This is a genomic window from Rathayibacter sp. AY1A3, from assembly GCF_002930975.1.
GTDB lineage: Bacteria > Actinomycetota > Actinomycetes > Actinomycetales > Microbacteriaceae > Rathayibacter.
In genome coordinates this window covers 112266-164978 of the sequence record NZ_PSTO01000004.1, presented here as the reverse complement: position 1 = coordinate 164978, position 52713 = coordinate 112266, and the positions used below count along the sequence as shown (strand labels likewise).

Genomic DNA, 52713 nt, shown 5'->3' with positions numbered 1-52713 from the left:
CCGTCCCCCCGGCGGATCCGCCATCCGCTGCGCCACACCCCGGGCCCCGCCCTTGCGGATCAGTGGGCGACCTCCCGATGTCGACCCGCCACCCCCTCGCTCTCCCCCAAGCCGAACGATCGATCCGCGTGCCAGCGGATCGATCTAGGCGATCGCTCCCCGTTCTGCGAAACGTGACCACGCCGGAAAGCCGACTGTGCCGAGCCCGGCGGGGACGGGCTCGGAGATCAGGAAGGTCGAGCCGAACGATCGATCCGCGTGCCAGCGGATCGATCTAGGCGGTCGTCCCCCGCTCTGCGAATCGCAGCCGCCCTGGAAAGCCGACTGCGCCGAGCCCGGCCGGGACGGGCTCGGGGACGAGCACCGCGACCGCGCCGAGCCCGGCGGGGACGGGCTCGGTGTGAAACACCCCCGAGCCGAACGATCGATCCGCGTGCCAGCGGATCGATCTAGGCGATCGCTCCCCGCTCTGCGAAACGTGGCCACCCTCTCCGGCCGACCGCGCCGAGCCCGGCGGGGACGGGCTCGAAGGAAGATCAGCCGAGGCTCGCGACCCACTCCGAGCTGCCGTCGACGAAGGACTGCTCCTTCCAGATCGGTACCGACGCCTTGATGTCGTCGACCAGTGCCGCGCAGGCTTCGAAGGCCGCCGCGCGGTGGGCCGAGGCCACGGCGCAGGCGAGGGCGAGGTCGCCGACCACGAGGTCGCCGACCCGGTGCACGGCGGCGATCCGGACGTCGGGCCAGCGGTCGGCGATGCGGCGGGCGGAGGCGAGGAGTGCGGCGGGGGCGTCCGGGTGCGCCTCGTAGGACAGCCGGAGCACGCCGCGGCCCTCGTCGTGGTCGCGGACGACGCCCGCGAAGGTCACGACGGCGCCGTGCGTCGGGGAGTCGACCGCCTGCTCGCACTCGTCGACGGTGATGGCCTCGGCCGCGAGCCGGGCGAGGGCGACCGGCTCAGCGGGCATGGTCGCCGCCTCCGAGCTGGTCGAGCAGGTGCCCGATCACCGGGTCGAGCACGTCGATCCCGTCGCGGACGCCGCCGGGCGAGCCGGGGAGGTTCACCACGACGGTGCGGCCGCTGACGCCGGCGAGCCCGCGGCTGAGCACGGCGGTCGGGACGTGGGCGGCGCCCTTGGCGCGCACCGCCTCGGCGAGGCCGGGCAGGGGCCGCTCCAGGAGGGGGGCGGTCTGCTCCGGGGTGACGTCGCTCGGGGCGACGCCCGTCCCGCCGGTGGTCACGACCACGTCGACTCCGCTGCCGATGGCGTCGGCGATCGCCTCGCCCACCGCGTCGCCGTCGGCCACGACGACCACCCGGGACTCCCAGCCGCGGGCGGTGAACCAGGCCTCGAGCGCCGGTCCCGTCCGGTCCTCGTACACGCCGGAGGCGGCACGGGTGGAGGCGACGACCGCCACCGCCCGCCGCGTCACGGGGTTCCTCCGCTCGTCCACGAGCCGCTCCTCCCGCCCGCCTTCGCGAGCACACGGATACCGGTGATCGCGGCACCGCGATCGACCGCCTTGATCATGTCGTAGACCGTGAGGGCGGCCACGCTGACCGCGGTCAGCGCCTCCATCTCGACGCCGGTGCGCCCGGTCGTGCGCACGCGCGCCTCGATCCGGACGCGGCTGTCCTGCGGCTCGAGGTCCACGTCGACGCCGTCCAGCGCCAGCGGGTGGCAGAGCGGGATGAGGGTCGAGGTCGCCTTCGCGCCGAGGATCCCGGCGATCCGCGCCACGCCGAGCGCTTCGCCCTTGGTCAGCTCGCCCTGCTCGAGGAGCCGCACCACCTCGGGCGAGGTCTCGACGTAGCCCTCGGCGACGGCGGTGCGCGCCGTGACCTCCTTCGCGCTCACATCGACCATGTGCACGGCTCCGTCGCCGCGCACATGGGTGAGCCGATCGCTCTCAGTCATCGATCCTCCAGATCTCGACCGTGTCGCCGGTCGCTGCGTGGCCCGTCCCGACGGGGACGTGGATGAGCACGGTGGAGCGGGCGTAGGACGCCAGCAGGTGCGAGCCGGGCCCGCCCACCGGGTGCACGAAGCCCTCGTCGTCGAGGACTCCGCGGCGGATCTGGTGCAGGTGCGCGGGCGAGTCGAGCGCCGTGCCGAGGCGCGCACGGAGCCGCGGCCGCTCGGCGGGCGTCCGTCCCGCGAGCGAGCGCAGCACGGGCCGGAGGAACACCTCGAACGAGACCAGGGCGCTCACCGGGTTCCCGGGAAGCGAGACGACCGGCAGGTGCAGCCCCTCGGCCACGCGCACGAGACCGAGGCCCTGCGGGCCGCCCGGCTGCATCTCGACGTGGCCGAACTCCGAGCCCGCCGGGCCGAGCGCGTCGCGGACGACCTCGTAGGCGCCCGCGCTGACACCGCCGACCGTGATCACCAGGTCGGCCGCGCCCGCGTGCTCCTCGAGCAGCGCCAGGAGGTCCTCGGCCCGATCGCTCGTGCAGGCGGCGACGACGGGCAGCGCGCCCGCTTCGCGGACGGCCTCGGCCAGCAGGGCGCCGTTCGCGTCGTGGATCTGCGCCTCCTCGAGGACGGCGCCTGCGGGACGGATCTCGTTGCCGGTGGGGACGACGAGCACCCGGAGTCGCGGCAGCACCTCCGCCTCGGTCAGCCCGAGGGAGGCGAGGAGTCCGTAGTGGGCCGCGCGGAGGACCGTGCCGGCCGGGAGGGCGAGCTCGCCGCGGCGGGCGTCGCTGCCCCGGGCTCGGACGAAGGTCGCCGGCACCACCGGGTGCGCGAAGGCGACGCTGCCCGCCGCGGGGAAGCGCGGAGGATCGACGCGCTCGACCGGGACGACGGCGTCGGCCCCCTCCGGCAGCGGCGAGCCGGTCATGATCGGTGTCGCCGTGCCGGGCTCGTGCCGCGGCGCCCGGTCGCCCGCGGGGATCGGCGCCGAGACGGGCAGGGCGACGGGATGCTCCGGCGCCGCCGCGTCGAGGTCGGCCGCCCGCACCGCGAAGCCGTCCATCTGCGAGTTGTCGAAGCGCGGCAGGTCGAGCGGGGAGTCGACGGAGCGGGCGAGGACCCGCCGGTCGTACGCGCCCGGATCGGCGGCGACGGCGGCCGGCTCCAGGCTCAGCGTCTCGCGGGCGCCCCGCGTGGCCAGCGGCGCGAGCAGCGCCCGCACCCGGGCGGCGTGCAGGTCGATCGAGGTCATCGTGTCCTCTCGCGAGCGGCGGAGCCCGACCGGCGGCGGGACCGAGTCCATCTTGCCGGGTCGCGCCCGGTTCCGCGGCGTAGTGTGAGCGGATGAGCACAGCACTGGGGATCCCGGGCTTCCGGCCCCGACAGCGCAGCGCGGTCCTCCCGGCCGACCGCCCCGCCACCCCGCTCCTCCTGGACACCTACGGGCGCGTCGCGGACGATCTGCGGATCTCGCTGACGGACAAGTGCAATCTGCGCTGCACCTACTGCATGCCGGCGGAGGGCCTGCCGTTCCAGCCGCCCGCGTCCCTGCTCAGCCGTGAGGAGATCCTCCGCCTCGCGCGCATCGCCGTGGAGCAGTTCGGCGTCCGCCAGATCCGCTTCACCGGCGGCGAGCCGCTCCTGCGCAAGGACCTCGTCGACATCATCCGCGACGTCGCCTCCCTCGACCCGCGCCCCGAGATCTCGCTCACCACGAACGCGATCGGCCTGTCGGGTCGGGCGGCGGCGCTCGCCGACGCCGGCCTGAACCGCGTCAACGTCTCGCTCGACTCGATCTGCGCCGAGACCTTCGCGAAGGTCACCCGTCGCCCGTTCCTCGACCGCGTGCTCGCGGGCATCGACGCGCTCGGTCCCGCCGGCCTGGACCAGACCAAGATCAACGCGGTGCTCCTGCCCGGGATCAACGACCACGAGGCCCCGGAGCTGCTCGCCTGGGCCCTCGCGGGAGGCCACCAGCTCCGCTTCATCGAGCAGATGGCGCTCGACGCCGACCACGGCTGGGACCGCGCGACCATGATCACCGCCGCGGACATCCGGGCGCTGCTCTCGGAGCGCTTCTCGCTCAGCCCGCACCCGGCCCCCCGCGACGGCGCCCCCGCCGAGCTCTTCGACGTCCGCGAGGCCGGGGGGTCCGAGGTGCTCGGCCAGGTGGGGATCATCGCGTCCGTCACCGAGAACTTCTGCGACGACTGCCGCCGCACCCGGCTCACCGCCGAGGGAGGTGTCCGCAGCTGCCTCTTCTCGAACGAGGAGACGGACCTGCTCGGCCCGATGCGCGCGGGCGCGGACGACCACGAGGTCGCCCAGCTCTGGCGCGGGGCGATGTGGGCCAAGCCCGCGGGACACGAGATGAACAGGGCGGGCTTCGTGCAGCCCGAGCGCACGATGAGCGCGATCGGCGGATGAGCATGCGGGTCCGCTACTTCGCGGCGGCCAAGGCCGCCCTCGGCCGTGGTTCCGACGAGCTCGACGAGGTGCCCGACCTGGGCGCTCTCGAGGAGAGACTCGTCGCCTCCGCGCCCTCGGCCGCCGACGTGCTCGCACGGTGCACCTACCTGGTCGACGGCGTGTCGACCGCGGACAGGGCCACGCCGCTGCGTCCCGATGCCGCGGTCGACGTCCTGCCGCCGTTCGCCGGCGGCTGACCCCGAAGAGCCCTCCGTGACGAGCCGTCCTCGACCGGGCCGGTGCGTCCGCTCCGGGCGGTCCGCAGCAGGTGCGTCCGCGCTTCTGGAGGACGCTGCATCCCGAGGACGGACTGGTCCTGTCCCGCCGCACAGGGACCCGCGGGACGCCTCCCTCGGACCCGCGTGCGGCGGGGCAGGACCGGATCAGCGGCCGATCCCGTGCGTCACGGGCACAGGACGTTGGTCATCGTGTCGAGCACGTTGCGGTTCTGCACGTCGAGGAATCCGAACGCCGAGGAGACTCCGGTGGCGACCAGCACGCCGCTGACGAAGGCCCGGCCGTCCCGGGTCACGTAGGCGTCCGGCGCGTAGATGGTGGCGTCGGAGGGCACACCGGAGGCGACGCGGATCTGCGGCTGCGTCCTGTCCGCGAACGCGCCGTACCGGACGAGAGCGCCGTTCTGGATCACGTCCACGACGTCACGGTTCTGTCGATCGCGGTAGGCGTCGGCACTGGTCACCCCGGTGGCGACCAGGATGCTGCTGTTGAAGAGGCGCCCGTCCGGCGTCAGGTGGTACGAGGGCGCCAAGGCCGTCGATCCTGCCGGAACGTTCCTGGCGTAGACCTGGTTCTTCGTGGAGGAGATGTAGCGGACGAGCTCCGAGCCGACGATCACGTCGATGACGTCGTTGTTGCTCTGGTCGCGGAAGGAGTCCGCGCTCGTCACTCCGGTGGTCACGAGGGCTCCGCCGGCGCGCCGCAGCTCGCCGTTCGGTGTGACGTAGAAGGCGGGCGCATGGACCGTCGATCCGGCCGGCACGCCGCTCCCGATGGCCTTCGGCGCGGCCTCTCCGGTGACGAAGCGGTAGAAGACGCCGTCGACGACGAAGTCGGCGACGTCGCGGTTCTGCTCGTCGCGGAAGCCCTGGACGCTGGTGACGCCGCGCGCGATCCGCCCCCCGCCGTGATAGAGCTCGCCCGACTCCGTCAGGTAGTACCGGGGTCCGACGGTCTTGGCTCCCGAGGGCACGTTGCCGTTCGACTCCGTCGTCGTCCGTCCGCCGTCGGTGACGTACCGGACGGCGGTCCCCGTGGTCGCGGTGGTGCTCGCGGTCGCCGTCGCGCCCGCGGCGCCGGAGACGGCGGAGAGGGTGATGCCGTTCTGCGCCACGTTCCCGGCCGTGACCGGGATGCTCACGCGTCCGTCCGCGCCGGTCGTCGCCCTGACGGTCTGCGCGCCGCCGCTGGTCAGGCCGGCGGGGAGAGTGATGGTGACCGTGTCGCCGGCAGCGGGAGCGCCGTTGGTCGTGGCGAGGACGGAGACCGTTCTCGTGGTGCAGGCGGGGAAGGAGTACGCCGGGGCGTCGAAGGCGAGGGTGAGGCCGGTGGACGCGGCGGCCGCGGGGGTCGCGACCGCCGCGGCGACGACGGGGACGGACCAGGCCGCACCCGACATGATCGTCCGCCGGGCGGGCCCCCCGCGGGTCGAGTCGATCCGCGGTGGGAGGGAGCGCGAGTGCGCTGCCGTCGGGTCCAGGGCGTTGGTGTCCGTCATGGTGTTCCTTTTCTTTCTTTCGTGCGAGGGGTGGTGGACGCGCCGATCCTGCCGAACGTCCGGCCTCCGGTCGACGCGGAACGGGCCGCGACGAGGTTCCATGCCCGACCGTGGACGTTCCGTCGCGCCGCCGGACCGGGGGAGCCGCTCAGGCCGCCTCCTCGCCGGGAGCCCGTCCGGCGCGGGGGACGCGGCGGCCCACGTCAGCTCGCGTCGTCGATCCGGCGGAGGGTCCGCTGCATGTGGATCCGCGAGCTGAAGCCGGCCGACCGCGCCACGCGGTCCAGGTCCGCCGCCGCCCGCGGGCCGAGCTCGTCGAGGAGGCGCTGCGCCTCGAAGGCCCGTGCGCGCTCGATCCGCTGACGAGGGGTGGTGCCGGCGGCCGAGAACGCCCGGTGCAGGTGGCTGACCGACACGCCGAGGCGCTCCGCGAGCATCTCCACAGTGAAGGAGCGGTCGCGGTAGTGCCGCTCGATCAGGCGCGTGCCGTTCGCGTACACGGCGGCGGGGGACCGGTCCTCCCGGTCGGGGGAGGGCAGCAGCGCCGAGAAGGCCGAGGCCAGGAGGTGCTCGCTCGCGATCTCGAAGTGCTCGAAGGCCGCGTCCGAGGGCTCGACGCCGAAAGTGAGGACGGTGTTCGCCGCACCGGTGAGTGCGCGCCAGTAGGCCTCGGGGAGGGCGAGGACCCGGTCCGTGAGCGAGGCGAACTCGCTCGCGCGGAGCACCGAGGGGCGCAGCTGCCACTCGAAGCGCGCCCACGGACTGACCGCCGCCGCGTACTGCACCGTCGAGGCGCGGGTCACGAGAGCGCTGCCGGCCGGGAGCCGGTGGTCGCGGCCCCGGGCGGAGAGGCGGCCGGTCCCGTCGAGGCTGAAGAGCACGCGGAGCCTCCCGGGATGGGGGAGGACCTCGAACTCCCCGGTCTGCAGCCAGGCGCGGGTGAGGCTGAGGCGCGGCGAGACGATCGCGTCGCAGACGGCACCTCGCGGCAGGGGGCGCCGCGGAATCCAGCCGAGCCGACGCAGCCGCCTCTCGGCGGGACTCCAGACCTCGGGCATCACGCCTCCGCGCCGGGGTCGGGCGGGTCGGGAGGATCGAGCAGCGCCGCCTGCCGCGCGGAGTGCGGTGAAGGCGTCGGCATGGGTGCTCTCCTCGGAACGGTGGCCGCGAGCACGCCACCGCCGCTCAGCTTCGGACACTGCTCCGCCCTGATCCGCGGAGAAGGACGGATCCTCTCCGCTGCGAGCACCGAACATCCCGGGTCGCCGATCGGCAGGGCGCTGGGTGCGCCTCACCCCTCCCGTTCCGCGGCGCACGAGGCCGCGGCTCGGGTCACCGCTCCCGCCACGACGCCATCCCGCCGTCGAGCGAGTCGGACGCCACGCCCGCCGCCGCCGCGCGCTCCGCTGCGAGACGCGACCGGACCCCGGAGGCGCAGTGCAGCACGAGCGGACCGGCCGGCAGAGCGGCGGGGTCGAAGCGCGACATCGGCATCCGCACGGCACCGGGCACCGCGACGGACCGGTCCTCGTCGTCCTCGCGGAGGTCGACGACGGTCGGGGGCGTCGGCCCGGCCAGCCGCTCCCGCAGCTCGGCCGCCGTGATCGAGCCCGCCGCGGCCCGCCGCTCCGGGACCGGCGGCACCCGCCGCTCGAGAGGGAGCTCGGCCCAGGAGGAGTCGAGAGCGTCGTGCACGAGGACGCGACCGAACAGCGGCTCGCCCGCCCCGGTCACGAGCTTCACGACCTCGGCCGCCATGGCCGAGCCGATCAGCGCGCAGAGCGCGCCCAGCACGCCCACCGTCGAGCAGCTGTCGCCCGCGTCCTCGGCCTCGGGGTGCAGCGCGCGCAGGGTCACCCCTCCGCCCGGGGCGCCGGCCCAGAAGGTCGAGAGCTGCCCGTCGAAGCCGAGTGCCGATCCCCACACGTGCGGGATCCCGGCGCGCGTCGTCGCGTCCGAGGCGAGGTAGCGCGCGCCGAAGGTGTCGAAGCCGTCGACCACGACGTCCCAGCCCGCCACCAGGGCGTCGACGTTGGCCGAGGTCAGCGACACCGGGAAGGCCCGGGCGTCGATGCCGGGGGAGAGCCGCCGCGCGGTCGCCGCCGCCGACTCCGCCTTCGACCGGCCCACCGAGGAGTCGTCGTGCGCCGTCTGCCGCGCCAGGTTCGAGAGTTCGACGACGTCGCCGTCCACGATGCCGAGCCGCCCGATCCCGGCCGCGGCGAGCGCCGTGATCACCGGCGAGCCGATGCCGCCCGCGCCGAGGATCAGCACGCGCGCGTTCCGGAGGCGCCGCTGTCCGAGCTCCCCGAGGGGCGCCAGGCGGATCTGCCGGGCGAACCGCTCGCGCTCGGCGGCGGTCAGCGGCGGTCCGGGCTCGACGAGCGGGGTCATGAGAGCTCCTTCCTCCACTGGCCCTCGTGGGCGACGGGGGTGAAGCCGACGGCCTCGTTCACGGCGAGCATCGGTCGGTTCTCCTCGGCGTTCCAGGTGGAGACGGCCCGGCAGTCCGGGGCGGTCCCCACCGCGTCGCCGATCGCGGTCAGGGCGAGGAAGTCGCTCCAGCCGTCGGCGCCCACGGCCTCGGGGATCGCGAGCTCGCGGATCCGGAGCGCCGGGTCGGGGGTGCGGTTCACCACCCCAGTGTGCACGTCCCGGCGCCCGCGGCGGCCTCCTGCGCCTGTTCCGGTGCGGGATCGCGGCGGTCCGTCGGCCGGTCGGGGCTCCGCCTCCCGGCCCGGCCGCGGCCGTCGGCTACCGTGGAGGCGTTGTGGACGGGAGCGAGGCGGCCGGGTGTACCTGAAGAGCCTGACCCTCAAGGGGTTCAAGTCCTTCGCTCAGCCGACCACGTTCGCCTTCGAGCCGGGGGTCACCTGCGTCGTCGGCCCCAACGGCTCGGGCAAGAGCAACGTCGTCGACGCGCTCGCCTGGGTGATGGGGGAGCAGGGGGCGAAGACGCTCCGCGGCGGCAAGATGGAGGACGTCATCTTCGCGGGCACCTCCACCCGCGGACCCCTCGGCCGCGCCGAGGTCGCGCTCACCATCGACAACTCGGACGGCGCCCTGCCGATCGAGTACACCGAGGTGACGATCACCCGGACCCTCTTCCGCAACGGCGGCAGCGAGTACGCGATCAACGGACGCGGCTGCCGGCTGCTCGACGTGCAGGAGCTTCTGAGCGACTCCGGTCTCGGGCGCGAGATGCACGTCATCGTGGGGCAGGGACAGCTCGACGCCGTGCTGCACGCGACCCCCGAGGAGCGGCGCGGGTTCATCGAGGAGGCCGCCGGGATCCTCAAGCACCGACGCCGCAAGGAGAAGACGCTCCGCAAGCTCGAGGCGATGCAGGCGAACCTGACCCGCCTCTCCGACCTCGCGGGCGAGATCCGGCGCCAGCTCAAGCCCCTCGGGCGCCAGGCCGAGGTCGCACGGCAGGCGCAGACGATCGCCGCCGTGGTGCGCGACGCCCGGGCGCGCCTGCTCGCGGACGACGTGGTCGCGCTCCGGACCGCTCTGGACGGCTTCGCCCGCACCGAGAGCGAGCGGCACAGCGAGCGGGTGGTCCTGCAGCAGCGGCTCGAGCAGGCGACGCTCCGGCGAGCGCGGATCGAGGCGGAGGCGGTCGGCGACGCGGTCGACGACGCCCGGCGCACCTCGTTCGAGCTGGAGTCGGTGCAGGAGCGGCTGCGCAACCTCTCGGCCCTCGCCGGGCAGCGGCTCGCGATGCTCGAGCTCGAGTCCGAGCAGCCGCAGATCCAGCCGCGCGTGACGCCGGGGCAGGTGGAGGAGGCGCGGGTCGAGCTCGAGCGCCTGCGGCAGGCCGTCCTCGACGCGGAGTCGGCGTGGGTCCAGGCGCAGGGCACGACCGTCGCCGCCCGCTCCGCCCTCGACGCGGTCGACGAGGAGATCGCCGCGCAGGCGGCCCTCGTCTCGCGCTACGACCTCGAGCTCTCCACCCTCTCGGGGCAGGCCGACACCGCCGCCTCCGGTCTCGCGTCCGTCCGGGGCGAGGTCCTGCGCGCGCAGAACACCCTCGACGCGGCCGACCGGCGGAAGGAGGCGGCGCGGCGGGCGCTCGACGCTCTGGAGGCCGAGCTGGGCGACGCGGGCCGCGGCCCCGACGGCGGCCTCGACGAAAGCTACGAGCTCGCCCAGTCCGCGGTCTCGGCCGCCGAGGCCGGAATCGAGCGGCTGCGCGAGGAGCTGCACGCCCTGGAGCGCGAGCGCGAGGCGCTGGCCGCCCGCACGGGTGCCCTGTCGCTGGCCCTCGACGTCTCGGACGGCTCGGCCGAGCTGATCGCCGCCCGGATCGAGGGGGTGCGCGGCCGGGTCGCCGAGCGGATCCAGGTGCGGCCGGGCTCCGAGGCCGCGATCGCCGCCGCCCTCGGCGCGGTCGCCGACGCCGTGCTGGTCGAGTCGACCGCCCGGGCCGACGCGGCTCTGGACGCCGCGCTGGAGCGCGACCTCGGACACGTCGAGCTGCTGGTCGCCGACGCCACCCGGCCGCACGTCGCTCTCGCCGTTCCCGAGGGGGCGGAACGCGCGGGCGACCTCGTCACGGCGCCGGCCGGGGTCCTCTCGCTCCTCGAGCGCGTGCTCGTGGTCGAGGACCTCGCCGCGGCGCGGCGCCTGAGAGAGGGCATCGATCCGGGCACCGTCCTGGTCACCCGCGACGGCGCGACCGTCTCCGACGCCGTGCAGAGCGCCGGCTCCGGCGGGCAGCGCAGCCGGATCGAGCTCGTCTCCGAGCGCGACTCGGCCGCCGCCCGGCTGGAGGAGGTCGAGGGCGGGATCGACCGGCTCCGCTTCGAGCTCGCCGAGCAGACCGGTGCGCTCCGCGGCGCGAAGGAGCAGGCCGCGAGCGCGCTCTCGGCCCTCCGCGAGCACGACGCCGCCCGTGCCGCCCACACCGAGCGGCTCGGCGGCGTGCGCGCCCAGCTCGAGGCGGCCACCGCCGAGCACGGCCGGGGCTCGAGGGCGCTGGCCGTCGCCTCGGACCGGGTCGGCGACGCCGAGCGCGCGGCCCAGGAGGCGAGGTCGGCGCTCGACGCCGCGCGCGCCCGGCCTCGGCCGGTGCTCGACGCGAGCGCCCGCGACGGTCTGCAGCGCGACGTCGACACCGCACGCGAGCGCGAGATCGAGGCGCGGCTCGGCGTCGAGACCGCCAAGGAGCGGGTGCGGGCGGAGCAGTCCCGCGGGGAGGCGCTGGCCCGCCAGCTGGCCGCCGACCGCGCCGCCGCCGACGAGGCCGCGCGCCGCGCCGTGATCCGCCGTCGCCAGCGCGACGCGGCGGCCGAGGTGACCGCCGCGCTCCCCGCCGTCCTCGCCTCCGTCGACCGCTCCGTCCAGCAGGCCCGGGCCGAGCTCGTCGCGGCCGAGTCGGCGCGCTCGCAGCAGAACGCCGAGCTGCAGGGGCTCCGCCGCGAGGAGGGGAGCGTGCGCGACCGGCTCCAGTCCGTCACCGAGAGCGTCCACGGCCTCGAGCTGCAGATCTACGAGAAGAGGCTGCAGCTCACCGGTCTGCTCGAGCGCGCCGCGTCCGAGCTCGGGCTCACCGAGGACGTGCTGGTGGAGGAGTACGGTCCCGGAGTCGGCGTCCCCGACGAGACGGACGTGGAGCAGGAGCCGCGGCCCTACGTCCGCGAGGAGCAGCGCCGCCGCCTCGAGAAGGCCGAGAAGCAGCTCGGGCAGCTGGGCCGCGTCAACCCGCTCGCGCTGGAGGAGTTCGCCGCGCTGGAGCAGCGGCACGCGTTCCTGACCGAGCAGCTGGCCGACCTCACCGGGACCCGGCGCGACCTGCTCACCATCATCGAGGAGCTCGACGAGACGATGCAGACCGTGTTCGCCTCCGCGTTCGACGACACGCAGGCGGCGTTCGCGGACGTGTTCCCCGTCCTCTTCCCCGGCGGCACCGGCAGCATCCGGCTGACCGACCCGGAGAACCTGCTCACCACCGGCATCGAGGTCGCGGTGCGGCCGGCCGGCAAGAAGATCGAGCGGCTGTCGCTCCTCTCCGGAGGGGAGCGCTCGCTCGCGGCCGTGGCGTTCATGGTCGCCATCTTCAAGTCGCGGCCGAGCCCCTTCTACATCATGGACGAGGTGGAGGCCGCTCTCGACGACGCGAATCTCGGCCGACTGCTCAGCATCTTCGAGGACCTGCGCACCTCGAGCCAGCTGATCGTCATCACCCACCAGAAGCGGACCATGGAGATCGCGGACGCCCTCTACGGCGTGTCGATGCGGCAGGACGGCGTCTCGGCCGTCGTCGGCCAGCGCGTCGCCGCGCCCCCGGCCTGAACCCGCCTCCCCGACCGCTCGGAGGCGCGCCCGCCGGTAGCCTGGACCCATGGCAGAACGCACCTCCTGGTCGCTCGGCCGCGCACTGCGCGGCCTGTTCGAGAAGCGCACGATCGACGACCAGACCTGGGACGACCTCGAGACGGCGCTGATCACCGCCGACTTCGGCCCCGACATCACCGAGGAGATCGTCGACGACCTCCGCGCCAAGGTCGCCCGCTACTCCACCACCGACCCGCGCGACCTGCAGCGGATGCTCCGCGAGTCCCTCGAGGAGCGCTTGTCGAAGTACGACACGACCCTCAAGCTCAGCGAGCGCCCCGCCGTGATCCTCGTGGTCGGCGTGAACGGCGTCGGCAAGACCACGACCATCGGCAAGTTCGCCAAGTTCCTCCGCAACTACGGCCGGAGCGTCGTGGTCGGCGCGGCCGACACCTTCCGCGCCGCGGCGGTCGACCAGCTCGCCACCTGGGCGCAGCGCGCCGACGCCCAGATCGTCCGCCCGCAGCAGGAGCGCCAGGATCCGGCGTCCGTCGCCTTCCAGACCGTGCAGTTCGCGAAGGACACCGGCGTCGAGATGGTCATCATCGACACGGCCGGCCGCCTGCACACCAAGGGCGGGCTGATGGACGAGCTCACGAAGATCAAGCGCGTCATCGAGAAGCAGGCCCCGATCTCCGAGATCCTGCTCGTGCTCGACGCGACGACCGGTCAGAACGGGCTGAGCCAGGCCGAGGCGTTCATCGAGCACGCAGGCGTCACCGGCCTGGTCATCACCAAGCTCGACGGCTCCGCGAAGGGCGGCTTCGTCCTCGCGGTCCAGGAGCGCACCGGCATCCCGATCAAGCTCGTCGGCCAGGGCGAGGGCATCGGCGACCTCACCGGCTTCACCCCCCACGTCTTCGCCCAGCAGCTCGTCAGCTGAGCGGCCCCGCCCGGGACGACGCGCCGGCGCCGTCCCGGTGGCGGGCTACACGGCCTGCGAGAAGCCCAGCGCCGCGTCGGCGAGGTGGCGCAGGTGCTCCGGGACCGGCAGCCCCTTCGACTCCATCGAGCGCGCCCAGAGCCGGCCGGCCCGGTAGGAGGAGCGGACCAGGGGCCCCGCGAGGACGCCGAGGAAGCCGATGTCCTCGGCCTCCTCCTTGATCGCCACGAACTCCTCCGGGTGCACCCAGCGGTCCACCGGTAGATGCCGCGGCGTCGGGCGGAGGTACTGCGTGATGGTCACGATGTCGGTGCCGGCGTCGTGGAGGTCCTGCAGCGCCTGCGAGATCTCCTCCCGCTCCTCGCCCATGCCGAGGATGAGGTTCGACTTCGTGATCAGCCCCGCCTCCCGGCCCTGGGTGAGCACGTCGAGCGAGCGCTCGTAGCGGAAGGCCGGCCGGATGCGCTTGAAGATCCGCGGCACCGTCTCGACGTTGTGGGCGAACACCTCCGGCTCCGCGTCGAACACCCTCTGCAGGTGCTCGGCGCGGCCGGTGAAGTCCGGGACCAGGATCTCGACCCCCGTGCCCGGAGCCTGGGCGTGGATCTGGCGGATGGTCTCGGCGTAGAGCCAGGAGCCCTCGTCCGGCAGGTCGTCGCGGGCGACTCCGGTGACGGTCGCGTAGCGGAGGTTCATCCGCGCCACGGACTCGCCGACGCGCCGGGGCTCGTCCGCGTCGTAGTCCGCGGGCTTCCCGGTGTCGATCTGGCAGAAGTCGCAGCGGCGGGTGCACTGGGCGCCCCCGATGAGGAAGGTCGCCTCGCGGTCCTCCCAGCACTCGAAGATGTTGGGGCAGCCCGCCTCCTGGCAGACGGTGTGCAGCTCCTCGCTCTTCACCAGCGACTGCAGCTGCCGGTACTCCGGGCCCATCGAGGCCTTCGTGCGGATCCACTCGGGCTTGCGCTCGATCGGCGTCTCGGCGTTGCGGATCTCCAGCCGCAGGAGCTTGCGGCCGCCCGCCTCGGCGCTCATGCGGCGACCTCCTCGATCCGGGCGGAGAAGGCGGGCGCCGCCTCCGAGAAGCGCGCCGCCACCCGCGCCCGCACCGCCTCCATGGGCGGAGCCTCGCCGCGCTCGCGCTCGAGCGTGGTCACTCCGGCGTCGGCGATGCCGCAGGCGACGATGCGGGCGTAGGGCTCGAGGCTGTTCGAGACGTTGAGGGCGAATCCGTGCATCGTCACGCCCGAGGCGACGCGGATGCCGATCGCGGCGATCTTGTCGGCGCCGCCGTCCCTCGGGATCCACACTCCCGAGCGCCCGTCGACGCGCCGCCCCTGCACGCCCAGGTCGTCGAGAGCGGCGATCAGCACGCCCTCCAGCGAGCGGACGTAGGCGACCACGTCGACGGGCTCGCCGAGCCGCACGATCGGGTAGCCGACGAGCTGCCCCGGGCCGTGCCAGGTGATCCGCCCTCCGCGGTCGACGTCGACCACGGGCGAGCCGTCGTCCGGGCGCTCGTGCGCCTCGGTGCGCTTGCCGGCGGTGTAGACGGAGGAGTGCTCGCAGAGCACGAGGGTGTCCGGCCTCGAGCCCGCCACCACCTCGGCGTGCAGGCGGCGCTGCAGCTCCCAGCCGTCGGCGTAGTCCAGGGGTTCCGCGGAGTCGCCCGCCACCAGTGTCTCGATCACCGGGCCACCCTAACCCTGTTCTTGGACCCGGACCAGTTAATCCGCTCCGCGGTGATCGCGCCGATCGCGAGCCGATCGGCGGCCCCGCCCGCCGACGCTCCGGGCCTCCGGTAGAATTCCGGGCATCATGGCTACTTTCGGCACCCTCTCCGATCGACTCGTCGAGACCTTCAAGAACCTCCGGACGAAGGGCAAGCTCTCCGCGTCGGACGTCGACGGCACCGTCCGCGAGATCCGGCGGGCCCTCCTCGACGCCGACGTCGCGCTGGAGGTCGTGAAGGAGTTCACCGGCAAGGTGCGCGAGCGCGCCCTCGGCGACGAGGTCAACAAGGCGCTCAACCCGGCCCAGCAGGTCGTCCAGATCGTCAACGAGGAGCTCGTCGCGATCCTCGGCGGGCAGTCGCGCCGGCTCGAGTTCGCCAAGCGCCCGCCGACCGTCATCATGCTCGCCGGCCTCCAGGGCGCGGGCAAGACGACCCTCGCGGGCAAGCTCGGCAAGTACCTCGGCAAGGACGGCCACACCCCGCTGCTCGTCGCGGCCGACCTCCAGCGCCCCAACGCCGTGCAGCAGCTGCAGGTCGTCGGCGAGCAGGCCGGAGTCGCGGTCTACGCGCCGGAGCCGGGCAACGGCGTCGGCAACCCGGTCAAGGTCGCTCAGAACGCGATCCGCTTCGCGACCGACAAGCAGTACGACACGGTCATCATCGACACGGCCGGACGCCTCGGCGTCGACGCCGACATGATGAAGCAGGCCGCGGACATCCGCCGCGTCACGAACCCCGACGAGGTCCTGTTCGTCATCGACGCGATGATCGGCCAGGACGCGGTCGCGACCGCCAAGGCCTTCCAGGAGGGAGTCGACTTCACCGGCGTCGTCCTCTCCAAGCTCGACGGCGACGCCCGCGGAGGCGCGGCGCTCTCGGTCGCCTCGCTCACCGGCCGCCCGATCCTCTTCGCCTCCACGGGCGAGTCGCTCGACGACTTCGAGCAGTTCCACCCCGACCGCATGGCGAGCCGCATCCTCGACCTCGGCGACGTGCTGACCCTCATCGAGCAGGCCCAGTCCGCGTTCGACGAGGACGAGGCGCGCAAGATCGCCGAGAAGATCATGGGGGACACGTTCACCCTCGACGACTTCCTCGGCCAGATGCAGCAGCTGCGCAACATGGGCTCGATCAAGAAGATGATCGGCATGCTGCCCGGCGCGAAGGGCATGCGAGAGCAGCTCGACCAGTTCGACGAGCGCGAGATCGTGCGCACCGAGGCGATCATCCAGTCGATGACGAAGGCGGAGCGGGTCAACCCGAAGCTGCTCAACGGCTCGCGGCGCCTGCGCATCGCCCGCGGCTCCGGCATGACGGTCACGGACGTCAACCAGCTCGTCCAGCGCTTCGAGCAGGCCGCCAAGATGATGAAGACGGTCGCCAAGGGCGGCATGCCCTCGGTCCCCGGCATGGGCCCCGTGCCCGGCGCCGGCTACCAGGGCCGCCCGAAGCCGCAGAAGAAGAAGAGCAGCAAGTCCGGCAACCCCGCCAAGCGCGCGGCCGAGAACGCGGCGATCACCTCCGGGCCCCGCCCGGGCGACGCGGGCGGCTCCGGCTTCGGGCTGGGCGGCGGCGCCGGCAAGGGCGCCCAGCCCACGCCGGAGGAGCTCGAGCAGCTGCAGAAGCTCCTCGGGCGATGAGGCGGGTCGCGGCCGGACGCGCGGGCGGGATCCTCGTCCTCGCGGCCGTGCTCGGGCTCACCGGCTGCGCCGAGGGCTCCGGGGTCGACGCGATGACGGCGCCCTCCCCGGAGGACCTGGTCGGCCGCTGGGTGACGGGCGTCTCCTACGACGCGCCCGACGTGCCGTTCCTCCTGATCGCGGAGGACGGGACCTGGACGGGCTCCGACGGCTGCAACGGCGCGCAGGGCGAGTGGTCGATCGACCAGGAGGGCGCCCTCACCGTGTCGGCCGGGCCGAGCACGCTGATCGCCTGCGACGGCGTCGCACTGCCGATGATCTTCTCGGAGGCGGCGATGGCCTCGATCGACGGCGGACGGCTCCGTCTGTTCGACGACGAGGGGGCCACCGTCGTCAAGCTCGCCCGCTCCACGAGCGACGAGGCGCCCTCGGCGTCGCCGGACCCGGCGGGGGAGTAGCGCGCCGTCCCTCCGGGGGCCGCAGCGGGGATCCCCGTGAGGCGCACCGCTCGCTAGCGTGAGGGCATGACAACCGCACACGCGCGCCCCGTCCGCATCGGCGTCCAGATCGCACCGCAGCACGTCCCCTACGAGGTCATCCGCGACACGCTCGCCGAGCTCGAGGATCTCGGCGTCGACATCGCCTTCAACTGGGACCACTTCTTCCCGCTCTCGGGAGAGCCGAACGGCCTGCACTTCGAGGGCTGGAGCATGCTCGCGGCCTGGGCCGAGCAGACCAGCCGCATCGAGTTCGGTCCGCTGGTCACCTGCAACAGCTACCGGAACCCCGACCTCCTCGCCGACATGGCGCGCACGGTCGACCACATCAGCGCCAAGGGCGCCGAGGGCCGTCTGATCTTCGGCATCGGCTCGGGCTGGTTCGAGCGCGACTACGAGGAGTACGGCTACGAGTTCGGCACTCCCGGCTCCCGCCTCGACGAGCTCTCCGAGGCGATGCCGCGCATCCGCAGCCGGTGGTCGATGCTCAACCCGGCGCCCACACGCGACATCCCGGTGATGATCGGCGGCGGCGGCGAGAAGAAGACGCTGCGGATCGTCGCCGAGCACGCCGACATCTGGCACAGCTTCTCGGACGTCCCGACGCTCGAGCGCAAGCTCGGCGTGCTCTCGGAGTGGTGCGGCCGCGTCGACCGCGACCCGGCGGCGATCGAGATCTCGACCGGCGCGAGCGTGCGCGGCGGTGTCGGCGACGCCTCCTTCGACGTGCTCGACCAGCAGTACGACCTGGGCGCCCGCCTGTTCACGCTCGGCATCACCGGTCCGGACATCGATCTCGCGCCCGTGCGCGACCTGCTCGGCTGGCGCGACGGCCGGAACAGCACCGCGCGCTGACCCGGCGGGGCGCCGTCAGGGCGGCGCCCCGCGTCGGAGTCAGGCCGGCGGCGCGTCCGTCGCCTTCTGTCCCGTCGGCACCGCCCGGGCGAGGCCGGACTTCTCGGCCGCCACCTCGAACGCGTCTGCCAGGGCGCGCTGGCCCTCGACGGTGGGATGCACGCCGTCCTCGCCGAGCAGCCCGTCCTCGCGGAGGGGGTCCGGGTACTCGAGCGCACCGCCGCCGGCGGCAGTCACGGCCTCGACCAGCGCCGCGTCGTACTCGTCGAGATCGGAGGGACGCGGGTCGGGGCCCCAGACCGAGTCGAGCGCGATGAGCCGGGCCGAGGGCGAGGCGGACACGATCGCGTCCACTGCCGGCCCGATCGCGGCGTCCACGTCCTCCGGATCCCAGCCCAGGTCGTTGCTGCTGGCGATCAGCACGATCGCGTCGGGCCGGGTGTCGGCGATCTCCTCCGCGCGGTCGCCGATCGCGACGCCGCAGTCGCCCGGCTCGATGAAGCCGCCGCCGTCGCAGCCCAGGTTCGTGACCTCCCAGCCGAGGTCGTCGCCGACGAGAGCGGGCCAGGCCTGCTCCGGGTCGACCGTCAGACCGCGCACGATGCTGTCGCCGACGATCGTCACCCGGGAGCCGGCGGGAAGAGAGCCGCCGATCGAGAGCGGCAGCGGATCGGCGGTGACGGTCGGGAGGGGAGTGGCGGTGCCGGCGGGGGACGCGGTCGCCGGGCCGGTCGTCGTCGAGGACGAGCAGCCGGCGAGGCCGAGGGCCAGCGCGCCGATCGCGGCTGCGGCGAGGAGGACGGGACGCGTCATGAGCGGGGATCCCGGAGCCCGTCGCGCAACTCGCCCGCGAGCGCCCGGACCACCGCCTTGAGGTCGCCGTCGTTCGCCGCCGCCGTCCGCAGCTGGCGCTGGTAGCTCGCCCCCGCGACCAGGATCAGCTCGACGTCGCCGAGCTCCTTCACGCAGTCGAGACGCTCGGCGACCGGTGCGAGGGTGACGAGCAGGTCGCGGATGTCGTCGGTGACCAGCCGCTCCGCTCCGGCGGCGTCGAGGATGATCTCGGCGTCGAGCCCGTAGCGGGCCGCGCGCCACTTGTTCTCGCGCACGTACCAGGGCTGCATCGTCGGAAGGTCCTCGCCCGCGTCCAGCCGCGACGAGAGGTGCTCGACGAGGCACTGGATCAGCGCGGCGACCGCTCCGATCTCCTCCGCGGAGGAGAGGCCGTCGCACGCGCGCATCTCGAGAGTGCCCCACTGCGGCGAGGGGCGGATGTCCCAGCGGACCTCCGTGTGATCGTCGATGACGCCGGTGCGCATCATGTCGTCGACGTACTCCTCGTAGTTCGCCCAGGCGCCGAACTGCGGAGGCAGGCCCGCCGTCGGCAGCTGCTGGAACAGCAGCGCGCGGTTCGAGGCGTAGCCCGTGTCGACTCCGCCCCAGAACGGGCTCGACGCCGAGAGCGCCTGCAGGTGCGGGTAGTAGTCGAGCAGGGAGTTGAGGATCGGGAGCACCTTGTCGCGGTGCTCGATGCCGACGTGCACGTGGATGCCCCAGATCATCATGTTCCGGCCCCACCACTGGGTCCGGTCGATGAGGCGGTGGTACCGCTCCTTGTCCGTGATGGCCTGGTCGAACCACTGCGCGAACGGGTGCGTGCCCGAGCACACGAGGTCGAGTCCCATGGGGTCGGTGATCTCGCGCACCTGCCGCAGCTGGTCCTGCAGGTCGGCGACCGCGTCGCGGACGGAGGTGTGCACGCCGGAGACCAGCTCGACCGTGTTGCGCAGGAGCTCGCCGGTGATGTGCGGGTGCGGGGCGCCGTCGTCGCTGCGGAGCGCCTCCAGCACCACATCGGCGACGTTGGCGAGATCGCCCGTCTGCCGGTCGACGATCGCGACCTCCCACTCGATCCCGAGCGTGGAGCGGTCTGATGCGGCGAAGCTGATCTCCATGGCGTGGTCCTCATCGGATCCGGGCGTCCGCCGATCGGGACGCGCCTCGCCATCCTGCCACCTGCGGCCGGGGCGGACGCCGAGCCCCGGCGGAGGCCTTCCCGGTCCCGCGAGGCCCGCTCCCGCGAGGGTGCCGCTGGGCGGCGGCGTGCCGGGCCCGCACCAGGGCGGTTTTTCTGGCAGAATGATCCGTCGGGTCCGAGGCGGTCGACCCTCTACTCACCGCCGACGAAACCCCCTCGAGCTTCCGCCGGGTGTGCCCCCACGCTCACGGCTCAGTTCATCCATCATCGACCGGACACCGGTCAACGACCACACAGGAGAATTGTGGCTGTCAAGATTCGTCTGAAGCGCCTCGGCAAGATCCGGGCGCCCTACTACCGCATCGTCGTCGCCGACTCGCGCACCAAGCGCGACGGCCGCGTGATCGAGGAGATCGGCAAGTACCACCCGACCGAGCAGCCCTCGTTCATCCAGGTCGACTCGGAGCGCGCGCAGTACTGGCTCGGAGTCGGCGCGCAGCCGACCGAGCAGGTCGCCGCGATCCTCAAGCTGACCGGCGACTGGGGCCGCTTCAAGGGCGACGCCGACGCCGTCAGCACCGTCCAGGTGAAGGAGCCCAAGGCTCCGTTCGTCGTCGACGCGAAGAAGAAGCCCGTCCTCAAGCCGAAGTCCGAGGCTCCGGCCAAGGCCGCCCCGGTCGAGGACACCGCCGACGAGACCTCCACCGAGGCGTAGTCAGTGCTCGCTCCCGCCGTCGAACACCTCGTCAAGGGGATCGTCGAGAACCCCGATGAGGTCAGTGTCGTGGCCACGAGCTCCCCGCGCGGAGAGGTCCTCGAGGTGCGCGTGCACCCCGAGGACCTCGGCCGCGTGATCGGACGCTCCGGTCGCACCGCCAAGGCCGTCCGCACTCTCGTCGCCGCGCTCGCCGACGGGCGCCGCGTGCGCGTCGACGTCGTCGACACCGACAAGTAGAGGTGTCGGTCACCGGACCGGGCACGACGCAGCTCCGCGTCGCCCGACTCACCAAGGCCCACGGGCTCAAGGGCGCCATCAAGCTCGAGCTCTACACGGACGAGCCCGACAAGCGCTTCACCCCCGGATCCACGTTCACGCTGCAGGTCCCGCGCACCTCCGAGTGGCACGGCAAGAAGCTCGAGCTCGTCGAGCTGCGCTGGTACAACAGCCACCCCGTCGCGTTCTTCCGAGGCGTCGACGACCGCAACGCCGCTGAGACCCTCCTGAAGGCGATCCTCTGGATCGACGAGGAGGTGCAGACCCAGCCGGGCGAGGACGACTCCTGGTACGACTACCAGCTGGTCGGCATGAAGGTCGTCCGCGACGGCGTCGAGGTCGGCACCGTCCGCCGCGTCGACCACTTCCCCGCGCAGGACCTGCTCATCGTCGGTACCCCCTCCGGCGAGGTGATGGTGCCGTTCGTGAACGCGATCGTCCCCTCCGTCGACGCCGCGGCCGGGATCGTCACGGTCACGCCTCCGATCGGCCTGTTCGAGGAGGCTCCCGAGGAGGAGCCCGCCGCGGTCGACCTCAGCGGTGTCGACCTCGCGGACCCGGCGCTGAGCGCGCCTGCGGACGCCGACGCGCCGGACGCCTCCGATGACGCGGACTCCGCTGACGCGGACGCCGCTCTCGAGGAGCCCGCCGACGACGAGCCCCCGGCCGCCTCCGACGCCGCCTCCGAGGAGGAGCCCCGGTCGTGAGGATCGACATCGTCACGATCTTCCCGGAGTTCTTCGGCGTGCTCGACATCAGCCTGCTCGGCCGTGCTCGGCAGAGCGGGCTGATCGAGCTCGGCGTGCACGACCTGCGCGACTTCACCCACGACCGCCACCGCACCGTCGACGACACGCCCTACGGCGGCGGCGCCGGCATGGTGATGCGACCGGAGCCGTGGGGCGAGGCGCTCGACACGATCCTCGACGGCGCGGACGACCCCGTCGTGATCTTCCCGTCGCCCGCGGGCGAGCTGTTCACCCAGGCGACCGCCCGCGAGCTCGCGGAGGAGTCCTCCCTCGTCTTCGGCTGCGGCCGCTACGAGGGCATCGACCAGCGCGTTGTGGACCACACCGCCGAGCGCGCGCGGGTCCGGCTGATCAGCCTCGGCGACTACGTCCTCAACGGAGGAGAGGTCGCCGTGATGGCGATGATCGAGGCCGTCGGACGCCTGGTCCCGGGCGTCGTCGGCAATCCGGCGAGCCTGGTCGAGGAGAGCCACTCCGACGGGCTGCTCGAGTACCCGAGCTACACCAAGCCCGCTTCCTGGCGGGGCCTCGACGTCCCTCCGGTGCTCCTCAGCGGCAACCACGGGGCGATCGCCGCCTGGCGCCACGAGCAGAGCGTCGAGCGCACGCGCCGCGTCCGCCCCGAACTGCTTCCCTAGCCCCGCGCCGCACGCTCACCGGGCCGCGAGGGCCAGGTGCCGGTCGCGGAGGGCGAGGAAGAGGGGGAACGCGAACGCGAGGGCGACCAGCGGCGCGAGCAGCACCAGGATCCACACGCGGCGCATCCCGATCCGGCGGCCCTCCACCACCATGAAGGCGACGGCCGCGATCGCGACGACCAGCAGGTCGGTCGAGAACGACGACACCCACGGCCCGCCTGCGGCAAGGCCGGCGAGCACGTCCGCGCCCTCCTGCATCGCCCGCACGTTCCAGGTCCAGGTCCCGATCAGCCCGGCGAGGGCGAGGATGAGGTAGACGATCCCGAGCGGCGTCCAGCTGCGGCGTAGCCGGCTCATGCGCGGGCCTCCGTTCGTGCGAGGGTGAGGATCGTCCCTCCGGCGAGGGCGACCACCGCCACAGTAGCGACGGCGAGGGTCAGCGCGTCCGGTGCGGTCAGCGCCTGTCCGCGCAGCGCCTGCCAGCAGGTGAGGGCGACCGCGGCCGCCCAGCCCGCCGAGGCCAGTGCGACGAGCCGCAGCCGGGTGCATCCGAGGCGCAGCAAGGGGATCCGGGGTGCCAGCCGTCCGAGCAGCAGCGCGAGCAGCGGGAGCCCCTGCAGAGCGTGCATCCCGACGAAGTGCGGGATGCGCAGATCGCCCCCCGTGGTGCTCCAGCCCAGGAGGGGGAGGCCGGGTCCGCCGTCCGCGACTCCGACGGCGTGCGCGCCGACGACGCCCTGGTAGTCGCTGATCTGGCCGGGCGAGGGCCCCGTCATCAGGAACGCGAGGGCCATCCCGACGAGCCCGATCACGAGTCCGGCACGGACGGCGAGCGTCAGCGCAGGGTCGCCGAGCGGCACCCGCGCCAGGAGGGCGGCGAGGACCAGCGTCGCCAGCCAGACCACCACGATGGAGACGGCCATCGAGGCCCAGAGCGCGGCGTGCAGGGGAGTGGAGACGTCGAAGTGGCTGCGCTCGCCGACCAGGGCGGCGCCTCCGATCACGACCATCTCGACCGCCAGGCCGACTGCCGCGACCGTGCCCAGCGCTCGGGCGAGGCGGCGCCGGCGGGGCACGAGCCCGATCAGCCAGGCGAGCGTCACGGCGTACAGCGCGATCGAGAGGCAGAACTTCAGCGGCTTGCCCCAGAGCGGCTGTCCGCCGAGCTCGCGGGGATCGAGGACCAGCGCGATCGCGCAGAGGAGGGCGCCGACCGCCATCGCGGCAGCGAGCACCAGAAGCGGCCGGTGCGGAGCGGCGGAGGCCGTGCGCGCGGGCGTCTCGGTCGCCGCACTCATCGGGGCACCTCCGTCGAGCCGAAGCGGCTCTGCGTCTCGCGCGCCTGGGCGACGCGCCGGAGCGACTGCAGCACCACGTCTCCGAGCGCGGTGCCGACGGCGGCGACGGCGGCCTGCTCGCTCACGCTGTCGCGGGCCTGCAGTTCGTCGAGGTCGGCGGAGGCGACGAGGGCGGCGGCGCGTGCGTAGGCCTCGAGCCAGCCGGCACTCATCGGTCCGGTGGAGAGCTCGAGCGCGTCGAGCGCCCGTGCCGCCGTCGCGACGGCAGGGTGGCCGCAGTGGTCGGAGCCCGCGGCCTCGGCGATCCGCCGCGTCGACGCCTCAGTGGCGGACGCTGTCGAGTCGGCGCTCACGGAGACCACGTCCTGCGCCACCTCGAACGCCGCTGTCGGACCGACGCCCGCGTCGAGCGCCGCCGTGATCCGCTTCGCGCCGGCGATGCCGACGCCGCCGCTCTCGATGAGCGCCCGGAGCAGCGTCAGGCGGGCGACATGGGCGTCCCCGTACTCCGCCCGCTGAGGGCCGGCGGCGTCGCCCGGCGGCAGCAGCCCCTCCCGGATGTAGTACTTGATCGTGGGCAGGCTGACGCCGCTGCTGCGGCTGAGCTCCGAGATTCTCACGTGGACAGTATCGCTATCGGATAGCGGTACTGTCCATCATTCGGTCAGTCCCGCGCGGAGAGGACGATGTTCCCCGTCTCGGTGATGGCGATCGTGTGCTCCATGTGGGCGCCGCGAGAGCCGTCACGGCTGCGGAGGGTCCAGCCGTCCTTGTCCGTGTAGATCTCGTCGGTCGTCTGCAGGAACCACGGCTCGATCGCGACGACGAGGCCCGGGCGGAGCGGGTAGCCGCGGCCGGCGCGTCCGTCGTTGGGGATGTGCGGATCGCCGTGCATCGTGCGGCCGACGCCGTGGCCGCCGAAGTCGGTGTTGATGGACAGGCCCTCGGCGTGCGCGACGGCCGCGATGGCCGCGGAGATGTCGCCGATCTTCTTCCCGGGCTGGGCGGCGGCGATGCCGGCCTCGAGCGCGCGGGTGGTGGTGTCGATGAGGGCGAGGTCCTCCTCGCGCGGCGTCCCGACCACGACGCTGATGGCCGAGTCGGCGACCCAGCCGTTCACGGAGGCGGCGAAGTCGAGGGTGAGCAGGTCGCCGTCCCTCAGCCGGTAGTCGAAGGGCAGGCCGTGCAGCACCGCGTCGTTGACGGAGGTGCAGATGACCTTGCCGAAGGGGCTCGCGCCGAAGGAGGGGTGGTAGTCGATGTAGCAGGACTCGGCGCCGGCCGTGCGGATCATGTCGTGGGCGAGCCGGTCGAGCTCCAGCAGGTTCACGCCGACCGCGGCGGCGGCGGAGGTGGCCTTCAGTACCTCGCCGACGAAGCGGCCGGCGGGACGCATCTCCTCGATCTCGGCGGGGGTGCGTAGCTCGATCATCCTGATCCTCTCGGGGTCCGCTGAGCCGTCGCTCAGCGGTGGTGGGTACGGTCGGTGCATGCGCACGCGACGGGCATTCGGTTCCTGGCAGTTCCCGGCGGCGATCGTGCTGCCCTTGTGGATCCTCCTCGGCTACGGGGTCTTCGGAGGATCGAGCGGCTGGACCGTGCTCGGCCTGGTGATCGCCCTCCCCATTCTGGCGGTCGCGCTGGCGGCTGTGGCCGCGATCGTCGCATTCCGGGTGACCGTCCGGCCCACGCGCACTCCCGCGTGGGGCGACGTGGCCGTGGTCGGCGCCTGGCACCTCTCCCTGATCGCCTTCGGCTTCTTCCCGCCCGGCGCCTGGGCGCTGGGCCTGCTCTCGGTGGTCCTCGGAGTGGCGGCCTTCTGGCACTCGGCGTGGCGGTTCCTCGCCGACGCGAGGGCCACTCTCCTCGCCTTCTCGGAGGCGGCGTCCGTGCAGGCCGAGGGCGCTCACCGCCCGGTCGCAGGCGAGGGCTTCGATCCGGAGCGCCCGCAGGACGGGCAGACCATCGTCCTCTGAGGGGGCCTCCTGCGAGACGCTGTCCCATTGCGAGGCCCCGCCCTGCTCCACGGCTCGGCCCTCTCGACGGATCCGCCCTCTGCGCAGCTCTGCCCTCCGGGTGACCCTGCCCTCCAGACGAGCCTGCTTTGACTCGGATCGACGCGGCATGGCAGAATGAGCGCTTGTGCCTCGCGCAGGCTCTGCCACAGGGGAGCCGCGACGACGTGGGCACGACCGACTTCCATCAACGAAACGGTGTTCGACCTGTGGCGGGCACGGAGAGCGATACAGCATGCACATCCTCGATTCCGTCGATGCGGCGTCCCTCCGCAGCGATGTCCCGGACTTCCGCGCCGGCGACACCGTCAAGGTCCACGTCAACATCGTCGAGGGCTCCCGCTCGCGCATCCAGGTCTTCCAGGGCGTCGTCATCGGCCGCTCGAACGAGGGCGTCCGCGAGACCTTCACCGTCCGCAAGGTGAGCTTCCAGGTCGGCGTCGAGCGCACGTTCCCCGTGCACTCGCCGGTCATCGACCACATCGAGGTCGTCACTCGCGGTGACGTCCGTCGCGCGAAGCTCTACTACCTGCGCAACCTGCGCGGCAAGAAGGCGAAGATCAAGGAGAAGCGCGACGCCTGAGCGGCATCCGCACGACTTCTCGGGAACCCCGGTCCACCTATGATGGACCGGGGTTCCTCCCTTTCTCGGGGGCGATCCGTCCGGGGAGTCCACCCGGTGATGCACAGTAGGGGCGACGGCGAGCGATGACAGACAGCACGGCCCCGGTCCGCCTCCCCGGAGGCGAGGACCACGCCCGCCACTCGGCGGATCCGTCCGAGAAGCGCCCGCGCAAGCGCCGGGGTGTCCTGCTCTTCCTCCGCGACGTGCTGATCATCTTCGTGGTCGCGGTGCTCGTCTCCTTCCTCGTGAAGACCTTCCTGATCCGCTCGTTCTACATCCCCTCCTCCTCCATGGAGCAGACGCTCGTCGAGAACGATCGCATCCTCGTGAACGAGCTCGTGCCCGGAGTCGTGCCGATCTCGCGGGGCGACGTCGTCGTCTTCCGCGATCCCGGCGGATGGCTCTCGCCGAGCTCCGAGCCCTCCGTGCCGCCGTTCCAGGCCGCGGTCGACTCCGCCCTCGCGCTCGTCGGCCTCACCGCTCCCGACAGCAACGACCACCTCATCAAGCGCGTCATCGGCCTGCCGGGCGACCACGTGACCTGCTGCACGCCGCTCGGCCAGGTCGAGATCAACGGCAACCCGATCGACGAGCCCTACGTGAAGCTGCCGGACGGGGTGCAGGCCGTCTCGGCCACCCCCTTCGACGTCGTCGTGCCCGAGGGCTCGCTCTGGGTGATGGGCGACAACCGCTACAACTCCGCCGACTCCCGCTACAACACCGACAAGCCGGGCGGCGGTTTCGTGCCGATCGACAACGTCGTGGGCCGCGCGATCCTCGTCACCTGGCCCGTGCAGCAGTGGGCGTGGCTCGACGACTACCCGTCGGTGTTCCGCGGAGTCGACACCGAGGCCTCCGAGGAGGGCTCGGACGACGTGCAGAGCGGGCAGGGCTAGGTGGTCGTCGCCGAGCCGACGCTGACGCAGGAGCGGCGCCTCTTCCGGCAGGGCTACGAGACGGTCATCGGCTGCGACGAGGTCGGCCGCGGCGCGATCGCCGGCCCGGTCTCGGTCGGCGTCGTGTCGATCGGCAGCCGCTGTGGGCGCTTCCCCGAGGGGCTCCGCGACTCCAAGATGCTCGCTCCCGCCCGCCGCGAGGCGCTCCTGCCGGGAGTAGCGAAGTGGGTCTCTGCCTGGGCGATCGGCGAGTCCTCGGCGGACGAGATCGACGAGACCGGGATCATCGCCGGCCTCGGCCGCGCCGCGTCGAGGGGCATCGAGCGCCTCGCCGACCAGGGCGTCGACCTCGCCACCGCCGTCGTCCTCCTCGACGGCGCTCACGACTGGCTGACGCCCGCGCTGGGCGAGTGGGCGGCCGAGCTGACGATCGTCACCCGCGTGAAGGCCGACCGCGACTGCGCCGCCGTCTCCGCCGCCTCCGTGCTCGCGAAGGTGGGCCGGGACGGTCAGATGGTGCGCCACCACGACGACTTCGCCGACTACGCCTGGGACAGCAACAAGGGCTACGGCAGCGCCGCGCACTGGGCGGGGATCGAGCGGGTCGGCCCGTCCCCGCTGCACCGGGTGACCTGGCTGTCGAAGTCGCGGGAGAGCGTCGAGGAGCCGCTCCCGGCGTTCGTGCCCGTCGGCTCGGCGTAGGATTGTCCAACGATGGATGAGGACGAATTCGAGGACTACGACCGCGAGGTCGAGCTGGCACTGTACCGGGAGTACCGCGACGTCGTCTCGCAGTTCTCGTACGTCGTCGAGACCGAGCGCCGGTTCTACCTGGCGAACGAGGTCGACCTGGTCCGCCGCGACACCGAGCACGACTTCTACTTCGAGCTGACCATGCGCGACGTGTGGGTCTGGGACGTCTACCGCTCCGACCGCTTCGTGAAGTCGGTGCGCGTGCTGACCTTCAAGGACGTCAACGTCGAGGAGCTCTCCCGCAAGGAGTTCGAGCTCCCCAAGGAGCTCGCGCTCGACGAGTAGGGCGCTGTCGCGGCAGGCTCCGGACCCCCTGCTGGTCGCGTAGCCGCCTCCGTCGGCGCATCGAGACCCGGTGCCCGCAGCCCCACCCCGCTCCGGAGCTCTGTCGGATCCGCGGCTCCGCAGGTCTCGTCTTCAGGCGGCGCGGATACATCAGCTGGTCGCGTAGCCGCACCCGGCGGCGTATCGAGACCCCGGCCCGACGTCCCTCCCCACCCGCCTCCTCGGCCCTCTTCTCCCCGGATCCCCTCCCGGCCGTCCGACGCTCCTCTCTGCTCCTGCACGCTTCCGGCAGGAGGACGCATGGACAAGGACGAACTGGGGCGGCGCGGCGAGGAGATCGCGGCGGCGCACCTGAGAGACAACGGATTCGAGATCCTCGACCGCAACTGGCGGGTCCGCGAGGGCGAGCTCGACATCGTCGCCCGCGACGGGTCGGCACTGGTCGTGGTGGAGGTGAAGACGCGCTCGTCGACGCGCTTCGGACTGCCGGTCGAGGCCATCACGCGGGCCAAGGCGCAGCGCCTGCGCCGACTCGCCTACGCCTGGGCCGACGAGCACCACGAGCGCTCCCGGCATCTGCGGATCGACGCGGTCGGCATCGTCGCTCCCGGGGGAGTCCCGTCGCAGATCCGGCACCTGCGGGCGGTGGCCTGATGGGCCTGGGGAGGACCTCCGCGGTCGGTCTCGTCGGCTTCGCGGGAGCCGTGGTCGGGGTGGAGGCCCACTCGGCCGACGGCACCCCGGGCATGGTGATCATCGGCCTGCCCGACGCCGCGCTCGCCCAGGCGAAGGAGCGGGTGCGCTCGGCGGCGATCAACTCCGGCAGCACCATCGCCGAATACAAGATCACCGTGAACCTCTCGCCGGCCGCGATGCCCAAGCACGGCTCCGCCTTCGATCTCGCCATCGGGCTGGCCGCGCTCGCGTCGCTCCGTGAGGTCGATGCGGAGTCGGTCGCCGCGGTCGTCCACATCGGGGAGCTCGGGCTGGACGGCCGGCTGCGCTCCGTCCCCGGCGTGCTGCCCGCGGTGCTCGCGGCCGCCCGCGAGGGCAGGCGCCGCGTGATGGTCCCCGTCGAGGACCGCCTCGAGGCGGAGCTGGTCGACGGCGTCGAGGTGATCGCGGTCTCCTCGCTGGCGGCGGCCGCCGTCTGGCACGGAGCCGAGTGGGAAGTGCCGGTGCTCCCCGAGGCCGCGCCGCCGTCTGCGACGGTGTCCGAGCCGGAGGCCCGCCTCGACCTCTCCGACGTGGTGGGGAACGAGGAGGCGGCCGAGGCGATGGTCGTCGCGGCGGCGGGCGGGCACCACGTGTTCCTGCTCGGGCCTCCCGGCGCCGGGAAGACGATGCTCGCCTCGCGCCTTCCAGGCATCCTCCCCGACCTCGATGACGACGCAGCGCTGGAGGCCACCTGCATGCGCTCGCTGGTCGGAGCGCCGACCGGTGGCGCGCTGGTGCGCAGACCGCCGTTCGAGAGTCCGCACCATTCGGCCTCGTCCGCAGCGATCGTCGGCGGGGGCAGCGGCCGCATCCAGCCCGGCGCGGTCGCCCGCGCCACCCGGGGAGTGCTGTTCCTCGACGAGGCCCCCGAGTTCTCGTCCGTCGCCCTCGATGCGCTGCGCCAGCCGCTCGAATCCGGCGTGATCCGCATCCACCGCGCGAACGCCGTCGCCGAGTTCCCCGCGCGGGTGCAGCTCGTCCTCGCGGCGAACCCGTGCCCGTGCGGCCGCTTCGGCATCCCCGGAGAGACCTGCACCTGTGCTCCCTCGGTCCGCCGCCGCTACCTCGCGCGGCTCAGCGGACCGCTGCTCGACCGCGTCGACATCCGCCTGACGGTCCGCCGCATCAGCGCGGCTCAGCTGGCCGCACGTCGAGACACGTCCGGCATGTCGACGGCGCAGGCCCGCGCCCGTGTCGTTGCGGCGCGGTCCCTGGCAGCGGCTCGCCTCGCCTCCACTCCGTGGACGCTCAACTCGGAGGTCTCCGGCGCCTGGCTGCGCTCGGACCCGGTGCGCCCGACCAGTGCCGAGTCCCGCACGCTCGACCGGGCTCTGGAGCGAGGTCTGGTGACCATGCGCGGCTACGACCGGGTCCTGCGCCTGGCCTGGACGCTCGCGGACCTCGACGCAGCCGACCGGCCGTCAGCAGCCCACCTCGCGCGCGCGCTCGTCCTCCGTGGGGGTGCCGCGTGATCCGGCCCGACGCGCTCTTCGACGGCGCGGAGCTCGATGCTGTTCGCCGACTGCTGCCGAGCGGCGCAGCCGATCCGGACTCGGCTGCCGACGGCGAGCCTTCGGGTGAGTCCGGCTGCGCTCGGAGCGCACTCGTCGACGCTGCTGCCCGGTGCGGCTGGAACTCTCTGACCGAGCCCGGCGACTCCGTCGCCGCCCTCCTCATCGAGAGGGTCGGCGCGGCCGAGGCCTTCGCCCACGTCGTGTCCTCGTCGTCCGCGGAGGAGATCCTCGCGCCCCCGCATCGCGCTCCCTCCGACGAAGGAGGCGCGGCGCTCGCGCCCCTCGACTCCGAGGTCGCCGCGCTCCAGTCGGGGCTGGCGCGCTGGAGACCGCGCCTGGACCGCAGGCTCCTGTTCCGACGTCTCGAGATCGCCGAGCGACTCGGCGCCCGGCTGCTCCTGCCCGGGGCTCCCGTGTGGCCCGAGTCGCTCGACGACCTCGGACCGCACGCGCCACTCCTGCTCTGGCTGCGCGGTGATCCCGCCGCCTTCGATCCGCCGCACCGCCTCGCCCTCGTCGGCGCCCGCGCTGCGACCGGTTACGGCGAGCACGTGGCCGCCGAGCTCGCCGCGGGCGTCGCGGCGCGAGGCGTCTCCGTCGTCTCGGGCGGTGCCTTCGGAATCGACGCGGTCGCCCACCGCGCCGCCCTCGGCTCCGGAGGCCGGACGGTCGCCTTCCTCGCCGGGGGAGCGGACCGCCTCTACCCGACGGCTCACGCCGACCTCCTCCACCGCATCATCGCCACCCCCGGCTGCGCCGTCGCGACGGAGGTCCCGCCGGGCACCACGCCCACCCGCTGGCGATTCCTGCACCAGAAGTAGAGTTGTGCGTATGACCAAACGAGCGGCCATCTACGTCCGGCAGTCCCTCGACCGCGAAGAGGGCATCGACCGCCAGATCGCGCGGTGCACGGAGATGGCCGAGCGTCGGGGCTGGACCGTCGTGCGCGCCTACCGAGACAACGACGTTTCCGCGACCAAGCCCCGGGGCCCTGGGACTGCCTGGGCTGAGATGCTCAGCGGCGCCGCGTCGAGAGACTTCGATGTCGTCATCTCAGTCGACATGGATCGCCTTCTCCGAGGCATCCGTGACCTCCTGACACTGATCGATGCCGGGGTTGCGGTGATGACGATCGACGGCGAGATCGACATCCTGACCGCGGACGGACAGCTCCGCGCGACGATGATGGCGGGCATGGCCCGCTTCGAGACGGCTAGGAAGAGCGAGCGCCAGAAGCGAGCGAACGAGTCCCGTCGTGCTCAGGGCCGACCGACTCCAGGCAAGCGGCGCTTCGGCTACGAGACGGACGGCTGTACCCCTGTCGAGGAGGAGGCCGTCACCGTGCGCGAAATCTTCGAGCGGGTCGAGAAGGGCCACAGCCTGCGCGGCATCGCCCTCGACCTCACGGACCGTGCCGTGCCTTCAGCGACGATGAAGAGCTGGACGCCAGGCCGCCTCCGTGACATCTGCAACAGGGTGCACTATGCCGGTCATACTCTCGTTGAAGGCGTGCTGACTGAATCCACCTGGATTAAGCCCATCGTCACTTCGGAGCAGGCCGAGCGGGTTCGGACGATCCTGGCCGACCCCGGACGCCGCACCACCCCCGGTCCCGGAACGAAGCACCTTCTGTCCGGACTTGCTCACTGCGACCTCTGCGGAGGGAAGCTCTTCTACTCTCGCTCCTACATCTGCAAGGCCGACACGAGTCACGTCCAGATCGGCAAGAAGTTCATCGATCAGCAGGTCATCGATGCGTGCGTGAGGGCTCTTCTCTTCGCGCCGGTCGGCAGTGTCGAGACGGGGGAGTCCCTGGCCAGCCTCCTCGCTGAGCTGGATGCGAACCATGCTCTCGTGAGCGACGCCTACGCCGAAAAGGACGAGGGCTTGCTCCCTCCCGCTGTTGCTCGTGTGCGGCTCCTGAAGCTCAGGGACGACCGAGAGGGGATCGAGGCCCGTATCGAGGCGCAGAGAGCCGCACAGGCATCCTCCGGCATCCTGGGCCAGCTTCGAGCAGAACTCTGGGGGCGTGGTCGCGTCAATCTCGACAGGGCGGTCGAGGTCGGCGCTCAGGTGGAGGAGCGGTTCCATGGGCTGAGCCTGGACGAGCAGCGAGAGCTTGTCCGCACCTTGCTCGATGTCAGGGTGGCCAAGGGTCGGGGCGCGGATCGAGTCAAGATCCGACACCTCGTCGCCACGTCGCTCGACGAAGAAGACTGGTCGCTAGTCGAGCCTCAGGCGAGCACTAGTTCTTGATCTGAGTTGTCTCACTTGTAAGCCCCAAGGCTAGCAAGTCCAGGTCGAAGGATTCTCCGCCGCGAGTCGGTGTTCTAGAATAAAACTCGGGTTCCCGTGGGGCTCTCGCTCGGTCTTGGTCGTCCAGAGCGAGGGCCCCTTTTCTCTGCGCACCGGAACGTCGCGCCGGTTGCTTGCTAGTAATGGGGACGGCCAGCTCGGGCTGTCACGGCAACCCGGAGACGCCCACGATGACGACCACCTCGACCACCCCTCGCACCCTTGATGAAGTACTAGAACGTACTCCTACAGGAAGCAGCATCTACGACCAGGAGCGGGCACGTCGGAGTGGCTTCCAGAAGCTGAGCCAGAGTCTTCAGCCCCTGAGGAAGAATGATTGGGTTTGCCTCTGCGGGCGAAGGTTCAAGAACCCTGCCTCGAAGAAGTACATCGACGGGTCTGTGTCGAAGATCAGCCCGCTCAAGTGCCACAACGTGCTCCGTTGCCCTGACTGCGCCGAACGAGAGGCCCCGCGTCAGGCGAAGGCGCTCGGAGATGCTCTTGAAGCGCTCCCCGGCACCCTCGTCTTCATCACCGCGACTCTCCGCCACTGGTCGAACACGCGAGTCGTCGACCAGCTCCAGCACATTGCCGCTATGTGGTCGCACCTGACCCGCGGACGCGCCTACTCGGCACTGAAGAAGAAGTACGGACTGTCGGGCTCCTACAAGACGCTGGAATGCACCTGGAGCGAAGAAAGGGGTTTCAACGTCCACACGCACTCGATCATGATTCTCAACTCTGATGCTGACGTTGAGCAGTTCCGTCGCGACTGGTTCGCGCTGTGGTGCGATACGGCAAAAAAGCTCGGCCATCGAGCAAGTAAGAAGCCTCAGGATGTGCAGGCCTTCGACCGCTCTGACGCCCGCGTCGTGGCTCAATACGTCACCAAGGTGCGGTTCCCTGTTGATGCCTTGGAAAAGGCCGCACAGGGCGACCTGGCCGGTGCTCGGGCTTGGACAGAGTGGTGCTCCGCGGTCTCAGACCTCCGTACCCGTTCGACTCAGCCCTCTGGCGTGCTGAAGGACTGGAACAAGCGCCCTCCGGCCCCGGAGGTCTTGGAGGAGGTTCAGGTCACCCCGGAGGTGGCCATGGTCATTCAGGAGCGCGCTCCTGAGCTGATCGACGCCGTTGCCGAGACGCTGCGGCTCCACGGTGCCGTGGTGGCGGTCGAGCATCTACGGCTCCACGGGTACCAGGCGAAGGCCATCGTGCACCGGAGGTCCATGCGGAGCCGGCTCCGCGACCTGCTGTCGAGGCGGAGGCCGCGTTCATGAATCTGATCGTCTGAGATCTCTTCTCAAGATTTCTCGCTTCGATCCGGCGCATGGCCGCGCAGCCTCGTATAACAAGAAACGGCCCAAGCTCGGGCCCACTAAAAGGAGAACTTCATGACCCACCGCCACCAGCTCAACGGAACCTCTCACAAGGAGGACGGGACCGACTTCGCGGTGCTCTTCGCACGAGGCTCTGCGATTCGTGCCCGTATCGACGCTCTTCGCGAGAGCGGCCCGGACTACGGCGAGGAGGACGAGATCACGGCGCTTCAGGGCGAGCTAGAGGCCCTCTTCAGTCCCCGAACTGACCCCGCGTGACCCTCTAGGAGACAACATGATTCAGAACGACATCTTCAAGACGCTTTCGGAACGGGCTGACCTGACCGAAGAAAGAGACCTCGATCGACTTTGGACGGTCGTCACCGAGATGGTTTCTCCAAGCACCGTCGCCACTAGTGAGCGCATCGAGAGGGCGGTGGGTAGGTGCTACGCCGCACGCACTCGACTGGTGCGGAACCTCACCGAGAAGGAAGTAGAAGGTGCCACAGGTCGAAAGGCAGAGAGTCCAGCGGATGCCACCGCGGAATCGGACTTGCCGAGGTTCGGCCGACAGGAAGATCTGCGCCCTGAACACCTCGCACCTTTCAAGCTCCGCGCGGCCCGTACACTGGCGCGTCAGTTGAACGTGCCGGAGTCTTGGATCGTTGATCTTCGAAAGAAAATGGCACGGCAGAGACAGACCGACCAGAAGATTGCACAGCGCGCCGCAAAGGATGCAAGGAATGCAGCGATCGCGTCGGTTCGATAGACTTATGACATGCCCCGCGCCTGCACCATCTGTACCTCCGATCGCCGGAATGACGCAGAGCGCGCCTACTTCGAGGGTCGCTCCATTCGGGGAGTAGCGGCAGACTTCGGCTTTTCAGGTAGCTCAGCCGCACGGCACTTCGCAAACCACGTGCACTCGACGTTCTCCGCTCTCAGCGCCATTGAGAGTGCCGCGACTGTTGCAAGCTTCTCGGGACACATCCGGTCCCTCATTGCTGATGCAGCTCAGGTGCGGGAGCGGGCAGCTGATGCAGGAGATGACGCACTCCGCCTCCGCGCTATCAAAACGGAAGCCGACCTGATCGCAGTCCTTTCCGATCGCCTTGGCATCACGGATGAGGCAGCGGAGGACGACCTCGCCAATGCCGATGCTCTCCGCCGAGCGGTCGCGTTCACGGTCGGAGATGGGGCGCTCTCGGGTGACGACCTCGACGTCTTCCTCAGCCACCTCTCCCAGGCCGGAGCGCCTCCGCAGGATCTCGATGCCCTGCGGAGGCTCGCTGCCCGTCACACCACAACCACCGCCTCCCTGGAGAAATCAGCATGAGTGAAACACCCGCCAGCCTCGTCGGACAGGTTGTCCACGTTCGCCAGGACGGCACCACGGTCCGCCTGTCGACTGCCTTCATGGCGCCCTCGACAGTCTTCAGTCGGGGCCAGGAATTCATCGTCACCGACGAGGTGCTGGAGGCCGGTCTCGATCGGAACGGCCAGCTCTTGGCATGGCTCTCGACTCTCGACGACCTGTCCGCCCCGATCGGGCGCGGTCCGTGGCCCGAGGGTATGTCGAAGTTCATCCGTGGCACCCCCGAGTGGTCGGAAGCTCGGGAGAATGCCCGTCAGCGGGCATGGCGTCTCCCAGGACGCGACGAGCAGGCTCAGGCCCTTCGGGAGGTCCAGCGCGAGTTCGGCCCGTCGATGCCGACGCACAGCGTCGTACAGCGAAGCCGCGGTGAAGGTGCCCCGCCGTTGACCCGCTGACCCTTAGACCACCCCGAGTGCTTCGTTCCTTTCCACTCGGGGGTGCACCTGGCCTAGGTCCCCAGGTTCACCCAATGCCCCCTCACTTGTTCTCCTGGTGAGGGGGCATCGGTGTGTCGGGGGGTGGTCAGCGGTCCTCCTGCCGACGACTGGGCTCGGACTACTACTCGTAGTTGTGTCGGCGTGGTCCAGGGGGTCTTGTGCACCATTCGGTGGCAGTTAGAGCAGAGGAGCGCGAGGTCCTCTAGCTCGGTCGCTACCTCGCCGGAGACGTGTAGGGGAAGGACGTGGTGAACCTCGATGTACCCTCGCCCGCGATCTCCGTAGGTGACGAGGAAGTCGAAGTCGCAGACCTCGCAGGCAATTCGCTGGCCTCGACGTTCGCAGTCCTTAAGCTTCTTCCTCCTCAGCGCAGGCGAGCGCTCGCGCCGCTGGTGTCGGACGAGAAGGACGCGGCCCTCCAAGACGCTCTCGCGTAGCTCCAGAGCCTCCGGCACGTCCAGATCCTCAGACTGCAACGCAGCGCGGACCGCATCGGTCTCGGCAGCCATACCCGCGGGGTCGTCAAGAAAGTCTCGGAGGACGTCATGTTCGAGTTGATTGCCTTTTGTTGGCTTGCCCGTGTAGTTGGGGTGCTTCGTCCTGATGTCAGCCATCTTCCGTCGGACGCTGCCCGGAGACCTGAACGCGTCATCGCGGGAAGAAACGGGGTGGAGCTTCGCGGCTCGTAGCAACTTCGACAGTTTCACGACGTCTGGGTGATCCTCGGAGAGTTGCCGCCACTCGTGGGCGTTGGCGAGGCTGGTGGCCAAGATGATTTCGCCGCGGGTCCAATCAATCTGAGCCATCTGCCACCTCGTCGTCGGATCGCGGTCTCGAATTGAGATCGTCAGTTCAGTATGGCCAACGATCAGCTCGTTCCGGCCGCCACCGTGGGAGGGCGTGTCCGAAAACGATCGTCGGCCGTTGCAGCGTCGCTGAGTACGGAGGCGTGTCCGAAGGTGCCACGAAACTCATGACCGAAACCGCTCGAGAATGTTACAGCCCTTCCGTTACAGTTGCCGTATGACGACCTCTCCTCAGACCTCCCGAATGATTGGGTACGTTCGCGTCTCGACCAAGGAGCAGAACCTCGACCTTCAACGCGAGGCGATGGAGCGTGCTGGGATCACGAAGGTCTTCGAGGATCAAGGCGTGAGCGGAACCCTGGCCTCCCGTCCGGGGCTGGAGAAAGCTCTCAGCGCGATGGATCGTGGCGATGTTCTGGTCGTCTGGAAGCTCGACCGGCTCGGGAGGTCCGTCAAAAACGTCCTCGACCTGCTCGACAACCTCGACATGGAGGGAAAGCACTTCCGATCCCTGACCGAAGGGATCGACACCGGAGGTCCCATGGGACGGGCAATGCTGACGATCGTCGCTGCTTTCGCTCAGCTAGAACGGGACCAGCTAGTTGAGCGGACGAACGCCGGTCTCGCCGTAGCTCGTGCGGCCGGTCGCACGGGCGGACGTCCGCGGAAGCTCGACGCGAAGAGAGTCGAATCGGCAAGGAAGCTCATCGATTCAGGCGACTCGATTTCGCACGTAGCCAAGACGCTGGGGGTGAGCCGTCCGACGTTGTACCGAGCCCTGCAGACTTGATCGAGCCGACCGGCGCGCCACCGTGCCTCAGATCACCGCCGCCAGACCCTGGCGCGCCGCTGCGCCGCTGCACCGCCGGTGGTCAAGCAGGCGTCGGCGGCAGCGACAGGGCGTGAACGGACGGGCTGCGACGGGGGATCGCAAACTCCAAGTTGGGGGGGGTCTGCGCCGTTCGAGGTCGATCGGACCCCGGAGCACTGCGGGCACGATCGCGTACGGCGGAATCTCGGTTTTCCGCGAGTCGCTCGTCTAGAGTTGCACCATGAAGCCTCCGAGCGGTCCGTCTAAGAACCCTGGTTCCGCGGCGCCGTCGAACGAGGACGAACGCGTGCACATGTACGAAGACGCTTACAGCGAGGGCAAGCGAACAGTAGACGACCAGGTCGCAGAACTTGAGTCAATGCGGCAACGATCGGTCACGTTTGTCGCGTTTGTAGGGAGCGCCACAGCTTTTCTTGTAGGGACGAGCTTGGCAGCGGCGTCGTCGACTGACCGTGATGCTGCCTTCTTCATCTGGTCTTGGATTGCAACCGCCACATCAGGCGCCACAATATTTGCGCTTGTCGGCGTTCTTCTCGCAGTGACCTTCAAAAAGTCTTGGCCATTTTTCCGGAAAGAACGCTGGAATTTTCGGAACACTGCAAAAGTTCTGGTCGACGATTGGATCGACCCGGCCAGCCTTTCTGAAAAATCCTACTATCGAAACCTTGCTATTACTTACAGCAATAAAGCCGATGAAAACTCCGCGCCGCTGCGCCGAGTGCGGGGCGTTTACACAACCTTGCTTGTAGCCGGTGCGCTTCAGCTTGCTTGCTGGTCCGCAGTCGTTTGGATATACGGGTAGATAGCGAGAGTCAATTTGGACCCAAGACTCGAGCCCGCGGAAGATTCCTGGTGGCCGAAAAAGTGACCTTTTGAAGATCCTCCGCCGCAAGCCCCGCAGCCTGCCGAGGATCCAAATCCTGAGACGCCCCTACCCGACCCGGGTCGACGTGAGCCGCGATTCAAGTCGAGATACGTTCTTGAGTTTGAAAGCTCCGCTGCGGCGGCTTTAACTCGGGAGATACTTCACCGTGCCGAGCGCCAAAAGCGAATTTTGCCTGCGAAAGTGATTGTAGCGAACTTGGAGCGTGCCGAAGCTGCTCTCGCACTTGACAAAAGTAGCGCCAGCAACCTTCTTGTAAGGTTTGTGGCAAGCGGCTCGCTGACCGATCTGACCGAAGCGCGTACTGCGCTCGACAACTTTGGGTTTGTCAAAGTGCGAACGATGCGCACTACATCCTCAGGTACTTCCATTCGCCATGGGCAGACAGTGACATTGAAAGAACCGTCTGGATCTCGGTTGAGTAAGAAAAAGCTAGCGGCGGATTCTAAGGAGAAGCTTTCCAAAGCTGGACGCACTTTGCGTGGTAAGCGCAAAGCAAGATAACCCTCCTCCCTGCCGGGGAAGGGGCTCTCGCATTTGACCTAAAATGGCGAACCGCAAGCGTCTTTAGGACCAACTGCTGACGGCACCTTCTTCGGACGCGAAATGCGGACAAGTCTTCCAAGAGTGCACCAAGACGGCGCCGTTCCATTCTGAGATCGAGAGTTGCACCGGGCCCAGCTCTGCCGCCTCAAGACGGTCCCAGTTCGCTGCCTCCGTCGCCGCCCTCCGCGACTTGTACACTCCGAGAACTTCGGAAGTCCCGGTCCAGATGGACGCGGCTGTCAGAAGGAAGTGTGAGCTGCTGGATGTCTTTCGAGTCATCACTCCACCATTGTCGTGGCGGGCGCTGAAGGCCGCTCATGGCGCGTAACGGTAGTCTATTGGCGCGCCCGCTTCTACTGCGTACGCCATGAGAAGAACGCATTTGTGGGATCCGAGAGCGTGTCTCCTCCGAACACAACCCAGCCGTGCCACATGTCACAGACGCAGGTAGGCAGCCCCTGCGACTGGACCAGGCGGATCCTCCAAAGCTCTTCCTCCTGGTCGCGCATACGCCTCACCGGCAGTACTTGGTTCGTTGCCTGCGCTGCCCACGATGCAGGGCGAAGATGCTCGTGGACGACGTGGTGGAGGCGCAACGCTAAGCTCCGAACGTGGATGGCTTCTGGGATCTCGTCAAAGATGTGCTGGGTCTGACCCCGGGAGAGTTCGCCGACTGGGTTAGCGGCATTGGAACACTCCTGGCGTTCGGACTGGGACTAAAGATCCTTCGCAACGATCGGCGCAGGGAACAGCGTCAGCAGGCTAACAACCTCATTACTTCGATCAGCACTCAAGCAGACGGCACGCGGTGGCGCTATATCTTCACTGTGTACAATGTCGGGAACACTCCTGTTTTTGCTCTCGGCTTCATGAACAAGCCGTATTCCATTCGACGTCTCGAACAGCAAATCCTTTACAACGGCGACTCTATAATTCCACCCGGCGCCTCGACCGAGGTGGAGTTACTTTCACCAATGGACCCAAAAAAAACAAAGCTTTACGCCCACTTTCTCGACTCCAATAATCAAGTATGGTGGCGCAGGGAGGGGACCGATCGCAAATACTTGACATGGCGGGTAAAGTGGTGGGAGTTTGAGCGAATCCTGCAGTCGTGGCGTTGGACGATCTACAAGCTCTTCACAGGCAAGAACCTCGCCGCCCGCGAAGAATGACGGTTCTTTACAGCTCGCCCAATCCGCCTGCGATCCCTGCCAGTGGCACCCGCAGAGGTACCTTCGCAGGAACCAGACATCTTTTTCATATTGTTCGGCAGCGCCGCCGTCATCACGCTGCTTGGTGCCTTCATCCTCATCCGAGAGCGGCCCGAAGCGAGCGCCACCTTCACTAGCCTGGCAGTCACCGTGCTGAGCATGGTCGCAGTTGCAGGAGGGCTGTCGGTGGTCATCGGCAAGCAGGGCTAGCCGATGGAAGAGGTCCGGTCTCAGACCAACGACATCCACTCCAAAAGCAACAAGAAGATTGCGGAGCAGGAGGCCTAGCTGATCGAGCTTCGTGCGGCCGTGGTTCGCAAGCAGGGTGCTCACTGGATCGAGTAGTGTGCGGTTATGACTGACCACGCGATCACTACCTGGAACCCCGACACCCTCGAGTTTGACGCATTTCTGGGGGACGATCACGAGCTGGAGACCGCACCGACGTTCGTGATCCAGTCAACCCGGACGGGCGAGCGCTGGCTCATCAGGAAGACGCCTCACGAACGGTGGGACATTCACAGGATGTACCCCGAAGGTAACCACTTCAAAGCGGACGTTCCCGAGACATACTACGTCGAACGGGACGACGAAGACGGTCGCAGTTTCGTGGGCCGAGAGCGCACAGAGAGCACGAATCCGTCTCGAAGCGAGCCCATCGTCCGTGAACGTCTCCTGCGGGAAGCGGTTGTCCGGACGGCCTTCTGGCCGATCTAGATCAAGGCTTGGAGCGCGTCTCCCAGGGTCAAAGCAGCGTTGAGGCGGGGAAACTGTCCCAGCGACTCCGCGGCGTAAGGGAGGAAGGGTGCTTTGACCAGGCTTTTCATGTACTTTACTTCCCCGTGCAGGACGCGCCTGCCGTCCGCGTGGTGCCAGAGGGTCAACCGCACCGCGTTGGAGTAGACCTCGACCTCCCAATCGTCTCCGGGGAACGGGACTGGGTACTCGCTCATCTTTGGTGCCATGCTCGGACGCTAGCTCTGACCACCGACGCCGACTCGCCGCACTGTCTTAACGCGCCCGGGATCGTCGGACTTGTCAGCGCACTCATCCTGGGGGAGCGGCCCGACGCTTCCCCCACGTTCGTCGACCTCATCGTCTCGGTGCTCATCACGGCGGTAACGGCAGGACGGTTCTCTGTCGCTATAGACAAGCAGGGCGAGAAAATCGAGGAAGTCCGCGCTCAGACGGACGGCACGCTTTCTAAGAGGGACGAGAAGATCGAAGAGCAGCCGGCTCCCCTGATCGAGCTTCGCGCGGGAGTGGCCCGCAAGCCAGGTGCTCACTCCGCCAAGTAGGTCGTTTGCGAAGATTCAAGCGGTACTATTGTGAACATATTGCTTAGAATGATCGCAAGCGGGTTACTCTGGAAACTCTCGTTCGATCTGTTGTACAATTTGCGGAACGACATCGAGAATCCGGCCCCGTTGATAGGGGATGTACTGCAAGCCGTCCATATTCGAGAAACTTACAGTACCCATTTCAACGAGCAACGCCACTCGCTCAAATCCGTGACGGCCCTGGAATAAACCTGTTTCGTGCACGACATTCTGTCTTGCGCGTAGGGTAGAGTCTGCTTGCTCGTCCTCGGCCGTATACACAAGCACCGCAAAATTCGAGGTATCGAGCAGCTCTTTTAGGATGTTCTGAATTCCCAGACCGGATCTAGGTTTGCTCTCGAATGTCTGAATAGGGTAATGCTTTTCTAGCTCGGTCACGACGATGCGCCAGGAGTCAGATGTTCCGCCGTGGCCGAGGAAGATAGCAGGGCGTTCGCGGACGTCGAATACAGGAATCTGACCCTCGTCTGCCGCGGTGCGAGCGACCTTTAGAGCCTTTGAGTACGTTTCTTCATCGAGCCGCAAATCGAGATCAGACACATCCGAATAAGTTGAAAAGCGAAGGCTGTAGCGATTCAAGGATATGTCGAGAGAAATATCATCGTACTCGGGATCTAGTCGTCGGAGTTCTTCTAGTGAACCATAGGAGTTTATCGTCATCCCTCGCGTTACCCGGACAGTGATGTACTTCGACCAGTACCTTTGTTCCCAGCGCTTCTCTGTGGTTTCGTCCGTCCCGTCTGGGAACTCGACCTTGAACGCCCGGGTGGCCTCTGCTTCCGCCGCCTCCTCGAAAAGATCAACGATCTCAATAATACGTGTATGCGGAAAACGTGTGCGAGGAAACCTCGTCTGCTCCGAGATCAGTTTCATTTGCCAAAGGTAGAACAGGGGGCGCCGTCGCCGGTAGCTAGGCCGACTCGCCCACGCATATAACTGCTGTTTCGTCAGCGCAACCGCCTCATCGCCGCCTCCACCGCGGGCACCGTCGTCGTCGAGGCCGGCGCCCGCTCCGGCTCCCTCAACACCGCCGGCCACGCGGCTGCCCTGGGCCGCCCCCTCGGCGCGGTCCCGGGCCCGGTCACCAGTGCCTCCTCCGCCGGCTGCCACCGGCTCCTCCGCGAGTACATGGCGACCTGCGTCACCTCGCCGGCGGATGTGCTCGAACTGCTCGCCGTCGGCGACGCCGACGGATCGTGCCGAGCGCTGACCGCGGCTGAGGCGCGAGTCCTGGCCGTCGTCGAATCCGAAGGAGGCTGTGACGCCGCAACCGTCGCCCGGCTCTCCGGGGAATCGCTCGATTCGGCACTGTCGGCGCTGGGTGCGCTCCTCGCAGACGGACGCGTCCACCGTTCCGAGGACGGGGACTGGGAGCGGGCGCCCGGGTGAGCGGCCCCGCCGCCGCGGCGCTGTCGGCGGTCCGCCCTACGCTGAAGGGGCATCGGCGAGGGGAGCGGCATGGACGCCACGGCAGCAGGACACGGCGGAGAGCGCCCGCAGCTCGGGCACTTCCGCGCCGCCGACAGGGTCATCGCGCATCTGAGCGACACGCACCTGCTGGCCGACGGCGCTCCGCTCTACGGGAAGGTCGACACGGTCGCCCGCCTCGCGCAGGCGGTCGGCCGGCTGGCCGAGCGCGGCGGACGCCTGGACGCGATCGTGGTGACCGGGGACGTCGCGGACCGCGGCGAGGAGGACGCCTACCGGCGCGTGCGCGAGCAGCTCGACCCCGTGGGCGAGGGGTTCGGCTGCCCGATCGTCTGGGTGATGGGCAACCACGACGAGCGCGGAGCCTTCCGGCGGGTGCTCCTCGAGCAGGACCCGGCGGGCGCGGGACCCGTGGACCAGGTCGTCGACCTCGGCGGGCTCCGGCTCATCGCGCTCGACAGCGCGGTGCCCGGCTTCCACCATGGCGACCTCACCGACGCCCAGCTGGCCTGGCTGAAGGACGAGCTCGCCGCACCGGCCCCGCTGGGGACGATCCTCGCCCTGCACCACCCTCCGCTGCCCACGCCGCTCGGCGCGATGACCGTGCTCGAGCTGCGGGGGATCGACCGCCTCGAGGAGGTGGTGCGCGGTACCGACGTCCGCGCGATCCTCGGCGGCCACCTGCACTACCCCACGGCAGCGACCTTCGCGGGCGTGCCCGTGCTCGTGGCCGGCGCCACCAGCTACACGATGGATCTCGGAGCGCCCGAGCGTGAGCTCGCCGGCATCGACGGAGCGCAGAGCCTCTCGCTCGTCCACGTCCACCCGGAGACGGTGGCCGCCTCGTTCGTGCCGACGGCGCCGGCCCCGATCGCGACGCGGTTCGGCACCGACCTGATCGAGCGGCTCGAGGGGCTCGACGAGCAGGGGCGCATCGACCACTGGTCGCGGATGCCGGACGGATCATGACCGGCGAGACGCTCGCCGACTCGGTCGAGCACTTCCTCCGGTACGTCCTCGATGAGCGGTCCCTCTCGCCCGCCACCGCGAAGGGCTACCGCTCCGACCTGGCGCGCCTGATCGCCCACACGGAGGAGAAGGGGCGGCTCCTCACCGCCGAGCTCGACCTCGAGCTGCTGCGCGACTGGCTCTGGCGAGAGTCGGAGTCGGGGATCGCCCGCGCGACCCTCGCCCGGCGCACCGCGGCCGTCCGCTCCTTCTCCTCCTGGGCGCATCGGACCGAGCGGCTCCCCGTCGACGTCGCCGCACGCCTCAAGACGCCCAAGTCGGGACGGACACTGCCGCGGGTCCTCACGCTCCCGCAGGCGGAACAGGTGCTCGACACGGTCGCGGCGCGCGGCGCGACAGAGGACCCGGTGGCGCTGCGGGACCTCGCGATCGTCGAGCTGCTCTACGCCTCCGGCATCCGCGTCTCCGAGCTGGTCGCCGTCGACCTGGGCGACGTCGATCTCGGCAGGCTCACCGTGCTCGTCACCGGCAAGGGCGCCAAGCAGCGGGTCGTCCCGTTCGGCGTCCCCGCGAAGGAGGCGCTCGTCGACTACCTGGAGCGCGCCCGACCCTCTCTCGCCACCGGCGACGGGAGCGGGGCCCTGCTGCTGGGACGGCGGGGCGCGCGCCTCACCCCGCGCACGGTCTACGGCGTGGTGGCGAGGCTCCTCGACGGCGGGCAGGGCTCCGGACCGTCCGGCCCGCACACCCTCCGCCACACCGCGGCGACCCATCTGCTCGACGGCGGAGCCGACCTCCGCGCCGTCCAGGAGCTGCTCGGCCACGCGAGCCTGGGCACCACGCAGATCTACACCCACGTCTCGACCGAGCGGATCCGCGACGCCTACCGCCTCGCCCACCCCCGCGCCTGACCGGACGCGCGAGTCACCGGACGCACCCTTCCGCGCCACTCGCTCAACACCCGGCGACACGTCGTCCATCGGCAGAAGCACCGCCCGGGGGATCCCGCCGAAGAACCGCATCGGCGAGACGTAGTCGCCACCCTCGCGGACGCCGAGGTGCACGCACCTCCCGTCGCAGTGGCCGCCCGCACCCACTGCTCCGACGGGCTGGCCCGCGGTGAGGACCTGCCCCGCCGTCACCGATCCGTCGACCGGCTCGACCGTCGAGACCAGACCGTCCGCGTGCACGATGCTCACCACGGACCGGTCGACCACCCTGCCCGAGAACGACACGGTGCCCGCCGCGACGGCGACCACGGGCTGCCCGGCCGCTGCCGCGAGGTCGATCCCGCGGTGCCCGGGGGCGTAGCGGTGGACCGGCGCGCCCCACGGCTCCACGACGGAGAACCCCGGGACGGGTGAATTCCACCGCGGGTCGGACCGGCCGGGGGACGAGGTGCCGGAGGGCGAGGCGCCGAGAGGCGCCCCGACGAGCAGAGCGGCGAGGGCGAACACGCCCGGGCGCAGGAGTCGGGATCGGAGCATGCGGCCACCCTCCTGGAGCCGGTCCGGGACCGGTGGTCGGCCGAGCGGATCAGGGGAGGAGAGCGCGACGGGCACGGCTGTGGAGGGAGGACATCGGCCGGGGGAGAGCGCAACCCGTCCCGGCGGTGCCGCGGCGAGGAGTAACGTGCCGGTGATCCGGCTCGGGAGCGGCACCCCGCCCCCACCGGCGGCGAGAATCGGAGACGACCATGACCAGCGGACGATCTGACACGACCAGCGGGAGAGCGGACATCCCGAACCCCTCGGCGGCGAAGCTGAAGAGGAAGGTGATCGGCCTCGCGATCGCGGCGGCGGTCGGCGGCTTCCTCTTCGGCTTCGACTCGTCGGTGGTGAACGGTGCCGTGGAGGCGGTGCAGGGCGAGTTCCAGCTCTCGGCCGCCCTGATCGGCTTCGCCGTCGCCTCCGCGCTGCTCGGCTGCGCACTCGGCGCGTACCTCGCGGGCCGCCTGGCCGACCGCTGGGGCCGCATCAAGGTCATGCTGCTCGGCGCCGGGCTCTTCTTCATCTCCTCCATCGGCGCCGGCGCGGCGTTCGCGGTCTGGGACCTCGTGCTCTGGCGCGTGGTCGGAGGCCTCGGCATCGGCATCGCCTCCGTGATCGCTCCGACCTACATCTCGGAGATCGCGCCCAAGGCCATCCGCGGCGCCCTCGCGTCGCTGCAGCAGCTGGCGATCACGCTCGGCATCTTCGCCGCCCTGCTCTCGGACACCCTCATCGCGAACGGCGCGGACGGCGCCTCCGAGCCCTTCTGGTTCGGCGTCGCCGCCTGGCGCTGGATGTTCATCGCCTGCGCCGTGCCGGCCGTCATCTACGGCCTCCTGGCCCTGACCCTGCCGGAATCGCCCCGTTACCTCGCGACCCGCGGCCGCTCCGAGGACGCCCGCGCGGTGCTCGCGACGGTCACGCCGCGCGACGAGGTCGACGAGGCGCTCGCGGACATCCAGAAGAAGATCGACGAGGACTCCGAGAACGCGAAGCGCTCCAGCCTCCGCGGTCCCGCCCTCGGCCTGCTCCCCGTGGTCTGGGTCGGCATCCTGCTGTCGGTGTTCCAGCAGTTCGTGGGCATCAACGTGATCTTCTACTACTCCACCTCGCTCTGGAGCGCAGTCGGATTCGACGAGTCCAACTCCTTCGCGATCTCGGTCTTCACCTCGGTCGTGAACGTCGTCGTCACCTTCGTGGCGATCTTCCTGGTCGACAAGGTCGGCCGGAAGCCGCTGCTGCTGGTCGGCTCGGCCGGCATGGCTGTCTCGCTCGCGCTGATGGCCATCGCCTTCAGCCAGTCGACGATCAGCGGAGAGGACGTCTCGCTGCCCGGCGCGTGGGGGCCGATCGCCCTCGTCTCGGCGAACGCGTTCGTCGTCTTCTTCGGCGCGACCTGGGGCCCGCTGGTGTGGGTCCTCCTCGGCGAGATCTTCCCGAACCGGATCCGGGCGGCCGCCCTCGGCCTGGCGGCATCGGCCCAGTGGATCGCGAACTTCGCCATCACGGTGACCTTCCCGATCCTCTCGCAGGACGTGTCGCTCACCCTGGCCTACGGCCTCTACGCCGCCTTCGCGGCGATCTCGTTCGTCTTCGTCTTCATGTTCGTGCCCGAGACCAAGGGCCGCTCTCTGGAGGAGATGGACACCCTGCACATCCGCACCGTGATGAAGTCGGCGCGCAAGTAGCACCGGTCTTCCGAGCCCCGACGGCCGCCCTCCCGCAGCAGCGGGGGAGGCGGCCGTCCTGGTGCTAGACTCCATGGAGCACCTCGCTCGTCGGGGTGACTACGCGCGCCCATTCGGCCTCCGCTCCCCACGGTCCCTCTCCGCTCACGCGGCCGGGGTGGGAGTGCGCCGGGCGCCAGGGCGACGTGCCGACCGGCCGTCGCAGACAACCGAACGGGAGTTCGGCGCCGTCGTGCGCCCGGGCCCCGAGACAAGGAGAACGACTCATGGCAGTCGTCACCATGCGCCAGCTGCTCGACAGCGGCGTCCACTTCGGGCACCAGACCCGTCGCTGGAACCCGAAGATGAAGCGCTTCATCCTGACCGAGCGCTCGGGCAGCTACATCATCGACCTCCAGCAGTCGCTGGCCTACATCGACAAGACCTACGACTTCGTCAAGGAGACGGTCGCCCACGGCGGCACCATCCTCTTCGTCGGCACCAAGAAGCAGGCGCAGAACGCGATCTCGGAGCAGGCGACCCGCGTCGGCCAGCCCTACGTGAACCAGCGCTGGCTCGGCGGCCTCCTGACCAACTTCCAGACGGTCTCGAAGCGCCTCGCCCGCATGAAGGAGCTGGAGGAGCTCGACTTCGACGACACGTCGAAGAGCGGCTTCACCAAGAAGGAGCTCCTCATCAAGAAGCGCGAGCTCGACAAGCTGCACAAGTCGCTCGGCGGCATCCGCAACCTCTCGAAGACGCCGTCGGCCCTCTGGGTCGTCGACACCAAGAAGGAGCACCTCGCGATCGACGAGGCCAAGAAGCTGGGCATCCCGGTCATCGGCATCCTCGACACGAACTGCGACCCGGACGAGGTCCAGTACCCGATCCCGGGCAACGACGACGCGATCCGCTCGGTGAGCCTGCTCACCCGCATCGTCGCCGACGCCGCGGCCGAGGGCCTCATCCAGCGCCACCAGAAGCCCGAGGCCGAGGGCAACGTCTCCGCCGTCGAGCCGCTGGCCGAGTGGGAGCAGGAGCTGCTCTCCACCGGTGCGCCCGCTGCCGACGTGCAGGAGCCGAACGAGCAGGCCGGCGCGGAGACCGAGAAGGTCGCCGACGCCCAGGCCGAGACCGCCGACGAGGCCGTCGTCGAGGCCGAGACCCCCGCCGCGGAGGAGGCCCCCGAGGCCGAGGCCGCCGCGACCTCGACCGACGAGACCTCGACCGACGAGACCGCCACCGCCTGACACCCCGTTCCGTGACGGGGGTCGGACGCCGCACCCGCGGTCGTCCGGCCCCCGATCGGTCGGTGCACGTTCACCACGAGTAAGAACCGCCGTCACCTCGGCGTGCTGGGCTCCTCCCGTGAGCCCGCCGCGAGTGACGGCGCCACAGGGTTTCCGAACCAAGAGGAGTTCCGAGAACATGGCAAATTTCAGCCTCGCTGACGTCAAGACGCTGCGCGAGCAGCTCGGTACCGGCATGGTCGACACGAAGAACGCGCTCGTCGAGGCCGACGGCGACCTGGACAAGGCGGTCGAGATCCTCCGCCTCAAGGGCGCCAAGGGCAATGCGAAGCGCGCCGACCGCTCCACGAGCGAGGGCCTCGTCGCCGCCGCCGAGAAGGACGGCGTCGCCACGATGATCGAGCTCGCGTGCGAGACCGACTTCGTCGCCAAGGGCACGAAGTTCATCGCCCTCGCCGACGCCGTGCTCGCCGCGGTCGTCGCCGCCGGCTCCACCACGGTCGAGGAGGCCCTCGCGGCCCCCGCCGACGGCAAGACCGTCGCCGACCTCATCAACGACGAGGCCGCGATCCTCGGCGAGAAGGTGGAGCTGCGCCGCGTGGCCTCCGTCTCGGGCGAGCACTTCGCGATCTACCTCCACAAGACGAACAAGGACCTGCCCCCGCAGGTCGGCGTGGTCGTCGGCTACGCGGGCGAGGACGCCGAGACCGCGCGCTCCGTCGCCCAGCACATCTCGTTCGCGAACCCGTCCTACCTCTTGCGCGAGGACGTGCCGCAGTCCGAGGTCGACAACGAGCGCCGCATCGTCGAGGAGATCTCGCGCGGCGAGGGCAAGCCCGAGGCCGCCCTGCCGAAGATCATCGAGGGACGCGTGAACGCGTACTTCAAGCAGGTCGCGCTGCTCGACCAGGACTACGCGAAGGACAACAAGCTGTCCGTCAGCAAGGTCCTGAGCGACGCGGGCCTGACCGTGTCGGGCTTCGCCCGCTTCAAGGTCGGCGCCTAACAGCACTGCAGGAGGGAGTCCGGGTCGTTCAGTCGACCCGGGCTCCCTTCGCTCTGCCCGGGGCGGCCCCGGGCGTGGTCGCGGGGTCCGCTCCGCGCGGGATAGGTTTGTACGGGTCTACGGGAGGAAACGTCCATGACGGAGACGGATGCGATGACGACGGGCAAGCGCCGCAGGGTGCTTCTGAAGCTGTCGGGGGAGGCGTTCGGAGCCGGCACGCTCGGCGTGAACCCGGACGTGATCAGCGCCCTGGCGCGCGAGATCGCCGATGCCGCGACCGAGGTGGAGATCTCGGTGGTCGTCGGCGGCGGCAACTTCTTCCGCGGAGCCGAGCTCTCGCAGCGCGGCATGGACCGCGGCCGGGCCGACTACATGGGCATGCTGGGCACGGTGATGAACGCCCTCGCCCTCCAGGACTTCCTCGAGCAGGCGGGCGCCGAGACGCGCGTGCAGTCCGCGATCGCGATGACGCAGGTCGCGGAGCCCTACATCCCCCGCCGGGCGATCCGGCACATGGAGAAGGGCCGCGTCGTCATCTTCGGCGCCGGCGCCGGACTCCCGTACTTCTCGACCGACACGGTCGCCGCGCAGCGCGCGCTCGAGACGCACGCCGACGTGGTCCTCGTCGCCAAGAACGGCGTGGACGGCGTGTACGACGCCGACCCGCGGACGAACCCCGACGCGAAGAAGCTCGACGCGCTGACCTACCAGGAGGCGCTCCAGCGGGGCCTCAAGGTGGTCGACTCCACCGCGTTCAGCCTCTGCATGGACAACGGCATGCCGATGCAGGTCTTCGGCATGGAGCCCTCGGGCAACGTCGCGAAGGCCATCCGCGGCGCCGAGCTCGGCACGCTCGTCTCGAACTAGACTGACCACTTCCCTCTCTTAAGGAGCTCCCTGTGATCTCGGATGTACTGGCCGACGCGAAGACCAAGATGGGCAAGGCCGTCGAGGTCGCCAAGGAGGACTTCTCCACGGTCCGCACCGGACGCGCGAACCCCGGCATGTTCCAGAAGGTGCTGGTGAGCTACTACGGCACCCCGACGCCGCTGTCGCAGCTCGCCTCGATGCAGAACCAGGAGGCCCGCACGCTCGTCCTGACGCCCTACGACAAGGGCTCGCTGCGCGACATCGAGCAGGCCATCCGGGACATGCCGAACCTCGGCGCGAACCCGACCAACGACGGCACGATCATCCGCGTGACCCTGCCGGAGCTCACCGCCGAGCGCCGCAAGGAGTTCGTCAAGATCGTCCGCACCAAGGCCGAGGACGCCAAGATCGCGGTGCGCAACATCCGCCGCAAGGGCAAGGACGACCTCGACGCGCTGAAGGGCGACATCGGCGACGACGAGCTCTCCCGCGGCGAGAAGGAGCTCGAGGCGCTCACGAAGCAGCACGTCGACGCGATCGACGAGGCGCTCAAGCGCAAGGAATCCGAACTGCTCGAGGTGTAGCGGTGCCCGAGATCCCCGAAGGACCCGAGGGCGGCGAGAAGAGACCGTCTCCGCACGTCCCGGGTGCCCGGGGATCCCGGATGGTCACCCGCGACGCACTGCGTGCGCGCGCCCAGCAGGGCCGGGCCGACGTCGAGCGCCAGCTCGAGGCGACCCGCGCCCAGCTCGAGGCGACGAACGACCGCCTCACCGCGCGCTCGGGCCGGAACCTCGTGTCGGCGACCGCGATCGGACTCCTCGGCGGCGGCGCGATGGTCGTCAGCCTGCTGCTGGTCAAGGAGCTCTTCATGGTGCTCGCGGGGGTGGTGGTGCTGCTCGCGGCGCTCGAGCTCTCGAACGCCCTGCGCCACGCCGGTCGCGACATCCCGCGCATCCCGACCGGGATCGTGGCGGTCGTCGCCGTGCCGGCCGCCTACTACGGCGGCCTCGGCGCCGCGTGGGCCACGGTCCTCGGCGGATCCGTCCTCGTCGGCCTCTGGCGGCTGGGGGAGCAGCTCTTCCGGCGCACCGCCTCCAGCCGGAGGGACCTCGCCCTCGACATCGGCCTCGGCGCGTTCGTCCAGGGCTACACGACCTTCCTCGGCGCCTTCGCGATCCGTCTCGTCGCCGAGCCCGGCGGCCAGCTCTGGGCGTTCGCGTTCCTGGTGCTCGTGATCGTCGTCGACACCGGCGCCTACGTGAGCGGACTCACCTGGGGCAAGCACCCGATGGCACCGCGGATCAGCCCGAAGAAGACCTGGGAGGGGTTCGCCGGTGCGGCCGTCGCGGGGGTCGTCGTCGGCGTCCTGCTCGCCCTGCTGATGCTCGGCCAGCCCTGGTGGGTCGGTGCGGTGTTCGGGGCCGTGGTGCTGCTCACTGCGACGCTCGGCGACCTCGCCGAGTCACTGATCAAGCGCGACATCGGCATCAAGGATATGAGCTCCTGGCTGCCCGGCCACGGGGGAGTCCTCGACCGGCTGGACTCGATCCTGCCGTCGGCCGCAGCGGCCTACGTGCTGTACTTCCTCTTCGCCCACTGAGCGCACGCCTCACCGGGGCGTGCCGATTCCGCTCCCGGCGCGCGGCTTGGCATGATGTCGGGATGACCGCTCCCTTCCCCCGAGCCCGCGAGTCCCGTCCCGGCTACGACACGGCCGAGGTCGACTCCTTCCTCGCGTCGGCGCGCGAGGCCTACTCGCAGCTCTCCGGGGGACCGGCGGACCTGCGCGCCGCCGACCTGCGCCACACCGCGTTCACCCTGCGCAAGGGCGGCTACTCCGCGCCCCACGTCGATGCGGCGCTCGAGCGCCTCGAGGACGCCTTCGCCCTGCGGGAGCGCCAGTACGCGATCGCGGCCCGGGGCGAGGAGGCGTGGCTCGCGGACGCGCGGTCGACCGCCCAGGAGATCGTGAACCGGCTGGCCCGCGCTCCCCGCGAGCGGTTCACCCGGGCCGGAGCTCTCACGACGGGCTACAACATCCGCCAGGTCGACGCCTTCGCCGACCGGATCTCCGGCTACTTCCGCGACGGATCGGTGCTGACCGTGGACGACGTGCGGACCGTCTCCTTCGCCCCGCAGCGCGGCGGGTACGCCGAGGCGCAGGTCGACCTGCTGCTCGACACGGTCGTCGACGTGATGCTGGCGGTCCGCTGACCGGAGCCGGATCTGCTGGCCGATCAGGTCATCGTCCGTTATGCTTTCGTAATCGTGGCTCAGCATCCTCAGACCTCCGTCGCCCACACGCCCGCGAACCGCACCAGCGGTCGCCCGGCGGTCCCGCACCAGACCCCGGTGCGGCGCTCCTGGGCTCGGATCCCGGTGACGGTGCTGGCCTTCACGGCCTCGATCGCGTTCGCCATGGTGAACGTCGTCGATCCGTCCAGCGGCGCGGTCGCCT

60 protein-coding genes and 1 pseudogene (1 of these 61 cut by a window edge) are annotated in these 52713 nt (G+C 70.2%); 42 read left to right on the top strand and 19 right to left on the bottom strand.

What is annotated here, in order from left to right:
• Window positions 1-536: 536 nt before the first annotated feature.
• The 4 genes from C5C10_RS03410 to glp are packed head-to-tail and all read right to left on the bottom strand — an operon-like array spanning window position 537 to window position 3171.
• Window positions 537-968 (bottom strand): molybdenum cofactor biosynthesis protein MoaE, encoded by a 432-nt coding sequence (locus C5C10_RS03410; RefSeq protein ID WP_104247639.1) that lies wholly within the window; start codon window positions 966-968, stop codon window positions 537-539.
• The gene (locus C5C10_RS03405) at window positions 958-1455 is read right to left on the bottom strand and encodes a molybdenum cofactor biosynthesis protein B (protein WP_258060381.1); all 498 of its coding nucleotides are present in this window, start codon (window positions 1453-1455) and stop codon (window positions 958-960) included. The genes C5C10_RS03410 and C5C10_RS03405 overlap by 11 nt, the downstream gene beginning before the upstream one ends.
• Window positions 1431-1919, bottom strand: coding sequence for a cyclic pyranopterin monophosphate synthase MoaC (gene moaC, locus C5C10_RS03400; protein WP_104328507.1), 489 nt, complete (start codon window positions 1917-1919; stop codon window positions 1431-1433). The genes C5C10_RS03405 and moaC overlap by 25 nt, the downstream gene beginning before the upstream one ends.
• Entirely contained in the window at window positions 1912-3171 is a 1260-nt protein-coding gene (gene glp, locus C5C10_RS03395; protein WP_104328516.1) for a gephyrin-like molybdotransferase Glp, read from the bottom strand. Before glp ends, moaC begins: the two co-directional genes overlap by 8 nt.
• A 92-nt stretch (window positions 3172-3263) precedes the next feature.
• On the opposite strand from glp, the gene moaA reads away from it, so the two are divergent.
• Complete coding sequence (moaA, locus tag C5C10_RS03390) at window positions 3264-4346, top strand: GTP 3',8-cyclase MoaA (protein ID WP_104328506.1); 1083 nt, start codon at window positions 3264-3266, stop codon at window positions 4344-4346.
• Window positions 4343-4585, top strand: coding sequence for a MoaD/ThiS family protein (locus tag C5C10_RS03385; protein ID WP_104223924.1), 243 nt, complete (start codon window positions 4343-4345; stop codon window positions 4583-4585). Before moaA ends, C5C10_RS03385 begins: the two co-directional genes overlap by 4 nt.
• A gap of 206 nt (window positions 4586-4791) precedes the next feature.
• Here C5C10_RS03385 and C5C10_RS03380 read toward each other — a convergent pair whose 3' ends face one another.
• The 4 genes from C5C10_RS03380 to C5C10_RS18345 all read right to left on the bottom strand — a co-directional run bounded on the left by C5C10_RS03380 (window position 4792) and on the right by C5C10_RS18345 (window position 8759).
• Window positions 4792-6123 (bottom strand): hypothetical protein, encoded by a 1332-nt coding sequence (locus C5C10_RS03380; RefSeq protein ID WP_104328505.1) that lies wholly within the window; start codon window positions 6121-6123, stop codon window positions 4792-4794.
• A 203-nt stretch (window positions 6124-6326) separates the two neighbouring features.
• The gene (locus tag C5C10_RS03375; protein ID WP_146082098.1) at window positions 6327-7181 is read right to left on the bottom strand and encodes an AraC family transcriptional regulator; all 855 of its coding nucleotides are present in this window, start codon (window positions 7179-7181) and stop codon (window positions 6327-6329) included.
• Window positions 7182-7455: 274 nt separating this feature from the next.
• Complete coding sequence (locus C5C10_RS03370) at window positions 7456-8517, bottom strand: ThiF family adenylyltransferase (protein WP_104232484.1); 1062 nt, start codon at window positions 8515-8517, stop codon at window positions 7456-7458.
• Window positions 8514-8759 carry a hypothetical protein gene (locus C5C10_RS18345; RefSeq protein ID WP_181073375.1) on the bottom strand — a complete coding sequence of 82 codons (246 nt, stop codon included), beginning with the start codon at window positions 8757-8759 and terminating at the stop codon, window positions 8514-8516. The genes C5C10_RS03370 and C5C10_RS18345 overlap by 4 nt, the downstream gene beginning before the upstream one ends.
• Window positions 8760-8916: 157 nt before the next feature.
• On the opposite strand from C5C10_RS18345, the gene smc reads away from it, so the two are divergent.
• Together smc and ftsY are read left to right on the top strand one after the other, a co-directional pair.
• Window positions 8917-12420, top strand: coding sequence for a chromosome segregation protein SMC (smc, locus tag C5C10_RS03360; protein WP_104328504.1), 3504 nt, complete (start codon window positions 8917-8919; stop codon window positions 12418-12420).
• Between the two features lie 49 nt (window positions 12421-12469).
• The gene (gene ftsY, locus C5C10_RS03355; RefSeq protein ID WP_104223920.1) at window positions 12470-13345 is read left to right on the top strand and encodes a signal recognition particle-docking protein FtsY; all 876 of its coding nucleotides are present in this window, start codon (window positions 12470-12472) and stop codon (window positions 13343-13345) included.
• Window positions 13346-13390: 45 nt separating this feature from the next.
• Here the strand turns inward: ftsY and lipA are convergent, their stop codons facing one another.
• Together lipA and lipB are read right to left on the bottom strand one after the other, a co-directional pair.
• Window positions 13391-14377, bottom strand: a complete 987-nt coding sequence (lipA, locus tag C5C10_RS03350; protein WP_104292199.1) for a lipoyl synthase — start codon at window positions 14375-14377, stop codon at window positions 13391-13393.
• Window positions 14374-15033 carry a lipoyl(octanoyl) transferase LipB gene (gene lipB / locus C5C10_RS03345; protein WP_104328503.1) on the bottom strand — a complete coding sequence of 220 codons (660 nt, stop codon included), beginning with the start codon at window positions 15031-15033 and terminating at the stop codon, window positions 14374-14376. The genes lipA and lipB overlap by 4 nt, the downstream gene beginning before the upstream one ends.
• A gap of 127 nt (window positions 15034-15160) precedes the next feature.
• On the opposite strand from lipB, the gene ffh reads away from it, so the two are divergent.
• The 3 genes from ffh to C5C10_RS03330 all read left to right on the top strand — a co-directional run bounded on the left by ffh (window position 15161) and on the right by C5C10_RS03330 (window position 18069).
• Window positions 15161-16717, top strand: a complete 1557-nt coding sequence (gene ffh / locus C5C10_RS03340) for a signal recognition particle protein (RefSeq protein WP_104226882.1) — start codon at window positions 15161-15163, stop codon at window positions 16715-16717.
• Window positions 16714-17175 carry an META domain-containing protein gene (locus tag C5C10_RS03335; RefSeq protein ID WP_104260572.1) on the top strand — a complete coding sequence of 154 codons (462 nt, stop codon included), beginning with the start codon at window positions 16714-16716 and terminating at the stop codon, window positions 17173-17175. The genes ffh and C5C10_RS03335 overlap by 4 nt, the downstream gene beginning before the upstream one ends.
• Window positions 17176-17241: 66 nt before the next feature.
• Entirely contained in the window at window positions 17242-18069 is an 828-nt protein-coding gene (locus C5C10_RS03330; RefSeq protein WP_104223915.1) for an LLM class F420-dependent oxidoreductase, read from the top strand.
• Between the two features lie 39 nt (window positions 18070-18108).
• Here C5C10_RS03330 and C5C10_RS03325 read toward each other — a convergent pair whose 3' ends face one another.
• Window positions 18109-18882 carry an SGNH/GDSL hydrolase family protein gene (locus C5C10_RS03325; protein WP_104269063.1) on the bottom strand — a complete coding sequence of 258 codons (774 nt, stop codon included), beginning with the start codon at window positions 18880-18882 and terminating at the stop codon, window positions 18109-18111.
• The gene (locus tag C5C10_RS03320; RefSeq protein ID WP_104328502.1) at window positions 18879-20024 is read right to left on the bottom strand and encodes a glutamate--cysteine ligase; all 1146 of its coding nucleotides are present in this window, start codon (window positions 20022-20024) and stop codon (window positions 18879-18881) included. The genes C5C10_RS03325 and C5C10_RS03320 overlap by 4 nt, the downstream gene beginning before the upstream one ends.
• Window positions 20025-20351: 327 nt before the next feature.
• Between C5C10_RS03320 and rpsP the strand changes: the two genes are divergently transcribed.
• From rpsP to trmD, 4 genes are read left to right on the top strand one after another with little or no spacing between them, the layout of a single operon-like run.
• Window positions 20352-20762: a 30S ribosomal protein S16 gene (gene rpsP / locus C5C10_RS03315; protein ID WP_104223912.1), complete on the top strand. Its 411-nt coding sequence runs from the start codon at window positions 20352-20354 to the stop codon at window positions 20760-20762.
• Between the two features lie 3 nt (window positions 20763-20765).
• A complete protein-coding gene (locus C5C10_RS03310) occupies window positions 20766-21002 on the top strand; it encodes an RNA-binding protein (RefSeq protein ID WP_068210678.1) in 237 nt (78 codons plus the stop codon).
• Between the two features lie 2 nt (window positions 21003-21004).
• Complete coding sequence (gene rimM, locus C5C10_RS03305) at window positions 21005-21748, top strand: ribosome maturation factor RimM (RefSeq protein WP_104328501.1); 744 nt, start codon at window positions 21005-21007, stop codon at window positions 21746-21748.
• A complete protein-coding gene (trmD, locus tag C5C10_RS03300) occupies window positions 21745-22428 on the top strand; it encodes a tRNA (guanosine(37)-N1)-methyltransferase TrmD (RefSeq protein ID WP_104256310.1) in 684 nt (227 codons plus the stop codon). The genes rimM and trmD overlap by 4 nt, the downstream gene beginning before the upstream one ends.
• 15 nt (window positions 22429-22443) lie before the next feature.
• Here trmD and C5C10_RS03295 read toward each other — a convergent pair whose 3' ends face one another.
• From C5C10_RS03295 to map, 4 genes are read right to left on the bottom strand one after another with little or no spacing between them, the layout of a single operon-like run.
• Window positions 22444-22785, bottom strand: a complete 342-nt coding sequence (locus C5C10_RS03295; protein ID WP_104328500.1) for a DUF2834 domain-containing protein — start codon at window positions 22783-22785, stop codon at window positions 22444-22446.
• Entirely contained in the window at window positions 22782-23726 is a 945-nt protein-coding gene (locus C5C10_RS03290) for a hypothetical protein (protein WP_104328499.1), read from the bottom strand. The genes C5C10_RS03295 and C5C10_RS03290 overlap by 4 nt, the downstream gene beginning before the upstream one ends.
• A complete protein-coding gene (locus C5C10_RS03285; RefSeq protein ID WP_104328498.1) occupies window positions 23723-24346 on the bottom strand; it encodes a MerR family transcriptional regulator in 624 nt (207 codons plus the stop codon). The genes C5C10_RS03290 and C5C10_RS03285 overlap by 4 nt, the downstream gene beginning before the upstream one ends.
• A gap of 44 nt (window positions 24347-24390) precedes the next feature.
• On the bottom strand, window positions 24391-25158 hold the full coding sequence (gene map, locus C5C10_RS03280; protein WP_104319244.1) for a type I methionyl aminopeptidase: 768 nt from the start codon (window positions 25156-25158) through the stop codon (window positions 24391-24393).
• Window positions 25159-25216: 58 nt separating this feature from the next.
• On the opposite strand from map, the gene C5C10_RS03275 reads away from it, so the two are divergent.
• From C5C10_RS03275 to C5C10_RS03215, 14 genes are all read left to right on the top strand, one after another.
• Complete coding sequence (locus C5C10_RS03275; RefSeq protein ID WP_104223905.1) at window positions 25217-25702, top strand: hypothetical protein; 486 nt, start codon at window positions 25217-25219, stop codon at window positions 25700-25702.
• A gap of 274 nt (window positions 25703-25976) precedes the next feature.
• Complete coding sequence (gene rplS / locus C5C10_RS03270; protein WP_104223904.1) at window positions 25977-26324, top strand: 50S ribosomal protein L19; 348 nt, start codon at window positions 25977-25979, stop codon at window positions 26322-26324.
• 125 nt (window positions 26325-26449) lie between these two features.
• On the top strand, window positions 26450-27262 hold the full coding sequence (gene lepB / locus C5C10_RS03265) for a signal peptidase I (RefSeq protein ID WP_104328497.1): 813 nt from the start codon (window positions 26450-26452) through the stop codon (window positions 27260-27262).
• Entirely contained in the window at window positions 27263-27964 is a 702-nt protein-coding gene (locus C5C10_RS03260; RefSeq protein ID WP_104250529.1) for a ribonuclease HII, read from the top strand.
• A 12-nt stretch (window positions 27965-27976) separates the two neighbouring features.
• Window positions 27977-28300, top strand: a complete 324-nt coding sequence (locus C5C10_RS03255) for a DUF2469 domain-containing protein (protein WP_055792576.1) — start codon at window positions 27977-27979, stop codon at window positions 28298-28300.
• A 300-nt stretch (window positions 28301-28600) separates the two neighbouring features.
• On the top strand, window positions 28601-28954 hold the full coding sequence (locus tag C5C10_RS03250; RefSeq protein ID WP_104223901.1) for a YraN family protein: 354 nt from the start codon (window positions 28601-28603) through the stop codon (window positions 28952-28954).
• Entirely contained in the window at window positions 28954-30489 is a 1536-nt protein-coding gene (locus C5C10_RS03245) for a YifB family Mg chelatase-like AAA ATPase (RefSeq protein ID WP_104328496.1), read from the top strand. Before C5C10_RS03250 ends, C5C10_RS03245 begins: the two co-directional genes overlap by 1 nt.
• Window positions 30486-31352 carry a DNA-processing protein DprA gene (locus tag C5C10_RS03240; RefSeq protein WP_181073374.1) on the top strand — a complete coding sequence of 289 codons (867 nt, stop codon included), beginning with the start codon at window positions 30486-30488 and terminating at the stop codon, window positions 31350-31352. Before C5C10_RS03245 ends, C5C10_RS03240 begins: the two co-directional genes overlap by 4 nt.
• A 10-nt stretch (window positions 31353-31362) precedes the next feature.
• Window positions 31363-32787 carry a recombinase family protein gene (locus tag C5C10_RS03235; RefSeq protein ID WP_104328494.1) on the top strand — a complete coding sequence of 475 codons (1425 nt, stop codon included), beginning with the start codon at window positions 31363-31365 and terminating at the stop codon, window positions 32785-32787.
• A 230-nt stretch (window positions 32788-33017) separates the two neighbouring features.
• On the top strand, window positions 33018-34103 hold the full coding sequence (locus tag C5C10_RS03230) for a protein rep (protein ID WP_146082097.1): 1086 nt from the start codon (window positions 33018-33020) through the stop codon (window positions 34101-34103).
• Window positions 34104-34217: 114 nt separating this feature from the next.
• A complete protein-coding gene (locus C5C10_RS03225; RefSeq protein WP_104328492.1) occupies window positions 34218-34421 on the top strand; it encodes a hypothetical protein in 204 nt (67 codons plus the stop codon).
• Between the two features lie 16 nt (window positions 34422-34437).
• Complete coding sequence (locus tag C5C10_RS17510) at window positions 34438-34911, top strand: hypothetical protein (RefSeq protein ID WP_146082096.1); 474 nt, start codon at window positions 34438-34440, stop codon at window positions 34909-34911.
• Window positions 34912-34920: 9 nt separating this feature from the next.
• Window positions 34921-35478, top strand: coding sequence for a hypothetical protein (locus tag C5C10_RS17505; RefSeq protein ID WP_146082095.1), 558 nt, complete (start codon window positions 34921-34923; stop codon window positions 35476-35478).
• The gene (locus C5C10_RS03215; protein ID WP_104328490.1) at window positions 35475-35912 is read left to right on the top strand and encodes a hypothetical protein; all 438 of its coding nucleotides are present in this window, start codon (window positions 35475-35477) and stop codon (window positions 35910-35912) included. The genes C5C10_RS17505 and C5C10_RS03215 overlap by 4 nt, the downstream gene beginning before the upstream one ends.
• A gap of 53 nt (window positions 35913-35965) precedes the next feature.
• Here the strand turns inward: C5C10_RS03215 and C5C10_RS03210 are convergent, their stop codons facing one another.
• Window positions 35966-36760 (bottom strand): HNH endonuclease, encoded by a 795-nt coding sequence (locus tag C5C10_RS03210; protein ID WP_104328489.1) that lies wholly within the window; start codon window positions 36758-36760, stop codon window positions 35966-35968.
• A gap of 217 nt (window positions 36761-36977) precedes the next feature.
• Between C5C10_RS03210 and C5C10_RS03205 the strand changes: the two genes are divergently transcribed.
• From C5C10_RS03205 to C5C10_RS17485, 6 genes are all read left to right on the top strand, one after another.
• On the top strand, window positions 36978-37550 hold the full coding sequence (locus tag C5C10_RS03205; RefSeq protein ID WP_258060378.1) for a recombinase family protein: 573 nt from the start codon (window positions 36978-36980) through the stop codon (window positions 37548-37550).
• Window positions 37551-37812: 262 nt separating this feature from the next.
• Window positions 37813-38394, top strand: coding sequence for a hypothetical protein (locus tag C5C10_RS17500; RefSeq protein ID WP_146082094.1), 582 nt, complete (start codon window positions 37813-37815; stop codon window positions 38392-38394).
• A gap of 1238 nt (window positions 38395-39632) precedes the next feature.
• Window positions 39633-40193, top strand: coding sequence for a hypothetical protein (locus C5C10_RS17495; RefSeq protein WP_146082093.1), 561 nt, complete (start codon window positions 39633-39635; stop codon window positions 40191-40193).
• Between the two features lie 42 nt (window positions 40194-40235).
• Window positions 40236-40442, top strand: a complete 207-nt coding sequence (locus C5C10_RS17490) for a hypothetical protein (RefSeq protein WP_146082092.1) — start codon at window positions 40236-40238, stop codon at window positions 40440-40442.
• A 144-nt stretch (window positions 40443-40586) separates the two neighbouring features.
• Complete coding sequence (locus tag C5C10_RS03200; RefSeq protein WP_104328487.1) at window positions 40587-40949, top strand: hypothetical protein; 363 nt, start codon at window positions 40587-40589, stop codon at window positions 40947-40949.
• A gap of 8 nt (window positions 40950-40957) precedes the next feature.
• The gene (locus tag C5C10_RS17485; RefSeq protein WP_146082091.1) at window positions 40958-41530 is read left to right on the top strand and encodes a hypothetical protein; all 573 of its coding nucleotides are present in this window, start codon (window positions 40958-40960) and stop codon (window positions 41528-41530) included.
• Between the two features lie 63 nt (window positions 41531-41593).
• Here the strand turns inward: C5C10_RS17485 and C5C10_RS18150 are convergent, their stop codons facing one another.
• Complete coding sequence (locus C5C10_RS18150) at window positions 41594-42232, bottom strand: nucleotide-binding protein (RefSeq protein WP_258060386.1); 639 nt, start codon at window positions 42230-42232, stop codon at window positions 41594-41596.
• A gap of 276 nt (window positions 42233-42508) precedes the next feature.
• Here C5C10_RS18150 and C5C10_RS18145 point away from each other — a divergent pair, with 276 nt between their 5' ends.
• The 3 genes from C5C10_RS18145 to C5C10_RS03175 all read left to right on the top strand — a co-directional run bounded on the left by C5C10_RS18145 (window position 42509) and on the right by C5C10_RS03175 (window position 44880).
• A complete protein-coding gene (locus C5C10_RS18145) occupies window positions 42509-42961 on the top strand; it encodes a DNA-processing protein DprA (RefSeq protein ID WP_308471659.1) in 453 nt (150 codons plus the stop codon).
• A gap of 69 nt (window positions 42962-43030) precedes the next feature.
• Window positions 43031-43969 carry a phosphodiesterase gene (locus tag C5C10_RS03180; protein WP_104328484.1) on the top strand — a complete coding sequence of 313 codons (939 nt, stop codon included), beginning with the start codon at window positions 43031-43033 and terminating at the stop codon, window positions 43967-43969.
• Window positions 43966-44880, top strand: coding sequence for a tyrosine recombinase XerC (locus C5C10_RS03175; RefSeq protein ID WP_104232497.1), 915 nt, complete (start codon window positions 43966-43968; stop codon window positions 44878-44880). Before C5C10_RS03180 ends, C5C10_RS03175 begins: the two co-directional genes overlap by 4 nt.
• 123 nt (window positions 44881-45003) lie before the next feature.
• Here the strand turns inward: C5C10_RS03175 and C5C10_RS18405 are convergent.
• Window positions 45004-45456, bottom strand: a pseudogene (locus tag C5C10_RS18405) (murein hydrolase activator EnvC family protein); the annotation flags it as partial.
• A gap of 209 nt (window positions 45457-45665) precedes the next feature.
• Here C5C10_RS18405 and C5C10_RS03165 point away from each other — a divergent pair.
• The 8 genes from C5C10_RS03165 to C5C10_RS03130 form a co-directional block, all read left to right on the top strand.
• On the top strand, window positions 45666-47147 hold the full coding sequence (locus C5C10_RS03165; RefSeq protein WP_104223897.1) for a sugar porter family MFS transporter: 1482 nt from the start codon (window positions 45666-45668) through the stop codon (window positions 47145-47147).
• 266 nt (window positions 47148-47413) lie between these two features.
• Window positions 47414-48376, top strand: a complete 963-nt coding sequence (gene rpsB / locus C5C10_RS03160; protein WP_104328483.1) for a 30S ribosomal protein S2 — start codon at window positions 47414-47416, stop codon at window positions 48374-48376.
• 178 nt (window positions 48377-48554) lie between these two features.
• Window positions 48555-49382, top strand: a complete 828-nt coding sequence (tsf, locus tag C5C10_RS03155) for a translation elongation factor Ts (RefSeq protein ID WP_104328482.1) — start codon at window positions 48555-48557, stop codon at window positions 49380-49382.
• 153 nt (window positions 49383-49535) lie between these two features.
• A complete protein-coding gene (gene pyrH / locus C5C10_RS03150; protein WP_374952923.1) occupies window positions 49536-50249 on the top strand; it encodes a UMP kinase in 714 nt (237 codons plus the stop codon).
• A 32-nt stretch (window positions 50250-50281) separates the two neighbouring features.
• The gene (gene frr / locus C5C10_RS03145) at window positions 50282-50836 is read left to right on the top strand and encodes a ribosome recycling factor (protein ID WP_104223893.1); all 555 of its coding nucleotides are present in this window, start codon (window positions 50282-50284) and stop codon (window positions 50834-50836) included.
• Between the two features lie 80 nt (window positions 50837-50916).
• On the top strand, window positions 50917-51855 hold the full coding sequence (locus C5C10_RS03140) for a phosphatidate cytidylyltransferase (RefSeq protein ID WP_104328481.1): 939 nt from the start codon (window positions 50917-50919) through the stop codon (window positions 51853-51855).
• 62 nt (window positions 51856-51917) lie between these two features.
• Window positions 51918-52469, top strand: coding sequence for a DivIVA domain-containing protein (locus C5C10_RS03135; protein WP_104226865.1), 552 nt, complete (start codon window positions 51918-51920; stop codon window positions 52467-52469).
• Window positions 52470-52523: 54 nt separating this feature from the next.
• On the top strand, window positions 52524-52713 hold the 5' portion of the coding sequence (locus tag C5C10_RS03130) for a lytic transglycosylase domain-containing protein (protein WP_244229431.1). The gene runs 548 nt beyond the window's last position; the window shows 190 of its 738 coding nt (coding positions 1-190); it begins with the start codon at window positions 52524-52526; its stop codon lies off the right edge, out of view.

Bases quoted from the DNA above. Each gene is read 5' to 3' on its own strand.
- C5C10_RS03330 (WP_104223915.1), top strand. From the start codon at position 17,242: ATGACAACCGCACACGCGCGCCCCGTCCGCATCGGCGTCCAGATCGCA.
- C5C10_RS03225 (WP_104328492.1), top strand. From the start codon at position 34,218: ATGACCCACCGCCACCAGCTCAACGGAACCTCTCACAAGGAGGACGGG.
- glp (WP_104328516.1), bottom strand. From the start codon at position 3,171: ATGACCTCGATCGACCTGCACGCCGCCCGGGTGCGGGCGCTGCTCGCG.
- C5C10_RS17505 (WP_146082095.1), top strand. From the start codon at position 34,921: ATGCCCCGCGCCTGCACCATCTGTACCTCCGATCGCCGGAATGACGCA.
- pyrH (WP_374952923.1), top strand. From the start codon at position 49,536: ATGACGACGGGCAAGCGCCGCAGGGTGCTTCTGAAGCTGTCGGGGGAG.
- C5C10_RS03200 (WP_104328487.1), top strand. From the start codon at position 40,587: ATGACTGACCACGCGATCACTACCTGGAACCCCGACACCCTCGAGTTT.
- C5C10_RS03325 (WP_104269063.1), bottom strand. From the start codon at position 18,882: ATGACGCGTCCCGTCCTCCTCGCCGCAGCCGCGATCGGCGCGCTGGCC.
- ffh (WP_104226882.1), top strand. From the start codon at position 15,161: ATGGCTACTTTCGGCACCCTCTCCGATCGACTCGTCGAGACCTTCAAG.
- C5C10_RS03250 (WP_104223901.1), top strand. From the start codon at position 28,601: ATGGACAAGGACGAACTGGGGCGGCGCGGCGAGGAGATCGCGGCGGCG.
- C5C10_RS03180 (WP_104328484.1), top strand. From the start codon at position 43,031: ATGGACGCCACGGCAGCAGGACACGGCGGAGAGCGCCCGCAGCTCGGG.
- map (WP_104319244.1), bottom strand. From the start codon at position 25,158: ATGATCGAGCTACGCACCCCCGCCGAGATCGAGGAGATGCGTCCCGCC.
- C5C10_RS03175 (WP_104232497.1), top strand. From the start codon at position 43,966: ATGACCGGCGAGACGCTCGCCGACTCGGTCGAGCACTTCCTCCGGTAC.
- C5C10_RS03135 (WP_104226865.1), top strand. From the start codon at position 51,918: ATGACCGCTCCCTTCCCCCGAGCCCGCGAGTCCCGTCCCGGCTACGAC.
- C5C10_RS17510 (WP_146082096.1), top strand. From the start codon at position 34,438: ATGATTCAGAACGACATCTTCAAGACGCTTTCGGAACGGGCTGACCTG.
- C5C10_RS18150 (WP_258060386.1), bottom strand. From the start codon at position 42,232: ATGACGATAAACTCCTATGGTTCACTAGAAGAACTCCGACGACTAGAT.
- C5C10_RS03275 (WP_104223905.1), top strand. From the start codon at position 25,217: ATGCGCACGCGACGGGCATTCGGTTCCTGGCAGTTCCCGGCGGCGATC.
- C5C10_RS03375 (WP_146082098.1), bottom strand. From the start codon at position 7,181: ATGCCCGAGGTCTGGAGTCCCGCCGAGAGGCGGCTGCGTCGGCTCGGC.
- C5C10_RS03295 (WP_104328500.1), bottom strand. From the start codon at position 22,785: ATGAGCCGGCTACGCCGCAGCTGGACGCCGCTCGGGATCGTCTACCTC.
- C5C10_RS03255 (WP_055792576.1), top strand. From the start codon at position 27,977: ATGGATGAGGACGAATTCGAGGACTACGACCGCGAGGTCGAGCTGGCA.
- C5C10_RS03230 (WP_146082097.1), top strand. From the start codon at position 33,018: ATGACGACCACCTCGACCACCCCTCGCACCCTTGATGAAGTACTAGAA.
- C5C10_RS03320 (WP_104328502.1), bottom strand. From the start codon at position 20,024: ATGGAGATCAGCTTCGCCGCATCAGACCGCTCCACGCTCGGGATCGAG.
- tsf (WP_104328482.1), top strand. From the start codon at position 48,555: ATGGCAAATTTCAGCCTCGCTGACGTCAAGACGCTGCGCGAGCAGCTC.
- C5C10_RS03205 (WP_258060378.1), top strand. From the start codon at position 36,978: ATGACGACCTCTCCTCAGACCTCCCGAATGATTGGGTACGTTCGCGTC.
- C5C10_RS03335 (WP_104260572.1), top strand. From the start codon at position 16,714: ATGAGGCGGGTCGCGGCCGGACGCGCGGGCGGGATCCTCGTCCTCGCG.
- C5C10_RS03165 (WP_104223897.1), top strand. From the start codon at position 45,666: ATGACCAGCGGACGATCTGACACGACCAGCGGGAGAGCGGACATCCCG.
- C5C10_RS03380 (WP_104328505.1), bottom strand. From the start codon at position 6,123: ATGACGGACACCAACGCCCTGGACCCGACGGCAGCGCACTCGCGCTCC.
- lepB (WP_104328497.1), top strand. From the start codon at position 26,450: ATGACAGACAGCACGGCCCCGGTCCGCCTCCCCGGAGGCGAGGACCAC.
- lipA (WP_104292199.1), bottom strand. From the start codon at position 14,377: ATGAGCGCCGAGGCGGGCGGCCGCAAGCTCCTGCGGCTGGAGATCCGC.
- moaA (WP_104328506.1), top strand. From the start codon at position 3,264: ATGAGCACAGCACTGGGGATCCCGGGCTTCCGGCCCCGACAGCGCAGC.
- C5C10_RS17500 (WP_146082094.1), top strand. From the start codon at position 37,813: ATGAAGCCTCCGAGCGGTCCGTCTAAGAACCCTGGTTCCGCGGCGCCG.
- C5C10_RS03290 (WP_104328499.1), bottom strand. From the start codon at position 23,726: ATGAGTGCGGCGACCGAGACGCCCGCGCGCACGGCCTCCGCCGCTCCG.
- rplS (WP_104223904.1), top strand. From the start codon at position 25,977: ATGCACATCCTCGATTCCGTCGATGCGGCGTCCCTCCGCAGCGATGTC.
- C5C10_RS03210 (WP_104328489.1), bottom strand. From the start codon at position 36,760: ATGGCTCAGATTGATTGGACCCGCGGCGAAATCATCTTGGCCACCAGC.
- C5C10_RS03385 (WP_104223924.1), top strand. From the start codon at position 4,343: ATGAGCATGCGGGTCCGCTACTTCGCGGCGGCCAAGGCCGCCCTCGGC.
- ftsY (WP_104223920.1), top strand. From the start codon at position 12,470: ATGGCAGAACGCACCTCCTGGTCGCTCGGCCGCGCACTGCGCGGCCTG.
- C5C10_RS03370 (WP_104232484.1), bottom strand. From the start codon at position 8,517: ATGACCCCGCTCGTCGAGCCCGGACCGCCGCTGACCGCCGCCGAGCGC.
- C5C10_RS03215 (WP_104328490.1), top strand. From the start codon at position 35,475: ATGAGTGAAACACCCGCCAGCCTCGTCGGACAGGTTGTCCACGTTCGC.
- C5C10_RS03410 (WP_104247639.1), bottom strand. From the start codon at position 968: ATGCCCGCTGAGCCGGTCGCCCTCGCCCGGCTCGCGGCCGAGGCCATC.
- C5C10_RS03245 (WP_104328496.1), top strand. From the start codon at position 28,954: ATGGGCCTGGGGAGGACCTCCGCGGTCGGTCTCGTCGGCTTCGCGGGA.
- moaC (WP_104328507.1), bottom strand. From the start codon at position 1,919: ATGACTGAGAGCGATCGGCTCACCCATGTGCGCGGCGACGGAGCCGTG.
- C5C10_RS03235 (WP_104328494.1), top strand. From the start codon at position 31,363: ATGACCAAACGAGCGGCCATCTACGTCCGGCAGTCCCTCGACCGCGAA.
- rpsB (WP_104328483.1), top strand. From the start codon at position 47,414: ATGGCAGTCGTCACCATGCGCCAGCTGCTCGACAGCGGCGTCCACTTC.
- C5C10_RS03140 (WP_104328481.1), top strand. From the start codon at position 50,917: ATGGTCACCCGCGACGCACTGCGTGCGCGCGCCCAGCAGGGCCGGGCC.